The 55,955-nt window shown below is 72.0% G+C and carries 56 protein-coding genes (1 of these 56 running past the window's edge); 40 read left to right on the top strand and 16 right to left on the bottom strand.

What is annotated here, in order from left to right; all coding sequences use genetic code 11:
• Positions 1-113 precede the first annotated feature (113 nt).
• The 8 genes from mshD (at position 114) to pstB (ending at position 9,874) form a co-directional block, all read left to right on the top strand.
• Positions 114-1,088 carry a mycothiol synthase gene (mshD, locus tag ACZ6Z8_RS36470; protein WP_465614306.1) on the top strand — a complete coding sequence of 325 codons (975 nt, stop codon included), beginning with the start codon at positions 114-116 and terminating at the stop codon, positions 1,086-1,088.
• A 409-nt stretch (positions 1,089-1,497) separates the two neighbouring features.
• Positions 1,498-3,675, top strand: a complete 2,178-nt coding sequence (locus ACZ6Z8_RS36475; protein ID WP_465614307.1) for an RNA degradosome polyphosphate kinase — start codon at positions 1,498-1,500, stop codon at positions 3,673-3,675.
• Between the two features lie 121 nt (positions 3,676-3,796).
• Entirely contained in the window at positions 3,797-4,921 is a 1,125-nt protein-coding gene (locus ACZ6Z8_RS36480; protein ID WP_465614308.1) for a CHAD domain-containing protein, read from the top strand.
• Between the two features lie 73 nt (positions 4,922-4,994).
• Positions 4,995-5,492 (top strand): NUDIX hydrolase, encoded by a 498-nt coding sequence (locus ACZ6Z8_RS36485; protein ID WP_465614358.1) that lies wholly within the window; start codon positions 4,995-4,997, stop codon positions 5,490-5,492.
• A 227-nt stretch (positions 5,493-5,719) separates the two neighbouring features.
• Positions 5,720-6,853, top strand: a complete 1,134-nt coding sequence (gene pstS, locus ACZ6Z8_RS36490) for a phosphate ABC transporter substrate-binding protein PstS (protein WP_465614309.1) — start codon at positions 5,720-5,722, stop codon at positions 6,851-6,853.
• A 150-nt stretch (positions 6,854-7,003) separates the two neighbouring features.
• Positions 7,004-7,981: a phosphate ABC transporter permease subunit PstC gene (gene pstC / locus ACZ6Z8_RS36495; RefSeq protein ID WP_465614310.1), complete on the top strand. Its 978-nt coding sequence runs from the start codon at positions 7,004-7,006 to the stop codon at positions 7,979-7,981.
• Positions 7,978-9,054: a phosphate ABC transporter permease PstA gene (gene pstA / locus ACZ6Z8_RS36500; RefSeq protein ID WP_465614311.1), complete on the top strand. Its 1,077-nt coding sequence runs from the start codon at positions 7,978-7,980 to the stop codon at positions 9,052-9,054. The genes pstC and pstA overlap by 4 nt, the downstream gene beginning before the upstream one ends.
• Before the next feature lie 43 nt (positions 9,055-9,097).
• Complete coding sequence (gene pstB, locus ACZ6Z8_RS36505) at positions 9,098-9,874, top strand: phosphate ABC transporter ATP-binding protein PstB (RefSeq protein WP_465614312.1); 777 nt, start codon at positions 9,098-9,100, stop codon at positions 9,872-9,874.
• A gap of 132 nt (positions 9,875-10,006) precedes the next feature.
• On the opposite strand, the gene ACZ6Z8_RS36510 is transcribed toward pstB, so the two are convergent.
• Complete coding sequence (locus ACZ6Z8_RS36510) at positions 10,007-11,002, bottom strand: inorganic phosphate transporter (protein ID WP_465614313.1); 996 nt, start codon at positions 11,000-11,002, stop codon at positions 10,007-10,009.
• 5 nt (positions 11,003-11,007) lie between these two features.
• A complete protein-coding gene (locus ACZ6Z8_RS36515; RefSeq protein WP_030059626.1) occupies positions 11,008-11,628 on the bottom strand; it encodes a DUF47 domain-containing protein in 621 nt (206 codons plus the stop codon).
• A 359-nt stretch (positions 11,629-11,987) separates the two neighbouring features.
• Here ACZ6Z8_RS36515 and ACZ6Z8_RS36520 point away from each other — a divergent pair, with 359 nt between their 5' ends.
• Positions 11,988-12,368, top strand: a complete 381-nt coding sequence (locus ACZ6Z8_RS36520) for a metal-sensitive transcriptional regulator (RefSeq protein ID WP_465614314.1) — start codon at positions 11,988-11,990, stop codon at positions 12,366-12,368.
• Positions 12,369-12,403: 35 nt separating this feature from the next.
• Here the strand turns inward: ACZ6Z8_RS36520 and ACZ6Z8_RS36525 are convergent, their stop codons facing one another.
• Together ACZ6Z8_RS36525 and ACZ6Z8_RS36530 are read right to left on the bottom strand one after the other, a co-directional pair.
• Positions 12,404-12,589 carry a hypothetical protein gene (locus ACZ6Z8_RS36525; protein ID WP_465614315.1) on the bottom strand — a complete coding sequence of 62 codons (186 nt, stop codon included), beginning with the start codon at positions 12,587-12,589 and terminating at the stop codon, positions 12,404-12,406.
• Between the two features lie 155 nt (positions 12,590-12,744).
• The gene (locus tag ACZ6Z8_RS36530) at positions 12,745-13,644 is read right to left on the bottom strand and encodes an SCO4651 family lipoprotein (RefSeq protein ID WP_465614316.1); all 900 of its coding nucleotides are present in this window, start codon (positions 13,642-13,644) and stop codon (positions 12,745-12,747) included.
• A gap of 162 nt (positions 13,645-13,806) precedes the next feature.
• Between ACZ6Z8_RS36530 and ACZ6Z8_RS36535 the strand changes: the two genes are divergently transcribed.
• Complete coding sequence (locus tag ACZ6Z8_RS36535; RefSeq protein WP_465614317.1) at positions 13,807-14,001, top strand: hypothetical protein; 195 nt, start codon at positions 13,807-13,809, stop codon at positions 13,999-14,001.
• A 17-nt stretch (positions 14,002-14,018) separates the two neighbouring features.
• Here the strand turns inward: ACZ6Z8_RS36535 and ACZ6Z8_RS36540 are convergent, their stop codons facing one another.
• Positions 14,019-14,738: a phosphatase PAP2 family protein gene (locus tag ACZ6Z8_RS36540; RefSeq protein WP_465614318.1), complete on the bottom strand. Its 720-nt coding sequence runs from the start codon at positions 14,736-14,738 to the stop codon at positions 14,019-14,021.
• Positions 14,739-14,948: 210 nt separating this feature from the next.
• Entirely contained in the window at positions 14,949-16,064 is a 1,116-nt protein-coding gene (locus ACZ6Z8_RS36545; protein ID WP_465614359.1) for a C40 family peptidase, read from the bottom strand.
• Between the two features lie 248 nt (positions 16,065-16,312).
• Here ACZ6Z8_RS36545 and ACZ6Z8_RS36550 point away from each other — a divergent pair, with 248 nt between their 5' ends.
• The 6 genes from ACZ6Z8_RS36550 (at position 16,313) to ACZ6Z8_RS36575 (ending at position 23,961) form a co-directional block, all read left to right on the top strand.
• Positions 16,313-16,663, top strand: coding sequence for a hypothetical protein (locus ACZ6Z8_RS36550; protein ID WP_046386924.1), 351 nt, complete (start codon positions 16,313-16,315; stop codon positions 16,661-16,663).
• 188 nt (positions 16,664-16,851) lie between these two features.
• A complete protein-coding gene (locus ACZ6Z8_RS36555) occupies positions 16,852-17,664 on the top strand; it encodes a hypothetical protein (protein ID WP_465614319.1) in 813 nt (270 codons plus the stop codon).
• A gap of 226 nt (positions 17,665-17,890) precedes the next feature.
• Positions 17,891-18,934 (top strand): hypothetical protein, encoded by a 1,044-nt coding sequence (locus ACZ6Z8_RS36560; RefSeq protein ID WP_465614320.1) that lies wholly within the window; start codon positions 17,891-17,893, stop codon positions 18,932-18,934.
• A 7-nt stretch (positions 18,935-18,941) separates the two neighbouring features.
• Positions 18,942-20,531, top strand: coding sequence for an SCO6880 family protein (locus ACZ6Z8_RS36565; protein ID WP_465614321.1), 1,590 nt, complete (start codon positions 18,942-18,944; stop codon positions 20,529-20,531).
• A 64-nt stretch (positions 20,532-20,595) separates the two neighbouring features.
• On the top strand, positions 20,596-21,945 hold the full coding sequence (locus ACZ6Z8_RS36570; protein ID WP_465614322.1) for an ATP-binding protein: 1,350 nt from the start codon (positions 20,596-20,598) through the stop codon (positions 21,943-21,945).
• Positions 21,946-22,161: 216 nt separating this feature from the next.
• Positions 22,162-23,961, top strand: a complete 1,800-nt coding sequence (locus ACZ6Z8_RS36575) for a bifunctional metallophosphatase/5'-nucleotidase (RefSeq protein ID WP_465614323.1) — start codon at positions 22,162-22,164, stop codon at positions 23,959-23,961.
• Between the two features lie 79 nt (positions 23,962-24,040).
• Here the strand turns inward: ACZ6Z8_RS36575 and ACZ6Z8_RS36580 are convergent, their stop codons facing one another.
• The 5 genes from ACZ6Z8_RS36580 to ACZ6Z8_RS36600 all read right to left on the bottom strand — a co-directional run bounded on the left by ACZ6Z8_RS36580 (position 24,041) and on the right by ACZ6Z8_RS36600 (position 29,650).
• Positions 24,041-25,531, bottom strand: coding sequence for a sensor histidine kinase (locus ACZ6Z8_RS36580; protein ID WP_465614324.1), 1,491 nt, complete (start codon positions 25,529-25,531; stop codon positions 24,041-24,043).
• On the bottom strand, positions 25,528-26,298 hold the full coding sequence (locus ACZ6Z8_RS36585) for a response regulator transcription factor (protein WP_465614325.1): 771 nt from the start codon (positions 26,296-26,298) through the stop codon (positions 25,528-25,530). The genes ACZ6Z8_RS36580 and ACZ6Z8_RS36585 overlap by 4 nt, the downstream gene beginning before the upstream one ends.
• Before the next feature lie 88 nt (positions 26,299-26,386).
• The gene (locus ACZ6Z8_RS36590; RefSeq protein ID WP_465614326.1) at positions 26,387-27,586 is read right to left on the bottom strand and encodes a S1C family serine protease; all 1,200 of its coding nucleotides are present in this window, start codon (positions 27,584-27,586) and stop codon (positions 26,387-26,389) included.
• Between the two features lie 154 nt (positions 27,587-27,740).
• On the bottom strand, positions 27,741-28,799 hold the full coding sequence (locus ACZ6Z8_RS36595) for a LacI family DNA-binding transcriptional regulator (RefSeq protein WP_465614327.1): 1,059 nt from the start codon (positions 28,797-28,799) through the stop codon (positions 27,741-27,743).
• 119 nt (positions 28,800-28,918) lie between these two features.
• Positions 28,919-29,650, bottom strand: coding sequence for a response regulator transcription factor (locus ACZ6Z8_RS36600; protein ID WP_465614328.1), 732 nt, complete (start codon positions 29,648-29,650; stop codon positions 28,919-28,921).
• Positions 29,651-30,305: 655 nt separating this feature from the next.
• Here ACZ6Z8_RS36600 and ACZ6Z8_RS36605 point away from each other — a divergent pair.
• The 7 genes from ACZ6Z8_RS36605 to ACZ6Z8_RS36635 all read left to right on the top strand — a co-directional run bounded on the left by ACZ6Z8_RS36605 (position 30,306) and on the right by ACZ6Z8_RS36635 (position 34,939).
• Entirely contained in the window at positions 30,306-30,599 is a 294-nt protein-coding gene (locus ACZ6Z8_RS36605; protein WP_360434113.1) for a MoaD/ThiS family protein, read from the top strand.
• Positions 30,600-30,604: 5 nt separating this feature from the next.
• Positions 30,605-31,984 (top strand): hypothetical protein, encoded by a 1,380-nt coding sequence (locus ACZ6Z8_RS36610; protein WP_465614329.1) that lies wholly within the window; start codon positions 30,605-30,607, stop codon positions 31,982-31,984.
• A 152-nt stretch (positions 31,985-32,136) separates the two neighbouring features.
• Positions 32,137-32,859 carry an LmeA family phospholipid-binding protein gene (locus tag ACZ6Z8_RS36615; RefSeq protein ID WP_465614330.1) on the top strand — a complete coding sequence of 241 codons (723 nt, stop codon included), beginning with the start codon at positions 32,137-32,139 and terminating at the stop codon, positions 32,857-32,859.
• Between the two features lie 240 nt (positions 32,860-33,099).
• The gene (locus tag ACZ6Z8_RS36620) at positions 33,100-33,180 is read left to right on the top strand and encodes an Ms5788A family Cys-rich leader peptide (protein ID WP_350517234.1); all 81 of its coding nucleotides are present in this window, start codon (positions 33,100-33,102) and stop codon (positions 33,178-33,180) included.
• Positions 33,181-33,424: 244 nt separating this feature from the next.
• Positions 33,425-34,258 carry a sulfurtransferase gene (locus ACZ6Z8_RS36625; RefSeq protein WP_402829291.1) on the top strand — a complete coding sequence of 278 codons (834 nt, stop codon included), beginning with the start codon at positions 33,425-33,427 and terminating at the stop codon, positions 34,256-34,258.
• Between the two features lie 40 nt (positions 34,259-34,298).
• Positions 34,299-34,589, top strand: a complete 291-nt coding sequence (locus ACZ6Z8_RS36630; RefSeq protein WP_030288989.1) for a DUF1416 domain-containing protein — start codon at positions 34,299-34,301, stop codon at positions 34,587-34,589.
• Positions 34,590-34,654: 65 nt separating this feature from the next.
• The gene (locus ACZ6Z8_RS36635; RefSeq protein WP_465614331.1) at positions 34,655-34,939 is read left to right on the top strand and encodes a DUF3099 domain-containing protein; all 285 of its coding nucleotides are present in this window, start codon (positions 34,655-34,657) and stop codon (positions 34,937-34,939) included.
• On the opposite strand, the gene ACZ6Z8_RS36640 is transcribed toward ACZ6Z8_RS36635, so the two are convergent.
• Positions 34,936-35,298, bottom strand: coding sequence for a DsrE family protein (locus ACZ6Z8_RS36640; protein ID WP_396244745.1), 363 nt, complete (start codon positions 35,296-35,298; stop codon positions 34,936-34,938). The genes ACZ6Z8_RS36635 and ACZ6Z8_RS36640 overlap by 4 nt on opposite strands.
• Before the next feature lie 346 nt (positions 35,299-35,644).
• Between ACZ6Z8_RS36640 and ACZ6Z8_RS36645 the strand changes: the two genes are divergently transcribed.
• The 3 genes from ACZ6Z8_RS36645 (at position 35,645) to ygfZ (ending at position 37,785) form a co-directional block, all read left to right on the top strand.
• Positions 35,645-36,247: a heme-binding beta-barrel domain-containing protein gene (locus tag ACZ6Z8_RS36645; protein ID WP_465614332.1), complete on the top strand. Its 603-nt coding sequence runs from the start codon at positions 35,645-35,647 to the stop codon at positions 36,245-36,247.
• Positions 36,248-36,338: 91 nt separating this feature from the next.
• Positions 36,339-36,803, top strand: a complete 465-nt coding sequence (locus ACZ6Z8_RS36650; protein ID WP_380411313.1) for a Fur family transcriptional regulator — start codon at positions 36,339-36,341, stop codon at positions 36,801-36,803.
• 19 nt (positions 36,804-36,822) lie between these two features.
• Positions 36,823-37,785, top strand: a complete 963-nt coding sequence (ygfZ, locus tag ACZ6Z8_RS36655) for a CAF17-like 4Fe-4S cluster assembly/insertion protein YgfZ (RefSeq protein ID WP_465614360.1) — start codon at positions 36,823-36,825, stop codon at positions 37,783-37,785.
• A gap of 51 nt (positions 37,786-37,836) precedes the next feature.
• Here ygfZ and dtd read toward each other — a convergent pair whose 3' ends face one another.
• Entirely contained in the window at positions 37,837-38,277 is a 441-nt protein-coding gene (dtd, locus tag ACZ6Z8_RS36660; protein WP_033354449.1) for a D-aminoacyl-tRNA deacylase, read from the bottom strand.
• Positions 38,278-38,836: 559 nt separating this feature from the next.
• Here dtd and ACZ6Z8_RS36665 point away from each other — a divergent pair.
• The 3 genes from ACZ6Z8_RS36665 to ACZ6Z8_RS36675 all read left to right on the top strand — a co-directional run bounded on the left by ACZ6Z8_RS36665 (position 38,837) and on the right by ACZ6Z8_RS36675 (position 40,848).
• Positions 38,837-39,481: an RsiG family protein gene (locus tag ACZ6Z8_RS36665; protein ID WP_465614333.1), complete on the top strand. Its 645-nt coding sequence runs from the start codon at positions 38,837-38,839 to the stop codon at positions 39,479-39,481.
• Between the two features lie 75 nt (positions 39,482-39,556).
• Positions 39,557-40,516 (top strand): asparaginase, encoded by a 960-nt coding sequence (locus tag ACZ6Z8_RS36670; RefSeq protein ID WP_465614334.1) that lies wholly within the window; start codon positions 39,557-39,559, stop codon positions 40,514-40,516.
• A 122-nt stretch (positions 40,517-40,638) separates the two neighbouring features.
• A complete protein-coding gene (locus tag ACZ6Z8_RS36675) occupies positions 40,639-40,848 on the top strand; it encodes a dodecin (protein ID WP_465614335.1) in 210 nt (69 codons plus the stop codon).
• 128 nt (positions 40,849-40,976) lie between these two features.
• On the opposite strand, the gene ACZ6Z8_RS36680 is transcribed toward ACZ6Z8_RS36675, so the two are convergent.
• Entirely contained in the window at positions 40,977-41,468 is a 492-nt protein-coding gene (locus ACZ6Z8_RS36680; RefSeq protein ID WP_030059594.1) for an inorganic diphosphatase, read from the bottom strand.
• Positions 41,469-41,565: 97 nt separating this feature from the next.
• On the opposite strand from ACZ6Z8_RS36680, the gene dacB reads away from it, so the two are divergent.
• From dacB to folE, 6 genes are all read left to right on the top strand, one after another.
• A complete protein-coding gene (gene dacB, locus ACZ6Z8_RS36685) occupies positions 41,566-42,996 on the top strand; it encodes a D-alanyl-D-alanine carboxypeptidase/D-alanyl-D-alanine endopeptidase (protein WP_465614336.1) in 1,431 nt (476 codons plus the stop codon).
• A gap of 243 nt (positions 42,997-43,239) precedes the next feature.
• The gene (locus ACZ6Z8_RS36690) at positions 43,240-44,424 is read left to right on the top strand and encodes a zinc-dependent metalloprotease (protein ID WP_465614337.1); all 1,185 of its coding nucleotides are present in this window, start codon (positions 43,240-43,242) and stop codon (positions 44,422-44,424) included.
• A 334-nt stretch (positions 44,425-44,758) separates the two neighbouring features.
• A complete protein-coding gene (tilS, locus tag ACZ6Z8_RS36695; RefSeq protein WP_465614338.1) occupies positions 44,759-45,886 on the top strand; it encodes a tRNA lysidine(34) synthetase TilS in 1,128 nt (375 codons plus the stop codon).
• Positions 45,887-45,956: 70 nt separating this feature from the next.
• Positions 45,957-46,511, top strand: coding sequence for a hypoxanthine phosphoribosyltransferase (gene hpt / locus ACZ6Z8_RS36700; protein WP_030059589.1), 555 nt, complete (start codon positions 45,957-45,959; stop codon positions 46,509-46,511).
• 228 nt (positions 46,512-46,739) lie between these two features.
• Entirely contained in the window at positions 46,740-48,791 is a 2,052-nt protein-coding gene (ftsH, locus tag ACZ6Z8_RS36705; RefSeq protein WP_465614339.1) for an ATP-dependent zinc metalloprotease FtsH, read from the top strand.
• A gap of 119 nt (positions 48,792-48,910) precedes the next feature.
• Entirely contained in the window at positions 48,911-49,516 is a 606-nt protein-coding gene (gene folE / locus ACZ6Z8_RS36710) for a GTP cyclohydrolase I FolE (RefSeq protein WP_465614340.1), read from the top strand.
• 22 nt (positions 49,517-49,538) lie between these two features.
• On the opposite strand, the gene ACZ6Z8_RS36715 is transcribed toward folE, so the two are convergent.
• Both ACZ6Z8_RS36715 and ACZ6Z8_RS36720 read right to left on the bottom strand, forming a co-directional pair.
• Positions 49,539-50,327 (bottom strand): ferritin-like domain-containing protein, encoded by a 789-nt coding sequence (locus ACZ6Z8_RS36715; RefSeq protein WP_465614341.1) that lies wholly within the window; start codon positions 50,325-50,327, stop codon positions 49,539-49,541.
• 131 nt (positions 50,328-50,458) lie between these two features.
• A complete protein-coding gene (locus tag ACZ6Z8_RS36720; protein WP_465614342.1) occupies positions 50,459-51,613 on the bottom strand; it encodes an alpha/beta hydrolase in 1,155 nt (384 codons plus the stop codon).
• A 378-nt stretch (positions 51,614-51,991) separates the two neighbouring features.
• Between ACZ6Z8_RS36720 and ACZ6Z8_RS36725 the strand changes: the two genes are divergently transcribed.
• The 5 genes from ACZ6Z8_RS36725 to folK form a co-directional block, all read left to right on the top strand.
• Positions 51,992-53,833: a phosphatidylglycerol lysyltransferase domain-containing protein gene (locus tag ACZ6Z8_RS36725; protein ID WP_465614343.1), complete on the top strand. Its 1,842-nt coding sequence runs from the start codon at positions 51,992-51,994 to the stop codon at positions 53,831-53,833.
• A gap of 68 nt (positions 53,834-53,901) precedes the next feature.
• Positions 53,902-54,774, top strand: a complete 873-nt coding sequence (gene folP, locus ACZ6Z8_RS36730) for a dihydropteroate synthase (RefSeq protein ID WP_465614344.1) — start codon at positions 53,902-53,904, stop codon at positions 54,772-54,774.
• Positions 54,775-54,802: 28 nt separating this feature from the next.
• Positions 54,803-55,282, top strand: coding sequence for a nuclear transport factor 2 family protein (locus tag ACZ6Z8_RS36735; protein ID WP_465614345.1), 480 nt, complete (start codon positions 54,803-54,805; stop codon positions 55,280-55,282).
• A 247-nt stretch (positions 55,283-55,529) separates the two neighbouring features.
• A complete protein-coding gene (folB, locus tag ACZ6Z8_RS36740; protein WP_465614361.1) occupies positions 55,530-55,889 on the top strand; it encodes a dihydroneopterin aldolase in 360 nt (119 codons plus the stop codon).
• Positions 55,890-55,932: 43 nt separating this feature from the next.
• Positions 55,933-55,955: the 5' end (the start) of a 2-amino-4-hydroxy-6-hydroxymethyldihydropteridine diphosphokinase gene (gene folK, locus ACZ6Z8_RS36745; protein WP_465614346.1), read on the top strand. 577 nt of this gene lie beyond the right edge of the window; only the first 23 of its 600 coding nucleotides appear in the window; the start codon lies at positions 55,933-55,935; its stop codon lies beyond the right edge, outside the window.

The raw sequence follows: 55,955 nt of genomic DNA on the forward strand, positions 1-55,955 counted from the left end.
ACTGCAGGGGGGACCCTGTGGGAGAGTAGGACGCCGCCGAACAATCATTCAGAAAAGCCCCTGATCCATCGGATCAGGGGCTTTTCGCATTTCCGTTGACGTATCGTCGGTACATGGACGATCAGACAGCGGTCATTGCGAGCAACGTGCTCAGCCCCGAGCAGCGCGACGGCGCCCTGCGTGTTCTGGCGGAGGCCCAGGCGGTGGACGGCCGGGCCGCGGTGTCCGAGCAGGGCCGGCTCCGGCTGCGGAACGCTGAGACGCCCCGCCCGGGCGTCACCCATGTGATCGAGGGCGAGAACGGCTCCGTCGTGGGCTACGGCCAGCTCGAAGTGCCGGAGGCCCCGACCGCCGGTCCCGCCGCGGAGCTGGTGGTTGACCCGGCCGCCCGTGGTCGCGGCCTGGCCCGTCCGCTGGTCGACGCGGTGCTGGCGCAGGCCCACCGGGCCGGCCGGGACGAGGTGGACTTCTGGGTGCACGGCGGCCACCCGGCTGCCCGGCACCTGGCGGGGGCGTACGGTGCCGAGCTGGTCCGCGAGCTGCGGCAGATGCGCCGCACCGGTGTGCAGACCGAGGCAGTGCCGGTCCCCGCGGGCATCGAGCTCCGGACCTTCCGCCCGGGGGAGGACGACGCCGAGTGGCTGCGGCTGAACGCCCTGGCCTTCGCCCACCACCCGGAGCAGGGCTCCTGGACCGAGCTGGACCTGGCCGAGCGGATCGCCGAGCCCTGGTTCGACCCGGCGGGCTTCTTCCTCGCCACCCGGGACGGCAAGGTGGTCGGCTTCCACTGGACCAAGGTGCACCCGGCCACCGCCACCGAGCCCGAGCTCGGCGAGGTCTACGTCGTCGGGGTGGATCCGGCCGAGCAGGGCAGCGGCCTCGGTCGGGCCCTGACCGCGGCGGGTCTGCGCCACCTGACCGGGTCGGGCGCCGGCGAGCGCGGACTCGCGACCGTCCTCCTCTACGTCGACGCCGACAATCCGGCCGCCGTCCGGGTATACGAGCGACTGGGGTTCACCATCCACGAGGTGGACCTCATGTACCGGGCCCCGTACCGGGCGGACCGGCCGACCCAGGCCCCCGCCTGATCCCATCCGCACGCACACCCGCCCACAAACCCACCCCCCTGCACCCACGCCCCCACACCCACATCCCAAGACCCACCCGAACCACATCCGCACCCAGGCCAGCCACGGCCCAGCCGTAACGGGACGGTCGCGGGCGAGGGACGGACGACCGCGCCGCCCCTTGCCCCGACCGACTCAGCTTTCCTCCTGGCCATGCGGTGTTTACCGTGGATTCAATTGCTGCCGCGAAGATCACAGGATGAAGTCCGTAGTGTCTCGCTCGTGCAGAGTCGACCGCCATTCGTCGGCCGGTCCTGTACGGACCGCGCCCGGTGGGTGGGCGCTGTCTCCGGGGAAGCCCCGGGGCGAGGACGACGGCCCGCAGAGCCATCCGCGTCCGGACGCCGTCCTGCTGGAGGAGCTGGAACCCATGAGCATCCCCCGCCCCGTCCCTGCCCCGCTGGCGCCCACGGCCAGGATGTCCAGTGCGCTGGGCGTCCCGCCGGAGCTGCCGGCCACGGACGAGCAGGAGTTCGAAGCACTGCCGCAGGGCCGCTTCCTGGACCGGGAGCGAAGCTGGCTCGCGTTCAACGAGCGCGTTCTGGAGCTGGCCGAGGACGCGGGGATCCCGCTGCTGGAACGGGCGAAGTTCCTGGCGATCTTCGCCAGCAACCTGGACGAGTTCTTCATGGTCCGGGTGGCCGGTCTCAAGCGCCGGATCGCCACCGGTGTGGCCCAGCGCAGCGCGTCGGGCCTCCAGCCGCGCGAGGTGCTGGACCTGATCTGGACCCGCTCGCGCGAGCTGATGGCCCGCCACGCCGCCGCGTTCCAGCAGGAGGTGCTGCCGGACCTCGCCGCCGAGGGCATCGAGGTGGTGCGCTGGCCGGAGCTGGCCGAGAAGGAGCAGGCCCGGCTGCACACCCTGTTCCGGCAGCAGATCTTCCCCGTGCTGACCCCGCTGGCGGTCGACCCGGCGCACCCCTTCCCGTACATATCGGGGCTCTCGCTGAACCTGGCCGTGGTCGTCCGCAACCCGGTGTCCGGCCACAAGCACTTCGCGCGCGTGAAGGTGCCGCAGTCGCTGGCCCGCTTCCTGGAGGCCTCGCCCCAGCGGTACGTCCCGCTGGAGGACGTCATGGGCGCGCACCTGGAGGAGCTCTTCCCGGGGATGGAGGTGCTGGCCCACCACGCCTTCCGCGTCACCCGCAACGAGGACCTTGAGGTGGAGGAGGACGACACCGAGAACATCCTCAAGGCCCTGGAGAAGGAGCTGATGCGGCGGCGCTTCGGCCCTCCGGTCCGGCTGGAGGTCGAGGAGTCGATCGACCCCTACATCCTGGACCTGCTGGTGCGGGAGCTGAACATCACCGAGGCGGAGGTGTTCCCGCTGCCCGGGCCGCTGGACCTGACCGGGCTGTTCGGGATCGCCGACCTGGACCGGCCGGAGCTCCGCTACCCGAAGTTCGTGGCGGGCACGGCCCGCGGGCTGACCGACGTCGAGTCCGCCTCCCAGCCGGACATCTTCGCCGCGATGCGCGAGCGCGACGTCCTGCTGCACCACCCGTACGACAGCTTCTCCACCTCGGTGCAGGCCTTCCTGGAGCAGGCCGCCGCCGACCCGGACGTGCTGGCGATCAAGCAGACCCTGTACCGCACCTCGGGTGACTCCCCGATCGTGGACGCGCTGATCGACGCGGCCGAGTCCGGCAAGCAGGTGCTGGTCCTGGTCGAGATCAAGGCGCGCTTCGACGAGCAGGCCAACATCAAGTGGGCCCGCAAGCTGGAGGAGGCCGGCTGCCACGTGGTCTACGGCCTGGTCGGGCTGAAGACCCACTGCAAGCTGTCGTTGGTGGTCCGCCAGGAGGGCGACACCCTGCGGCGCTACTCGCACGTCGGCACCGGCAACTACCACCCGAAGACGGCCCGGCTCTACGAGGACCTCGGCCTGCTCACCTCCGACCCGCAGGTCGGCGCGGACCTCTCGGACCTGTTCAACCGGCTGTCCGGCTACTCGCGCCGCGAGTCCTACCGCCGGCTGCTGACCGCCCCGCGCGGCCTGCGGGACGGCCTGGTCTCGCGGATCCACAACGAGATCGCCCACCACCGGGCGGGCCGGCCCGCGTACGTGAAGCTCAAGGTCAACTCGATCGTCGACGAGGCGGTGATCGACGCGCTCTACCGGGCCTCGCAGGCCGGGGTGCCGGTGGACGTCTGGGTGCGCGGGATCTGCGCGATCCGGCCGGGGGTGCCGGGGCTGAGCGAGAACATCCGGGTGCGCAGCATCCTCGGGCGCTTCCTGGAGCACTCCCGGATCTTCGTGTTCGGCAACAACGGCGATCCCGAGGTGTGGATCGGCAGCGCCGACATGATGCACCGCAACCTGGACCGCCGGATCGAGGCACTGTTGCGGATCACCGACCCGGCGCACCGCGCAGAGCTGTCCGGGCTGATCGACCTCGGGGTGTCGGACGAGACCGAGTCCTGGCACCTCGGGCCGGACGGCGTCTGGGGCCGCCACTCGCAGGATGCCGAGGGCCGGCCGCTGCGGCAGGTCCAGGACCTGCTGATCGACTCGCGCCAGCGCCGTCGGGCCGCCACCCCGCGTTGATGCGTCCACTGATGCGAGCCGCCGGAGCGGTCGGGGCCCCCGAAGGCCCCGAGGGGACCCGCTCCGGCGGTCGGCCACCAGCCCCGGGGAAGGGCCCGGGGGAACGGGGATCAACCACGCCATGACCGATGCGCCGATGACGGCCCGGGCGGCCGACACAGCGACCGCCGGGGACATCCTTTCCCGCCAACTCACCGCCCAGGCAGGAGCGTTCCTGCGCGCCCTGCCGCTCGCGGTGGGCGAGGCCGGCGCGAGACCGGGTTCGGCGGCGGCCGTTCCGTCGAGCGGCACCGCGGACCTGCTGCGGGCGGTGCGCCGGATCGGGGGGCTGCTGCACACCTTCGGCGCCGTGTTCGAGCAGGGCTGGGCGCAGGAGTCGCGCACCGAACTCCGCTGGCTGCTCAACCTGTTGGCGCTGGAACCGGGTTACGTCCGCCGCTCGGTGCGGCTGCTGGGCGCGCTGGACTCGCTCAGCGGCACCGACCCGGAGGGCACCGGAATGCTGGCCGGGCACGCGGGTGCCCCCAAGGCGCGGGCGCTGCTGGACCGGCAGTTGACCCTGGCCCGGACCAGGGCGCACTCCACCGTGCTCCAGGAGCTGCGATCGGCCCGGCTGCACGCGCTGGCGGACCGGATGACCCTGCTGGTCGGCGAGGCGCCGCTGCTGGAGACGGCCGACGGCCCGGCGTCGGCGGTGCTGCTGCCGAAGGCGGCGGCCGCGTTCACGGCGCTGTCCGCGAGCGCCCAGCAGCTGCCGCTGCAGCGGGCCGCGACGCCGTACGGCGGGGACGGGCTGCGCCGGCTGGGCGCGACGCCGGCCCCCGTGCCCGCCTTCGGGCAGGAGGTGCCCGCGGCGCGGGTCGCGTCGGCGGACGCGGACTCCGCGCTGGCGGCCGACGACGCGCCCTGGTCCCGGCTGCGGATCCTGGTGAAGCAGGCCCGGTACGCGCTGGAGGTGTGCGGCCGCCCGGCCTCCGAGCTGGACGAGCTGGACACGGTGCTGGACCGGCACCAGGAGGCGGCGGACGCCGCGGTCACCGCCGCCACCGCGGCGCGCACCCCGAGGATCACCCCCGCGACCGCCTACGTGCTGGGCGTGGTGCATGCTGATCAGCGACTGGAGGTGGAGGCGGCACGGTACGCCTTCGGCCGCCGGTGGCCCGACCTCCCGCCAGGCCCGGACGGCTGGCTGGAGATCCCCCCTGCCGAGGGCTGGGGGCATTCCCCCGCACCACGGACGGCCTGAATTGCACGATCGCCTGAGCACCGGGCACAGCAGCCCGAACGTCGGGCAGAGCCGCCCGTGCCCCGGCCGGCCGGTGGAGGCGCTCTCGACCGGGACGGGCCGCACCCCGGTGATCCTCGCGGCGGGCGCGGTGCTCTGGCTGCCCGGGAAGCCCAAGCCCGGCGGACGGCTGGGCCGGCCGCGGATCGCGGTGATCCACCGGCCGAAGTACGACGACTGGAGCCTGCCCAAGGGCAAGCTCGACCCGGGTGAGGGCGTGGTGGAGGCGGCGCTGCGCGAGGTGGCGGAGGAGACCGGCTTCCGCTGCCTGCTCGGCCCGGAGCTGCCCGCCCAGCACTACCTGGCGCAGGGCCGTCCGAAGGAGGTCCGGTACTGGGCGGCGGTGCCGACCGGCGGGGCCTTCCGGCCGAACCGCGAGGTCGACCGCCTGGAGTGGCTGCCGGCGGGCAAGGCCCGGGCGCGGCTGACCCACGACCGCGACCGGTTGCTGGTCGACGCCCTGCTGGCGATCCTGGGGGTGAAGCCCGTACGGGCGAGCGAGGGAGCGCGGGTGCGGGAGCGGTCGAAGTGATCTCCCCGCGCCCTCGCTGTGACGCAACCGTTACTACGTGACGTAGTTTCCTGCCATCCGTTCGAGGTTCACTCCCCGTTCACTTGCGACCGGCTGGCGTGTCACTTACCCGGCCTAACTTCGGGATCACCGGAGGGCCGAACGGGCCCCGGACCACAGCAAAACCCGCGCTCGGCCGTGTCCGCACGGCCTGCGCGACGGGCAATGCCACAGAAAGGGACACCCCTGTGAAGCTCCAGCGGAACGGCCGCTCCAAGGCCCTCGCCATCGGTGCCATGGCGCTCGTCAGCTCGCTGTCGCTCGCCGCCTGCGGGTCGGACAACAACACCAACTCGTCGTCCGGCGGCTCCAACGGCACCTCCGCTGCCGCTGCCGCCATCAACTGTGGCAAGCCCGGCACGCTGCTCGGCGCGGGTTCGACCGCCCAGGCCCCCGCGATCGACGTGTGGAAGACCACCTTCGGCGCCTCCTGCTCCGGCACCACGGTCAACTACAGCGGCGGCGGCTCCGGTGCGGGCGTCCAGCAGTTCAACCAGGGCAAGGTCGCCTTCGCCGGCTCCGACTTCGCCCTCAAGCCCGCCGACGTCGACGCCTCCAAGGCGGTCTGCACCGGCGGCAAGGCGATCGACCTGCCGATGGTGGCCGGCCTGGTCTCGCTGGTCTACAACGTGGACAACGTCGACAACCTGGTCCTGGACGGCCCGACCGCCGCCAAGATCTTCGACTCGCAGATCACCAAGTGGAACGACCCGGCCATCGCCGCCCTGAACCCGGGCGCCAAGCTGCCGGACGCCGAGATCCAGACCTTCCACCGGTCGGACGACTCCGGCACCACCTTCAACCTGACCTCCTACTTCGCCAAGACCTCCGGCGGCGCCTGGAGCGCCGAGCCGAGCAAGGCGTGGAAGGGCAAGGGCGGCCAGTCCGCCAACGGCAGCGCCGGCGTCTCCGCCCAGATCAAGCAGGTCAAGAACTCGATCGGCTACGCCGAGCTGTCCTACGCCCAGACCAACAACCTGAAGAGCGCCAAGATCGCCACCGGCGCCGCTCAGCCGGTCGAGGCGACCGCCGCCAACGCGGCGAACACCATCGCCTCCTCCACGGTGTCGGGCACCGAGGGCGACCTCGCCCTCTCCCTGGACTACGGCACCAAGGCCGACAAGGCCTACCCGATCGTCCTGGTCACCTACGAGATCGTCTGCGACAAGGGCAACAAGGCCGAGACCCTGGACACCCTGAAGTCCTTCTTCACCTACACGATCAGCGACGCCGCCCAGAAGTCGATCGGCGACAAGGGCTACGTCCCGATGCCGGCCGCGATCGGCGACAAGGTCAAGACCGCCGTCGGCGCCCTGGCCTGACCCGACAGGACCCCCGGTGGGACGGCCCCGTGAGCGAGGGGGGCAGGGGCCGTCCCGCCGGAGCACCGCCATCCAGCACCAACGTCCGGGGCACCGCCGCCATGGTGCCGACCCCCTTCCGGGGCGGCACCACCAGACCGGAGTAGACCAATGACTTCATCCTCCCCTGCCGCCCCGCGAGGCAGGGAACGCCGACCGCGCGACAGCCGCGTCGGCGACAAGATCTTCATGAACCTCGCCCGTGGCGCGGGCATCCTGCTGCTGGTCATCATGGCCGCGATCGCCGGCTTCCTGGCCTGGCGCTCGGGCATGGCCCTCAGCAACAACGACGGCAACTTCCTCACCACCTTCGAGTGGGCGCCGGACGCCCCGAAGCCGGTCTTCGGCATCGCCGTCCTGGCCTTCGGCACCATCGTCAGCGCCGTCATCGCGATGGTGATCGCCGTCCCGGTGGCCATCGGGATCGCGCTGTTCATCTCGCACTACGCGCCGCGCCGGATCGCCCAGCCGTTCGCCTACCTGGTCGACCTGCTCGCCGCCGTCCCCAGCATCGTCTACGGCCTGTGGGGCGCGCTGTTCCTGGTCCCGCACATGGACGGGCTGACCAGCTGGCTCAACCAGTACCTGGGCTGGACGTACCTCTTCGACCAGACCAGGACCGGCACCCCGCGCAACCTGTTCACCGTCGGCATCCTGCTGGCGATCATGATCCTGCCGATCATCACCGCGGTCTCCCGCGAGGTGTTCCGCCAGGTGCCGCGGATGCACGAGGAGGCGGCGCTCGCCCTCGGCGCGACCCGCTGGGAGATGATCCGCACCGCGGTGCTGCCGTTCGGCCGCCCCGGCATCATCTCGGCCTCCATGCTCGGCCTCGGCCGGGCGCTCGGCGAGACCATCGCGGTCGCGGTGGTGCTCTCCGCCAACAGCGTCCTGTCGCTGCACATCCTGGACGCGGGCGGCGGCACCTTCGCGCAGAACATCGCGCTGAAGTTCGCCGAGGCCGGCAACAACGGCCGCGACGCGCTGATGGCCTCCGGCCTCGTCCTGTTCGTGATCACCCTGCTGGTGAACGGTGCCGCGCGACTGATCATCGCCCGCCGCAAGGAGTACTCGGGGGCCAACGCATGACCACCCTGACGACCGTCCCCGAGGACGCCCGGCCGCAGGTCGGTCCGAAGCTGACCGCCAACCGACTGCCCAAGTGGACCCCGCCCGTCGTCGCGGCCGGCTCCATCGCGGTCGGCTGCGGGATCGGCGCCGCCGCCGGACTCCGGAGCCACCTCCAGTGGGGCCTGATCTCGGCGCTGCTCTTCCTGGTCGGCGGCTACCTGATCTCGGCCCAGGTCGAGGGCCGCCGCCAGGCCAAGGACCGGTTCGCCACCTCGTTGGTCTGGGTCGCCTTCATCCTGGCCGTCGTCCCGCTGGTCTCGCTGACCGTCTACACGGTCCAGCAGGGCATCGGCGTGGTGAACGGGAACTTCCTGAGCCACTCGATGAAGGGCGTCATCCAGTCCGGCGCCGGCGGCGGCATCTACCACGCGCTGCTCGGCACCCTCCAGCAGGTCGGCCTGGCGACCCTGATGGCCGCCCCGCTGGGCCTGCTGACCGCCGTCTACCTCGTCGAGTACGGCCGCGGCCGGCTCGCCAAGGCCGTCACCTTCTTCGTCGACGTCATGACGGGCGTCCCGTCCATCGTCGCCGGCCTGTTCATCCTCTCGCTGTGGAACCTCGCCCTGGGCTTCAGCTACTCCGGCTTCTCGGGCAGCCTCGCGCTGGCGATCCTGATGATCCCGGTCGTGGTCCGGTCCACCGAGGAGATGCTCAAGCTCGTCCCGAACGAGCTGCGCGAGGCCTCGTACGCCCTCGGCGTGCCGAAGTGGAAGACCATCCTGCGGATCGTCCTCCCCACCGCGATCGGCGGCATCACCACCGGCGTGATGCTCGCGGTCGCCCGCATCACGGGCGAGACCGCCCCGGTGATGATGCTGGTGTTCGGCGCCGACTACATCAACAGCAACCCGTTCGACGGACCGCAGCAGTCCCTGCCGATGTACATCTGGCAGCAGTACTCGGTGGTCAACAACGACTTCGGCTACGCCCGCGCCTGGGGCGCCGCGCTGGTGCTGATCGCCTTCGTGATGGGGCTCAACCTCATCGCCCGGGGCATCGCACGCTGGCGCTCGCCCAAGGCCGGACACTGAGCGACCGACTGACGTACGAAGACAGACGAGAGAAGCAACGATCATGGCCAAGCGCATCGACGTCAGCGGACTGTCGGCCTACTACGGCACCACCAAGGCCATCGAGGACATCTCGATGAGCATCGAACCCCGCTCGGTGACCGCCTTCATCGGCCCCTCCGGCTGCGGCAAGTCCACCTTCCTGCGCACCCTCAACCGGATGCACGAGGTGATCCCCGGCGCCCGGGTCGAGGGCAAGGTCCTCCTGGACGACGAGAACCTGTACGCCTCCAACGTCGACCCGGTCGCCGTGCGGCGCTCCATCGGCATGGTCTTCCAGCGCCCGAACCCGTTCCCGACCATGTCGATCTACGACAACGTGGTCGCCGGGCTCAAGCTCGCCGGCGTGAAGAAGAAGTCCGTCCTGGACGACGTGGTGGAGCGCTCGCTGAAGGGCGCCAACCTCTGGAAGGAGGTCCACAACCGGCTGAACAAGCCGGGGGCCGGCCTCTCCGGCGGTCAGCAGCAGCGCCTGTGCATCGCCCGCGCCATCGCGGTCGAGCCCCAGGTCCTGCTGATGGACGAGCCCTGCTCCGCGCTCGACCCGATCTCCACCCTCGCCATCGAGGACCTGATCGGCGAGCTGAAGTCGCAGTTCACCATCGTCATCGTCACCCACAACATGCAGCAGGCGGCCCGCGTCAGCGACCGCACCGCCTTCTTCAACCTGGCCGGCGTCGGCCAGCCGGGCAAGCTGGTCGAGCTGGACGACACCCAGCGGATCTTCTCCAACCCGTCGGTGCAGGCGACCGAGGACTACATCTCCGGCCGCTTCGGCTAGTCCGGACCCCAGCTGCCCCGCGGTGCTGCATGGCGGTGCCGCCGCGGGGCATGAAGAAGGGCCCGCCCCCCGAGATGTGGGGGGCGGGCCCTGTCCGCTGTGCCGACCGGTGGATCGGCCGTTCCGGCGGGCTCAGCCCCAGAACAGGTGGACGAACCAGTACACCAGCGCCGCGACGACGGCGGCCGCCGGCATCGTGATGAACCAGCCGAGCACGATGTTCTTCGCGACGCCCCAGCGCACCGCGCGGATCCGCTTGGTGGCCCCCGCGCCCATGATCGCCGCGGTGATCACGTGGGTGGTGGAGATCGGCGCCTTGAAGACGAACGACGTGATGTACATGACCGCCGAGGAGGTGGCCTCGGCCGCGAAGCCCTGCGGCGGGTCCAGCTCGATGATCTTGCGGCCGAGCGTCCGCATGATCCGCCAGCCGCCCGCGTAGGTGCCCAGCGAGAGCATGGTCGCGCAGGAGATCTTCACCCAGACCGGGATGTCCCCGGTGGTCTGGTGGCCGGAGATGGTCAGCGCCATCACCACGATGCCCATGGTCTTCTGGGCGTCCTGGAGGCCGTGCGCCAGCGCCATCGCGGCGGCCGAGGCGGTCTGGGCGACCCGGAAGTTGCGCTTGGCGCGGTGCGGGTTGGCCCGGCGGAAGATCCACAGGATCGCCAGCATCACGATGAAGCCGCCGACCAGGCCGACCACCGGCGAGAGGATCATCGGGATGACGATCTTGTCGATGACGCCGTTCCAGATCACCCCGATCCCGCCGGCCAGCGCCGCGCCCACCATGCCGCCGAACAGCGCGTGCGAGGAGGAGGACGGCAGGCCGAAGTACCAGGTGACCAGGTTCCAGGCGATCGCCCCGACCAGGGCGGCGAACAGGATCGCCATCCCCTGGTTCCCCTTGGGGGTCTCGATGATCCCCTTGGAGACGGTGTGCGCCACCCCGCTGCCCAGGAAGGCGCCGGCCAGGTTCATCACGGCGGCCATCGCGAGCGCGGCCCTCGGGGTCAGCGCCCGGGTGGAGACCGACGTGGCGATGGCGTTCGCCGAGTCGTGGAAGCCGTTGGTGTACGTGAAGAAGAACGCAACGCCGATGACGGCGATGAGTGCAGCCATGTCCACGAGGGTCAGGACTCCTTGACGGCGATGGTCTCCACCGTGTTGGCGACGTGCTCGAAAGCGTCCGCCGCCTCCTCAAGGACGTCCACGACCTGCTTCAGCTTGAGCACCTCGATGGCGTCGTACTGGCCGGAGAACAGGTGGGCGAGCAGCTTGCGGTGGATCTGGTCGGCCTGGTTCTCCAGCCGGTTGACCTCGATCCAGTACTCGGTGAGGTTGGACATGCTGCGCAGGTTCGGCATCGCCTCGGCGGTGAGCTCCGCGGCGCGCGCCAGCACCTCGATCTGCTGCTCGATGCCCTTCGGCAGGGTCTGGATGTCGTAGAGGACGACCAGGTCGACGGCCTCCTCCATGAAGTCCATGATGTCGTCCAGCGACGAGGCGAGGCTGTAGATGTCCTCGCGGTCGAAGGGCGTGATGAAGGAGGAGTTCAGCTGGTGGAAGACGGCATGGGTGGTGTCGTCCCCGGCGTGCTCGGCGGCGCGCATGCGCTCGACGATCTCCGCGCGGGCCGACACGTCTGATCCCAGCAGTTCCAGCAGGAGCTTCGATCCGACGACGAGGTTCTCCGCGGCGGCGGCGAACATGTCGTAGAAACTCGTCTCCTTCGGGGTCAGGCTAAAACGCACGGAAATCTCCGATGTGCGGGGTACGGACTGAACGATGCTAGGTGCAACCAAGCGCGATCGCGCAAACGGGGTGGTGAGCAGGGAGGCGGAACCTCCCCTTCCGTTCGGCTGCCGAACCGGCCGACCCGGACCGCACGGCCATGTGCGGACGTGATTCCCCAGTCTGACGGAACCTCGCGCCGATTGCCCCCGTCCTGCGCGCGAGGGACCGGGGCGCCGCTCAGACGGGTGAACCCCGCCGCGACCCCCACCAGGCCGTTCGGCACATGCCGGGTGGGCCGTCGGAACACCGCGGAGGGCCCCGGTGTTGGACACTGGTGGCCGACGCAGCCACCAGGCACTCAGACGAAGGCGGGCCGATGACCACGACGCAAGCGCGCACCGAACCGGACCACGCGCCCGGCACCGACCCGCACGCCGGCACCCCGGCCGCCGCGGCGCACGGGAGCGGGCACGGCCCGCACGGCTACAGTGCGCAGAAGGACGCCCACCTCAAGCGGCTGCGCCGGATCGAGGGCCAGGTCCGCGGACTCCAGCGGATGGTCGACGAGGACGTCTACTGCATCGACGTGCTCACCCAGGTCTCGGCCAGCACCAAGGCCCTGCAGTCCTTCGCGCTCTCCCTGCTGGAGGAGCACCTGCGGCACTGCGTCGCCGCGGCCGCCGAACAGGGCGGCGTCGAACTGGACGCCAAGGTGGCGGAGGCCTCGGCCGCGATCGGCCGACTGCTGCGCAGCTGAGCCCGGCCCCGCACGGCCGGCCCGCGCGACGGCCGTCAGCCGTCGCCCTCCCGCTCGGTCCGGATCGGGTCCACCCGGTCCAGCAGCACCTCGTCGATCCGCTCGGTCGGCAGCCGGTCACCGGCGCTGGCCGTCGCGGCGATCATCAGCTCGCCGGCCAGCTCGATCTCGTCGAGGGCCGCGTCGTCGTGGCCGCCGCTGCGGCCGCCCGTGGACACCACCTGCACCACCCCTTCAGTGCCTCGCCAGCCCGGGCGGCAGCCACCCGACGTCCAGCCTAGGCACTCCGGGGCCCGTCCACATGGCACGGACGGGCCATCTCGGCGCCGCCGAAACGGGTGGCCGTCGCTCCCCGCGCGGCCACCCGCCCGACGGCCTACTTCGGGCTCTCCGAGGGCTTCATCTGGTAGATGTCCGAGGCCGGCGGCTCGGCCGCCTCGACCGGCTTGCCGAAGTCCGACAGCGAGGTGGTGGAGGTGACCTTCACCTGGTCCCTGGCCTCCTTCGACCCGGCCACCCCGGCGAAGGTGAACACCTCGACCACCTTTCGCAGCCGGCCCTGGTCGTCCAGCCAGACGTCGTACGGGACCTCCTTGACGGTGAAGGTCTGCCCGCCCATCCGCAGGCCGTCCCCGCCCCGGCCACCGGTGGCGTCGGCCGCCTTGGCCAGGTCCAGGGTGCCCCGGTAGTGGTGCAGCGGCGTGCCGTTCACGGTCTCGGTGCCCACCAGGTCGGCCTTCTGCACCCCGCGCAGCGCACCCGCCGCCGAGGCCGGGTCGGTGGCGCCGCTGCTCACCAGGTTGCCGTCCGGCAGCTGCCGCACGTCCAGCTTGACCCACTTGCCCTCGGGCACCTTGGCCCCGCTGTTCTGCAGGTAGACGGTGCCCGGCAGGACCACCTCGACGATCTTCCCGGTGGTCGCCGCGCCCGGCGGCACCTGCACCTCAAGCCGGCCGAGCCGCTTCACGTAGTCGTAGCCGCCGCTCCCGCTGAACGAGGCCTTCTTGTCGGCGGACTCGGTGACCAGCTCGGTGGCGGTGTGCGCCGAGCCGGTGCGGCCGGTGATGTCGGCGGCGTTGCGCACCGCCGTCAGCGGGTCCGCGGCCAGCTGGTCGGCGACGGCCGACTGCCGGTCGGAGGAACCGCCGCCGGTGTGGCCCGAGCAGCCGGCGGCTCCCGCGGCCAGGGCGGCGGCGAGCAGGGCGGCCCCGGCCGCCGCGCGCAGGTGCGGCCCCGGACGGCGCGCCGGCCGCCCGGTTCGCTGCTGGTCGGTCATCTTCATCCTCGCGACAACCCCCTCGGGCCCGACTGCCCCTCCGGACCCCTCCGGGCGGGCAGAGCTCTTTCCGGGCAAACGAGTTGAGCCGCGAAGGGTTACGGGAACCGGGGAAACCCGGGGCGTCGCGCACCGGCCGTCCGGCGCGTTACGGTGAACCACGTGCACAGTGAGCTGCCGACCGTCCCCGGCACCACCCGGATGCCCGAGCACCGCGTCGCGGTCGGCGAACGCGGTTCCTTCGCCTTCGCGACCTGCAGCTGCGGCTGGTACTCCGCCGCCCGCCGCTCCCGTGACCTGGCCCGCCGCGAGGCGGCCGACCACGCCGCCGAGTACGGCGGCGAGCCCGCCGACTAGCCGGGCCGGGGCCTGGATCAGGCCGCCAGATCCGACTCCGGCGGCTGCTCCTCGGAGCGCACCGCCCCCCGCCCGCGCCGACGGCCGCGCGGGGCCGCGCCACGGGCCGTACCGCCGCGCTCCGGCGCCCGGATCAGCGGGGCGACCGCCGTCCGGCCCAGCGCGTGGCAGAACGGGACCAGCACCGCCATCGCGATCGGCGCCAGCAGCAGCACCACGGCGGCGGCGAGCGCGTAGCCGCCGATCACGTCGGTCGGGTAGTGGACGCCCATGAACATCCGGCAGAAGCCCTGCAGCAGGGCCAGGCCCCCGGCGATCCAGCCCAGCCTCCGGTTCACCAGGAACAGCGACACCGCGACGGCCATCGTCATGGTCGAGTGGTCGCTGACGAAGGAGTGGGTGCCGGCCTTGCCGTCCACCAGCACCAGCAGCCCGGGGTGGTCGACGAAGGGCCGCGGCCGGTCCACGATCGCGGCGATCGGCAGGTTGGCCAGCTCGGCGACGGCCACCGAGAGCGGCACCCAGAGCAGCCCGGCGATCGCCACCGGCGCGTCCGGACGGCGCCTCGCCTGCAGCCAGCCCACCAGCCCGAGCATCGCGAGGCCGATCAGGATGCCGTACTCGCCGATCCACGAGACCAGGTGGTCGAGCCACTGCGGGGAGCTCTTGGCCAGGCCGTTGACGGCGTAGAGCAGGCCGAGGTCGGGGTTGGTCGTGTCGGCAAGCGGCGTCGACACGCCGCACCTCCTTCTGGTCCGCTGTACCTGTGCGTTCCCGCCGGGGCCCGCCCGGCGCGGAACGCTGACGGGGGGCCATCGGACCCAACGTCATCGCCGGGACACAGCGTTCCACGGAAACGCCGGGTTATGGAAACTTGACTCAGCGTCCACAGCCCGCACACAGACCGACGGACGACTCGGCCGGTCCCGCCGGTTCCACCCCTTCGATCAGGGCCGTCCCACCGCCGTCGGGGCGGGCGGGGCGGCGGCCGCGGGGCGGCCGGTGGCGGCAGGCGCCGTGGTGCCGGGCCGGCTCGGGGGCTGTACCGCGCCGTTGCCGTTGTTGTCGCGGGTCGGCAGCGCCTGGGCGCCGTCCGAGGTCACCCGGGTCGCCCCGATGTACTCCCTGGTGTCGATCTTGTCGTAGCGGATCACCGCCCCGGTGTGCGGTGCGTTGATCATGTAGCCGCCGCCGACGTAGATCCCCACGTGGTGGATGCTCCGCGGATCGCTCAGGTCCGTCGCGAAGAACACCAGGTCCCCCGGCCGCAGCTGATCGCGCGACGGGTGCGGCCCGGCGTACCACTGGTCGTTGGCCACCCGGGGCAGCTCGATGCCCACGGTGGCGAACGCCGCCTTGGTGAGCCCGGAGCAGTCGAACTGCCCGTTCTGCGAGGACAGGCCCTCGCCGCCCCACAGGTACGGCGTGCCGAGCTTGGTCTGGGCGAAGTAGATCGCGCCGGCCGACTGCGCGGACACCTCCACCGGCGCGGTCGGCGCGGCGAAACTGCGGGCCATCGCCTGGATGTTCCGCACATAGCCCTGGGTCTCCCGGTACGGCGGGATCCCCCCGTTCTTCGTCACCGCGTACGGGCCGGCGTTGTAGGCGGCCAGCAGGTTGGCCTGGGGGTCGCCCGGCACCCCGGAGACGTCCTTGGCCAGCGCGCAGTCGTACACCGCCGCCGTGGCGATCGCGTCGTACGGGTTCCAGACGTCCTTCTTGCCGTCCCCGTCACCGTCCGTGGCGTACACCGGCCAGGTGCCCGGCATGAACTGCGCCATCCCCTGCGCCCCGACCGGCGATTGGGCCCTCGGGTCGAAGCCGCTCTCCTGGTACAGCTGCGCCGCGAGCATCGGTGCGGAGATCTCCGGGCAGAGCGATCCCCACTTCTGGAAGGCATCCTGATAGGCCGCCGGGACCGTTCCGGGAGAGAGCGCCGAGCGATTCGCCGACTGCTGCGGCGTCCCACTCGCCGCATACGTCCCCATCGTCACCAGACCGAGGAACCCGAACGCGACAACTCCCGCCGCAGCGGCGGCCGTACCGGCCTTCCGGAGTACCATCAGCACCATCCCGACGAATCGTCAGTCGAAGTGTCCCGGAAGGCGTTGCTCACCGCAATCATCAGAGATACAAAGAGTGAGCGCTATCCTTCGTACGGTGGACATCCTCGCGCACGTGTCCGATGCCTCACGACCAATCCGCGAGAAGTAGCCAAGTCGACATCAGATCTGGCCAAGAATAGGTACCGACCCTTCGCGCGGGCGGGGTCAGGGCCCTTGAATTTGCCTGATCGGGCGGTGAGATGGAAATGAACCTGAGCAGCGTGCACACCTATGCGGTCGGCCACCTGGCCGAGGACCCACCCAAGAAGCCGAGCATCGACACCATCATCGGCGGCATCGCCCCGGACTGGGGTCCGTTCGCGACCCTCGGCTCGGAAGCCCGGGTGATGGTCGAGGTCATCATGGCGCTCGCCATCATCCTCTGCCTCGGCATCGCGGCCTGGGGCGCGGCCAAACAGCGGATCGGCGCGACCGCGATGCGCGACAGCTTCGGCGCCGAACAGGGCAAGGGGCTGATCATCGCCGGGCTGACCGGCGTGTTCATCATCGGATCACTCGGGACTCTGTTCACCATTGTCTACGGCATGGCGATCTGACGATCGGACAACTCGGACACCTCGGACAACAGTGACCCGGACCGGCTGAGGGCAGGTTCCCCATCCGGACCCCACCAGTGGCCGACCAGCCAGGACTCCACCCCCGTTCCCACCCTCCGTCCGCGCCCGCCCCCGGGCGGAGGGCCCCCGGAGCCGCATCCCCGGCTCCCCGCACCAGGAGGGCCGCCGTGCCGTTGTCCGACGACCAGCCGCACACCCGTACGCGGCTGCCGGTCGACGAACAGCCCTCCGCTCCGGCGAGCCTCCGTCAGTCACGGCCGCTCCGCGCGCTGCTGACCGTCCTCGTGGTCGTCACGCTGCTCGTCGTCGCCGTCTCCATCGCCAACCGCGGCAAGCCCGGCAACGGCGGCGGCAGCTCCGCCGACCACGCCGCGGCCGGCACCGGCTCCGGCGCGGGCCCGGCCCCCAGCGGCGACCAGCCCGTCGGCACCACCGTCAACGGCATCGCCTCCGGCTTCCCGCACAGCGACCAGGGCGCCCAGTCCGCCGCCGCCAACTACGCGGTGGCGATCGGCTCCGTGGACATGTTCCGCACCGACAGCCGCCACACCATCATCGCCACCATCGCCGACCCGGGAGCGGCGGGGGCGCTGCAGAGCCGGCTGGACCAGGGGTTCTCGCCGGAGACGGCAGCCCGGTTCGGTGTGGACGCACAGGGGCGGGCCCCCAAGGGGTTGACTTTCGTCAGCCGGACGATCCCGGTCGGGACCAAGAGCAACGGCTACACCGCGGACGGTGTCAAGGTCGACGTTTGGTGCAACGGCCTCTTCGGACTGGCCGGTGAGCGGTCGACCAAGCCGGTCTCCGAAGAGTGGTTCACGCTCAACCTCAGTCTGCGATGGGCCGGAACGGATTGGAAGCTCACTGACTTCAGCCGAGTGGCGGGCCCGGCTCCTGTCCCGCCGGACCAGCAGGCCGCGACCGCGGAGGAGATCACTGGTGCCGTCGAGCAGTTCGGAGGCTTCCGCTATGCCCGCTGACGGTAACTCGGGCTTCGTCCGCCGGATCGTCGGCCGTGTGACCGGGACGGCGCTGTTCGGCGTCTTCTCCGTCGTGTTGGCGGCCAACCGCGCGATGGCGGACCCATCGCCCACCCCCGGTGCCGGGGTTACCAACACGGCGTGTCCGGGAGTTCCGCTCCCTGGGAACGACGTGTACTGCGCTCCGCCCGGGGGTGGTGTCCCCGGGAGCGGCACCGTGGGCACCGTGACCGATCCGCTCGGGTCGCTGGCCAAGGGCTGTGCCCAGGCGGCGGCGTGGGTGGTGCGGAAGCTGTCCGGGGCGATCGACGGGACGACGGCGGTGGACTTCACCAACCAGTCGTTCCTGCAGCAGTACGCCGTGGTGTTCGCGGTGTCGACGGTGATCACGCTGGTGCTGTGGCTGCTGGCGGTGACCAAGCGGGCGGTGCGGGGGGTGCCGCTGACGACGGCCGTCTCGGAGGCGGTCGGCTTCCTGTGGCTGACAGTGGTGGCCTCCGCGTTCACGCCGCTGATCCTGTTCACCGTGGTGAGCGTGACGGACGGGCTGACCAAGGCGATCGCGGTCGGGACGAAGTCGGACACCGGGACCTACCTGAGCGGCTTCGCGGACACCCTGGAGAAGGGGGACGTCGGCGGCGGCCCGCTGATACTGGTGATCGTGTCGCTGGTGGCGGTGCTGGCGGCGGCGGTGCTCTGGATCGAGCTGGTGATCCGGGCGGCGATGCTGTACGTGGGGGCGCTGCTGGGGACGGCGGTGTACGCGGGGCTGGTGGACCGGCAGTTGTGGAAGCACGTGCGCCGGTGGGCCGGGATGATGCTGGCGGTGGACCTGGCGAAGCCGATCATCGTGATCATCCTGGGTCTGGCGGGCGCGGTGGCGACCGGCGCCGGGGCCAACGACGACTTCGCCCGGGTGCTGTCCGGGCTGGCGATCCTGTTCCTGTCCATCTTCGCGAGCGCCGCGGTGTACCGCTTCGTGCCGACCTTCGGCGACGAGATGCTGAACATGCGCCGGGCCCGGGCGAGCGCGGTGCAGGCCGGTTCGGCGATGATCAACGGCACCGCGAACCTGATGAAGCAGGGCATCACCACCCACGGCGACCGCGGTCCGCAGGCGGCCGGTGCGGGTGGTGGCGGTGCGGGCGGCGGCTCGGTCGCGCCCGGCATCGCCGCACACGCCGGCCGGACGCCGGCCCCACCGCCGCAGGCCGGGCCGCCGCAGGCCCCGGTTCCGATCCGCGACAGCAATCCAGCGAAGGGAGGGTGACGGGTAAGTGAGCAGCGAACCGCTCGGCCAGTACGGTGCCCAGTACGCCCAGCCGTACGTGCACCAGCGCCGCACCTACCTGATCGGCAAGGCCCGCCCGAACGCGCCGATCGGCCGGAACCGGGAGTCCGGCGAGATCCTGCTGATCATCTTCGGGGCGTTCGTCGGAATGCTCTGGGGCCTGTTGATGCCGGTCCTGCCGCTGCGGATCGCCGGTCTGCTCGGCCTGCCCCTGCTGGCCATCGCGGCGGTCTACGTGCCGTACCGCAAGCGGACGTTCTACAAGTGGGTGGAGATCAACCGCACCTACCGCCGGACGGTCCGCCGCGGGCGCGGGGTGTGGCGTTCGGACGCGATGGACGCGGGCACCCGGATGGACGGCCGGGAGGTGGAGATCGGACCGCCGCCCGGGGTGGGGCGGCTGCGCTGGCTGACCGCGCCGTTCGGGCCGGACGAGGTCGGGGTGCTGATGCACCTGGAGCGGCGGACGGTGACGGCCGCGATCGAGATCGAGGGCCCGGGCGTCGGCCTGCGCGACTCGGAGGACCAGGAGGCGCTGGTCGACCGCTTCGGGACGCTGCTGAAGCACGTCGCCAACGGGGACGGTTTCGTGACCCGGCTGCAGATCCTGGCCCGCACCCTGCCGGCCGACCCGGACGCGCACGCCAAGGACGTGGAGCGGCGCGGTGACCACGACGCGCCGCGCTGGCTGCAGGAGTCGTACGACCAGCTGCAGTCGATGGTGTCGACCTCCTCGGAGCAGCACCGGGCGTACCTGGTGGCCTGCATGCACTACACCCGTGACCTGGCGGCCGAGGCGCACGCGATGGGCCGCAACGCCTACGAGAAGCGCGCGGCCGGCGGTCCGTCCCGGGACGACGACGGGCTGGCGGCCGTGATGGCCCGTGAGCTGACCGACATCTGCGCCCGGCTGGCCGAGGCGGACATCCGGGTGCGCCAGCCGCTGGGCCAGGCCCGGCTGTCCTCGCTGCTGCACTCGATGTACGACCCGGACCACCCGATCGACCACATCCAGGCGATGTCCCGGCGCAACGCGTGGCCGGCCGAGCTGGACGCGACCCACCCGCAGTACCTGACGGCGAAGACCCGCGAGTCGGCGACCCGGGAGCCGTGGTGCCACGCCACCGCGTGGATCAAGGAGTGGCCGCTCACCCCGGTGGGCGTCAACTTCCTGGCCCCGCTGCTGGTGCACACCCCGGACGTGATCCGGACGGTCGCGGTGACGATGGACCTGGAGCCCACCGACGTCGCGATCGAGCGGATGCTGACCGAGAAGACCAACGACGAGGCGGAGGCCAGCCGCGCGGCCAAGATGAACCGCACCGTCGACCCGCGCGACCTGGCCCACACCGGCCGGGTGGACCAGCGCGGCGACGACCTGGCCTCCGGCGCGGCCGGGGTGAACCTGGTCGGCTACATCACGGTCTCCTCGCGCAACCCCGAGGCGCTGGCCCGCGACAAGCGGACCATCCGGGCGTCGGCCGGCAAGAGCTACCTCAAGCTGGAGTGGTGCGACCGCGAGCACCACCGGGCCTTCGTCAACACCCTCCCGTTCGCCACCGGCATCCGCCGCTGACCGCCGCGCCCGTCCGTCCGCACCGCACCCGTCCACCCCTACCGCTGGCACCAGGAGGCCGCCCATGGCGCTCGGCAACCTCACCGACGCGTTCACCAGCCTGTTGTTCGGCAAGGTGGAGACCACCCGGCTGCCGGTACGCACCTCGACCGGCCAGGCGCAGGCGGTCTACCTGCCGACGGCCGCACCGGGGCTGGGCGACTCGGGCGTGATCATCGGGCGCGAGGTGTACAGCGGCAAGGGCTACGTGTACGACCCCTTCCAGCTGTACGGGCAGCAGCTGCCGGCCCCGCACTGGCTGGTGCTGGGGGAGTCCGGCAACGGCAAGTCGGCGCTGGAGAAGACGTACGTGCTGCGGCAGTTGAGGTTCCGCGACCGGCAGGTCGTGGTGCTCGACGCCCAGGGCGAGGACGGCGTGGGCGAGTGGAACCTGATCGCCGAGGCGCTGGGCATAAAGTCGATCCGGCTGGACCCGATGGCGGCCCGGGACGGCGGGGTGAAGCTCAACCCGCTGGACCCGGCGATCACCCAGACCGGGCAGCTGTCGTTGCTGCGCACCATCATCGAGGTGGCGATGGGGCGCGGGCTGGAGGAGCGGGCGGGCTTCGCGCTGAAGGCCGCGCACGCCCATGTGGTGGCCACGGTGAAGGACCGTCAGCCGGTGCTGGACGACATCATCGACACCCTGCGCAGTCCCGAGCTGTCCTCGGTGGAGTCGCTGGGCGTGGCGGTGGACGAGGTGCAGTCCTGGGGCCTGGACGTGGCGCTGGTGCTGGACCGGCTGGTCGACGGTGACCTGCGCGGCATGTTCGACGGCCCGACCACCGACGGCATCGACCTGGACGCGCCGCTGATCGTCTTCGACCTCTCGCACATCGACCGGAACTCGATCGCGATGCCGATCCTGATGGCGATCGTCGGGGTGTGGCTGGAGCACACCTGGATCCGGCCGGACCGGAAGAAGCGCATCTTCCTGGTCGAGGAGGCCTGGCACATCATCAACAGTCCGTTCGTGGCCCAGCTGTTCCAGCGGCTGCTGAAGTTCGGACGACGGCTCGGGCTCTCGTTCGTCGCGGTGGTGCACCACCTGTCGGACGTGGTGGACGGTGCGGCGGCCAAGGAGGCCTCGGCGATCCTGAAGATGGCCTCCACCCGGACGATCTACATGCAGAAGGCCGAGGAGGCGCGGGCCACCGGCCGGGTGCTGGGTCTGCCGCGCTGGGCGGTGGAGATCATCCCGACCCTGTCGCCGGGCATCGCGGTGTGGGACGTCAACGGCAACGTCCAGGTGGTGAAGCACATCATCACCGACACCGAGCGGCCGCTGGTGTACACCGACCGCGCGATGACCGAGGACGCGGTGGCCGAAAGGGTGCGGGCCGAACGGCAGTTGGCGGCCGAGCCGGGGGTCTGACCGGCGGGCGGCCGACGGACGGCCGGAGGGCGGCGTGATGGTGCGCAGGCTGCCCGTCCGCGTCCGGCCGCGATGGTTCGTCAGCAGGTAATGCTCTCGTTACGTTCTACGTCCTGACAGCTACGCGCGTTGACCCTAGGCTGCACTCGCGCAACCCATCGCGCACGCCCGGTGTCCTCCGCCGCCGCGCGGTCCTCCAAGTGCAGGGGTTCCCTCATGCTCACCGTCAGATCCCGACGGGCGGCGTTCGCCGTCGTCGCCGCCGCAGGTCTGTTCGGCACGGTGGTCGTGCCGACGGCCGCTCAGGCCGCCGACGCCGACGCCAGGCGTCACAAGACCGTCAACCTCCAGCTGCTGGCGATCAACGACTTCCACGGCAACCTGGAGCCCCCGGCCGGCTCCTCCGGCGCGATCAAGGAGGTCGACCCGGCGACCGGTCAGGTGGTCTCCACCCCGGCCGGCGGCATCGAGTACCTGGCCACCGAACTGCGCAAGGCGCGGATCCCGGCCGACGACTCGATCACCGTCGCGGCCGGCGACATCGTCGGCGCCAGCCCCCTCACCTCGGCGCTGTTCCACGACGAGCCGACCATCGAGGCGATGGACAAGCTCGGGCTGGACGTCACCTCGGTCGGCAACCACGAGTTCGACCAGGGCGCGGCGGAGCTGCTGCGCAAGCAGGAGGGCGGCTGCCACCCGACCGACGGCTGCTACGAGCCCGGCCGCACGTTCAAGGGCGCCAACTTCAACTACCTGTCGGCCAACGTCACCGACGAGAAGACCGGCAAGACCCTGCTGCCGCCGTACTGGGTGACCAAGTCCCAGGGGGTGAAGATCGGCTTCATCGGCGTCACCCTGGAGGGCACGCCGAACATCGTGACCGCCGAGGGCGTCAAGGGCCTGAAGTTCGCCGACGAGGTCACCACGATCAACAAGTACGCCGCGGAGCTCAAGGCCAAGGGCGTCAACTCGATCGTCGCGCTGGTCCACGAGGGCGGCTACCCGGCCAGCGGCGTCTACAACTACGACTGCGGCCCGGCCGGCCAGGGCGTCTCCGGCCCGATCGTCGACATCGCCCGGAACATCGACCCGGCCGTCGGCGCCATCGTCACCGGCCACACCCACAACGCGTACGCCTGCGAGATCCCGGACCCCAACGGCGTGCCGCGCTCGGTCACCAGTGCCGCCTCCTTCGGCCGGCTGTTCACCGAGATCGACATGAAGCTGGACAGGACCACCGGCGAGATCGTCCGTCCCTCGGTCAAGGCCGAGAACCACGTGGTGCGCCGCACGGTCCCGAAGGCGCCGGACATGACGGCGCTGATCGACCGCTACTCCAAGCTGGCCGCCCCGATCGCCAACCGTCCGATCGGCTACATCTCCGCGGACATCAACGGCCGGGGCAGCAGCGACCTGGAGAAGCCGCTCGGCGACGTGATCGCCGACGCGCAGCTGGAGGGGCTCGCCCCGGGTCCCAAGGGCGGGGCGCAGGTCGCCTTCATGAACCCCGGTGGCCTGCGTTCCGACCTGGTGTACAAGGCCTCGGGCAGTGAGGGCGACGGCGTGGTGACCTACGGCGAGGCGTTCACCGTCCAGCCGTTCACCAACATGATGCAGGTCAAGACGCTGACCGGCGCCCAGCTGGTCCAGCTGCTGCAGCAGCAGGTGAGCGGGCTCAACGAGGCGGCGCCGAAGGTCCTCCAGGCGTCCTCGAACCTCCACTACACCCTGGACATGCGCAAGACCGGCGCGGACCGGGTGGTCGTGGACTCGATCCGGCTGAACGGTGCGCCGGTCGACCCGGCCGCCAAGTACCGGGTCGCGGCCAACGAGTTCCTGGCCGGCGGCGGCGACGGCTTCCCGGCTTTCGCGGCGGGCACCGACAAGCTCGTCGGCGCCTCCGACCTGAACGTCTTCACGGCCTACCTGGCGGCCCACAGCTCGGCGGCCTCGCCGCTGAAGCCGCCGGCGCAGGACCGGATCAAGATCCTCGGCCCGGGCAGCGACATCGACTGACCGTGAGCCGATCCTGAGCGACGGGCGGGGCGCTGTCGGGGCGCCCCGCCCGTCCTGTTCTTCCCGGGCCTCCGCGCGGCTACTCGGGGGAGGGGCCTCCGGGCAGCCGTACGGTGGCCAGGGCGCCGGGGCCGCCGTCCTCGGCCGGGCCGAGGGTGACCTCACCGCCCGCCTCCCGGACGCTCTGCGCGACGATCGACAACCCCAGGCCGGAGCCGGGCAGTTGGCGCGAGGAGGGGGAGCGCCAGAACCGGTCGAAGACGTACTGCAGCTCGTCCGGCGGGATGCCGGGGCCGTGGTCGCGGACGGTCAGCACGCCCTGGTGGAGGCGGACTTCGATGGTGCCGCCGGGCGGGCTGTACTTGACCGCGTTGTCCAGCAGGTTGATCACGGCCCGCTCCAGGCCGGACGCGTCGCCGTGGACGTACCAGGGCTCGGTGCTCACCTCGAAGACCAGACCGGGACCGCGGAGTTCGGCGCGCTGGACGGCCCGGTCGGCGATCTCGTGCAGGGCGACCACGGTGAGGTTGGGGCCGGCCTTCGGGGTGTCGGGGCGGGACAGCTGCAGCAGGTCGCCGATCAGGACGGTGAGTTCCTGCATCTGGGCCTTCATGTTGCCCAGCAGCTTGGTCTTGGTCGCGGGGGGCAGCGGGCGGCCGGTGTCGTCGCTGCGGATCAGCAGGTCGACGTTGGTGCGGAGCGAGGTGAGCGGGGTCCGCAGCTCGTGGCCCGCGTCGGCGATCAGACGGGTCTGGCGCTCGCGGGAGTTGGCGAGGGCGGTGCTCATGGAGTTGAAGGAGGTGGACAGGCGGGCGATCTCGTCGTCGCCGTGCACCGGAATGGTGGTGCCGACTTCCTCGGTGCGGGCGATGTGCTCGACGGCGCCGGTGAGACGGTCGACGGGCTTGAGGGAGGAGTGGGCGACGAGGCGGCCGGCGACGGCGGCGAGGAGGATGCCGCCGAGGGAGACGGCGCTGAGGAGGATGGCGAGGCCCTGGAGGGAGTCCTCGACGGACTGGGTGGGGGTGGCGACCATCAAGAGGATGGGACGTGTCCCGAAATGGGTCAGGGACACTCGGACGACCGCAGGAGTCCCGTCGGTGAACTGGCCGTCCCTGATGATCGATTGGCCGTTCTTGAGAAGAAAGACGTTCGAATCGCCGGGTTCCAGCTCGATCGCTTTGGTCGCGTAGGGAGGAAGGCAGACGCCCGTCGGATTTTCCCGGACGTACTGGGTGTCCCGCGCGACCGATCCGGTGTTCTCGGGCGTCAGGCCGTGGGACTGGTTCTGGAGCGCGGACTCCGGGGTGCTGTAGCAGTCGAGGCTGGGTACCCGGGGAGGTGGTGGCAGCGTCGCGCTGGCCAGGTCCGTCCGCACCTGGTTGTACAGCTGCTTCTCCACGATGAACCAGCACGCCAGCGCCGACAGCGCGATGGCCACCGCCACCGCCGCCGCGCTCAGGAAGGTGAGGCGGCCGCGGAGCGAGCGGGAGCGGTACCAGTGGACGATCCGCTCGCGTCGGCCCGGGGTGCGCGGCGGCGCCAGCGGCGGGGGCGGAACTGTGTTCACGCGCCGGCGCCGGCGGCCGGGCGCAGGGCGTAGCCGACGCCGCGCACGGTCTGGATCAGGCGCGGCATGCCGCCCTGCTCGGTCTTGCGGCGCAGGTACATCACGTACACGTCCAGGGAGTTGGAGGAGGGCTCGAAGTCGAAGCCCCAGACCGCCTTGAGGATCTGCTCGCGGGTGAGGACCTGGCGGGGGTGGGCGAGGAACATCTCCAGCAGCATGAACTCGGTGCGGGTGAGTTCGACCGGCTTGCCGGCGCGGGTGACCTCGCGGGTGGCGGTGTTCATCCGCAGGTCGCCGAAGGCGAGCACCTCGCTGTCGTCCTCGGCGGCGGCGCGGGCGGCGGCCTCGGTGGCGAGGGCGTTGCGGCGCAGCAGGGCGCGGACGCGGGCGAGGAGTTCGTCGAGTTCGAAGGGCTTGGCGAGGTAGTCGTCGGCGCCGACGTCGAGGCCGGTGACGCGGTCGCCGACGGCGTCGCGGGCGGTGAGCATCAGGACGGGGACGGTGTCGCCGCGGGAGCGCATCCGGCGGACGGCGGTGAGGCCGTCCATCCGGGGCATCATGATGTCCAGCAGGACGAGATCGGGCTTGTCGCGTTCGACGGACTCCAGGGCCTCGTAGCCGTCGGTGGCGGTGGCGACCTCGTAGCCCTCGAAGGCGAGGCTGCTCTCCAGGGCGTCCCGGAGGGCGGGTTCGTCGTCGACCACGAGGAGCCGGGCGGAGGGGTGGCCGGCCTCGGCGGTGCTGCGGTCGTCGGCGGACGGGGTCATGGGCTGGTGCCCTTTCTCGTCGGATGGAGGGCCTGCTGGGAGCAATTGTCCGCCTCGCGGACGCTTACCGGTTCTCAGGGATTGTGGCTCACAGGCTCTGGCCGGCTTCGAGCTTCGGCAGGACCTGCTTGATGTCGTTGATCGGGATGGCGAAGCCGAGGCCGACGCTGCCGGCCGTGCTGCTGCCGCCGCCGGCGGTGGAGTTGGCGCCGTTCGGGGCGTACATGGCCGAGTTGATGGCGATGACCTGGCCGTTGGCGTTGATCAGCGGGCCGCCGGAGTTGCCGGGGTTGAGGGCGGCGTCGGTCTGGAAGGCCTTGTAGGTGGTGGTGTCGGCGCCGCTCTGCTGCTGCGGGATGCTGCCGCGCAGGCCGGGCAGGTTGGGGAAGCCGAAGCCGCCGTTGCCGCTGGTGGAGCCCTCGTCGAGCTGGACGGTGACGTCGCGGTTCTCGGCGCTGATGATGCCGGAGGTGACGGTGCCGGTGAGGCCGTCGGGGTTGCCGATGGCGACGACCGGATCGCCGACGGCCACGGTGGAGGAGTCGCCGAGGACGGCGGGGGAGAGGTTCTTGGCGCCGGTCGCGGTGATCACGGCGACGTCGAGCTTCTTGTCGGTGCCGGTGACGGTGGCGGGGGCGGTGGAGCCGTCCTTGAAGGTGACGGTGATCCGGCCGCTGCCGTTGGCCGCGGTGTCGATCACGTGGAAGTTGGTGAGGATCTGGCCGCTGTCGTTCAGCACGACGCCGGTGCCGGTGGCGGTGCCGTTGCCGCTCTTGACGGTGATCTGGACGACGCTGGGGGAGACGGCGGAGGCGATGGCGGGCACGTTGGCGCTGCCGTCGGTGCGGGCGGAGACCGGGCTGGCGATGGTGCCGACGCGGGAGTCGGAGGACGGCCGGTCGGCGGCGACGACGCCGCCGGTGACCCCGCCGATGACGGCGGCGATCGCGGCGACGGCGGTGACCAGGGCGAGCCGTCCGCGCAGCAGGCCGTGGCGGGCCCGGCCGCCGTGGCCGCCGTGGCCGGCGTGGTCCTCGGGCCCGGCGGGGTGGCCGAGCAGGGTGGGGGGCTCGGGCGGCATGGGCGGGGGAGGGGGCGGTCCGTCGAAGCTGCCGCCGGAGTGGTCCTCCCGGTACCCGTAGCCAGTGCGCGGGTCGGTGCTGCCGGCGCCGTACCCGGTGCGCGGGTCGGTGCTGCCGGCGCCGTGGCCGAGCACGGTGCCCTCGATGACGCGGGGCTGCTCGTACGGGCCGTACTGCTCGTCGGAGTGCTGCTGCTGTTCGCTCATGCCGACCAAGCTCCGCCCGGTGGATGAGGACCGGATGAGAAGCGGCTCAGAACGCCCCGAGAAGCGCGTTGGCTTCTCATAAAGCCTGGTCAGGCCGCTTACGGAGCGGAATCGACCGTTCCGCTGCGGTGGCTCCGTCCGCTTCCCCGTTCGGTCATTCCGGCAGGGTCCGCCCGGGCGCGGCGCCGTTGCAGCCGCAGGAACGGCGGATGACCAGGCGGGACGGGAACTTGCGGACCCGCTCGGTGTCCGATCCGGGCACCATCAGGGAGTCGTCCAGCACCAGGTCCACGGCGGCCCGGGCCATCGCGTCGCGGTCGGAGGCGACGGTGGTCAGCGGCGGGTCGGCGAGCGCGGCCTCGGGCACGTCGTCGAAGCCGGCTACCGCGAGGTCCTCGGGCACGCGCAGGCCGACCTCGCGGGCGGCCCGCAGCACGCCGATGGCCTGGTCGTCGGTGGAGCAGAAGACCGCCCGCGGCCGGTCCGGCCGGCGCAGCAGGTCGAGCGCGACCTCGTAGGCGCCGTAGCGGTGGAAGGGGGCGTCGATCAGGTGGGGCGCGGTGGGGACGCCGTGGGCGTCCATGGCGCGCTGCCAGCCCTCGACGTGGTCGATGACCGGGTCGCCGGGGGCGGGGGACTCCACCGGGCCGCCGAAGCAGGCCACGTACGGGTGCCCGTGGACCTCCAGCAGGTGGCGGACGACGGCCTCGGCGCCGCCGACGTCGTCGGTGACCACCGCGACGTCGTCGATCGCCTCGGGGCGGCGGTGCAGCAGCACCACCTTCGCGCCCTCCATCGCGGCGAACTCCTCGGCGGCGCGCTGCGAGGGGCCCTGGCTGACCAGGATGAGCCCGGAGACCCGCATGCCGAGGAAGGCGCGGACGTAGTGGACCTCGCGGTCGTCGACGTAGTCGGAGTTGCCGATCAGCACGAGCTTGCCGCGTTCGGAGGCGGCCCGTTCGACGGCGTGGGCCATCTCGGCGAAGAAGGGCTGGCGGGCGTCGGGGACGACCATGCCGATCAGGTTGGTCCGTCGGGAGGCCATCGCCTGGGCGACGCTGTTCGGCCGGTAGCCGAGCTGCTCGATCGCCGCGAGGACCTTCTCCCGGGTCGCGGGCGCGACCGGGCGCGGCCCGTTGTTGATCACGTAGCTGACGACCGCGGTCGAGGTCCCAGCCAGTCGGGCTACATCGTCGCGCGTCACCTTGGCCACGGAGGGAGTCTACGCGTGTGGCCCCCGGGGCGGCAGTGGGACCTGGGGCCGCTTGGGGGGGTCGTACCGGGACGGATCCGGACGGACCGGGCGGGGGGCGGCCCGCCCGGCCCGTCCGGTCAGGCCTCCAGCGGGGTCGAAGGGCGCTGCGAGAGGTCCGGGCGCTCGCTCTTCTCGGCCTTCTCCGGGACGACGAAGCGGTAGCCGACGTTGCGCACGGTGCCGATCAGCTGCTCGTTCTCGACGCCGAGCTTGGCGCGCAGCCGCCGGACGTGGACGTCCACCGTCCGGGTGCCGCCGAAGTAGTCGTAGCCCCAGACCTCCTGCAGCAGCTGGGCCCGGGTGAAGACCCGGCCGGGGTGCTGGGCGAGGTACTTGAGCAGCTCGAACTCCTTGAAGGTGAGGTCGAGTGCCCGGCCCTTGAGCTTCGCCGAGTAGGTGGCCTCGTCGACCGAGAGGTCGCCGTTGCGGATCTCCATCGGGCTGTCGTCGACGGCGACCTGCAGGCGGCCGAGGGCGAGCCGCAGCCGGGCCTCGACCTCGGCCGGTCCTGCGGTGTCCAGCAGGACGTCGTCGATGCCCCATTCGGCGGTCACGGCGGCCAGGCCGCCCTCGGTGACCACCAGGATCAGCGGGCAGCCGATGCCGGTGGAGCGCAGCAGCTGGCACAGGCTGCGGATCTGCGGCAGGTCGCGCCGGCCGTCGACCAGGATGACGTCCGCGCTGGGGGTGTCCACCAGGGCGGATCCCTCGGCGGGCGCGACCCGGACGTTGTGCAGCAGCAGGCCGAGGGCCGGCAGCACTTCGGCGGACGGCTGCAGCGCGTTGGTGAGGAGGAGGAGAGAACTCATACCCGGTGGTCCCCTTTCCGGGTCGTCGCGGTCGCGTTCCGGCTGCCGCCGCAGCCGGAGAACGCAGGTGCTGAGGGGAGGGAGGAGGACGCCCGGGCGGCTTCGGGGGAGCGCGTGGCGCGCCGGGGGTCCCGCAACCCCTGGCGCGACGTTCCTGCCCTGTTCATCCCGCGAACCCTCCGGTCTGGTCCGGTCCCGGGTGGCGGCCCGGCGCCGGGTGACGACACCCCGCCGGGCCGGCACGTCCTTGTGCCGCGAGAGGCGGGGCGGTTCCTGCGGCGCGCCGGGGGTGGGCCGACGAATCGCACGAACGTCCGTACTGGCGTCCTGAAAGCACAAAAGGACCCGGGGGCGACTCTGCCCGGATCCCTCTTGGTCCATGAGGATAGCCGACCGCACTCCGCGCCGGGAGTGCGCGAATCCGGCGGTTCACCCAATCCGGGCGCGCGCCGGGTGAGCCTGGCCACAGCTTCGCGCGCCGCCCCGGGCCGGTCCGGCCAGGGCGATTGCCGCTCCGACCGGCGGACACGCCATCATGGGACGCACATCGGCGGCGCTGCCCGGGTCCATCGTTCGGGTGGTCGGGCGGGAGCTCCGGTGGCGAGCCGGACCGGGCCACCGGGACCGGGCGAGGACGAACGGAAGGGGTGGCCCGATGGGCGCGACCACCGAGCCCGCGAGCGGCGCCCGGGCGCGCGGGACGATCCGCTACTGGGCGGCGGCGAAGTCCGAGGCCGGGCTGGCCGAGGAGCCGTACGAGGCGGCGACCCTGGCGGAGGCGCTGGCCGCGGCCAAGGAGCGGCACGCCGACCGGCCGAAGCTCGTCCAGCTGCTCGGACACTGTTCGTACCTGGTCGACGGCGCGCAGGTGGGCGGCCGGGACCATGCGACGGTGGCCCTGACCGAGGGCGGGACGGTCGAGGTCCTCCCGCCGTTCGCGGGAGGGTGAGCGGCGTGACGGACATGAACGACCCGAACCACGGCGGCGGCTACGGCACCTGGCCGCAGCAGCCCCCGCAGCCCCAGCCGCACCCGCAGCAGCCCCAGCCGCATCCGCAGTACGCGGCGCAGCACCCGTACGGCTATCCGGTGGACGACGAGGCGGCGACCACGCTGCTGCCGCCGGTTCCGGCCTTCGACGACGCGGCGGCCACCACCCTGTTGCCGCCGGTGCCCGCGTTCGACGACGGGCCCGCCACCACCGTGCTCCCGCCCGTTCCACCGCTGGACGACGCGGGGGCCACCACGCTGCTGCCGCCGGTGCGGGTGTCCGGCGCGATGCCGGTGGCCCCGCCGCAGCACCTCGGGCAGCCTCCGGTTCAGCACCCTCCGGTGCAGCCGCAGCCGCAGCCGCAGCCGCATCAACAGCCGCAGCAGCCGCAGCAGCCCTCGCGGGCACGGCACGCGGCCCCGGCCCCGCAGCAGGCCGCGCCCGCCGCCGGGATGCCCGCTGCCGGAATGCCCGCTGGCGGCATGCCGCCAGCCGGAGCGGGCTTCGACCCGCCGACCATGACGCTCAAGCGCCCGGACGCCCCCGCCGCCCCGCCGTACGGCTCCCTCCCCGCGCAGCCGAGCCCGCTCGCCGCGCCGAACGCCGCGCCCTCCGCCGCTCCGGGCGGCGGCCGGACCGGTTCGCCGATCATCGACCCGGGCCTGCAGCCCGCCCTGATCACGGCGGGCGTGGCCGCGCTGCTGGCCGGTGGTGCCGCGCTGGGGCAGGTGGCGCTGGCCCTGGTGGTCGCGCTGCTGCAGCTGCTGACGGCGGCCGGCTGGTTCCGGCTGAACGGCATGTGGCCGGCCCGTCAGGGCATCCTGCTCGTCGCGCTGGCCGGGCTCGCCGCGGACGTTGCCGTGCTGCTGGCGGACTCCAACGGCGACGCGGCGGCCGTGGTGGGCGCCCTGGGCGGGTTCTTCCTGCTGGTCCTGGTGCTGCAGACGTTCCGCCCCTCGGATCCGAAGGAGCGGTTCTACGCGCTGACCGTGCTGGGTTCGGCCACCGTGGTGACGGCGCTGTGCACCACGCTGCTGCTGGCCGACTGGGTGCCGGCCGGGGTGGGCGCGGTGGCGCTGGCCACCCTGCTGGCGGCGGCTCCGCTGCCCGGCCCGAAGCAGCTGGGCCCGGTGCTGGGCCTGGTCGCGGCGGTGCTGCTGGGCTTCCTGGTGGGCGCGCCGGTGGCGTTGGGGGCGCTCGCCGGGCTGGGCGCGCTGATCGGCCGCCGGGTCGCGGCGTACGACTTCCCGTCCCGCTTCGTGCACATGACGGCGGGCGTGGCGCTGCCGCTCGCGGTGGCCGCGCCGCTGATCTGGATGGCCACCGACCTGCTGGCCGGCTGAGCCGGGTACGTCACGACCCCGTCCCGCCCCGGAACCACCTTCCGGGGCGGGACGTCGTACGGTCGTGCGGAAGGAACCGCGTCCGGACGGCTCCGGGACGGAACGGCTCCGGAACGGAACGACGACGGCGACCGGCGACGACGGGGGACACGATGCGCGGATGGCTGAAGGCGACGATCGGCCTGGCGGTGGTCGCCGGCCTGCTGGTGGGCGCGGACCGGATCGCGGTCGGCGTGGCCGAGGACGAGGCCGCCGACCAGCTGGTGAAGAGCGGTCAGATGAGCCGGCGGCCGGACGTCACGATCGAGGGCTTCCCGTTCCTGACCCAGGCGGTCTCGAAGAAGCTGGACGACGTCCGGATCTCCTCGGACGGCCTGACCGTCCGGAACAACGGCCAGCAGGTCGCGCTGCACTCCTTCAAGGCGAAGCTCTCGGGCGTCGAGGTGAGCGACAGCCTGAACAGCGCCACCATGGACAGCGGCACCGGCAGCGGCGTGATCACCTACCAGGACCTCTCCCAGCTGCTCCCCCCGGCCTCCCAGCTGTTGGGCGGTGCCCCGCTGCCGGGCGGTGCCAACTCCCGGCTGAGCCTGTCGTACGGCGGTCCGGGCAAGGTCAAGGCCTCGCTGGGTCCGGTCTCGGTCGGTGAGGCCACCGTGCACAACGAGGGCAACACCGTCACCGTGGACGGCCTCAAGCTGAGTTCGCTGGCCGAGATGTTCGCCGGGCTGGCCAACCGGAAGGTCGCTCCGGCCGGCTTCACCCTGGACTCGATGCCGGCCGGGCTGAAGCTGGCCGCGAAGGACGGGGTGACGCCGCTGCCGGACGGTCTCCAGCTGTCCTTCGAGGGCAAGGACGTCAAGCTGCTGGGCTGACCGGAGTCCGCCCCGCTCCTCCCTCCTTCTCCTTCTCCCTCTCCCGTTCCGCTCCGCGAGACGCGCTGTCCAGCGCGACGCGCGGAGCGGTGCCGTTTCCGCCCGTTGTGCGCCTCCGCCGGGCGTCCGGCCCGGACCCGCCGGAGCGCTCGGAGGACGAATCCCATCATCCGGCCGTTTCGATCTCGGCATTCGATACGCTGATGACAGCGGGCCGTCGGTGTCCCTAGCATCGTCGGCATGAAGCGACAGACGGATCTCACGAAGCGGCGGGCGGTCGACCTGTGCCGCGTGGCCGCCTGTCTGTGTCGAATGCGCTAAGTCGGCATCCTGGCAGGGCAGTTGACGCCCGCCGCCGATATCTCCGGTGACCTCGCCCGGCTCTTCGGGCCGGTGAGCGCCGCCGTATCCCGCACTTCCCCGCCCGGTCGCCCCGGCTCGCTCCTCCGTCCCGTCATTCGGACAGGATTTCGGACGGGAATTCGGGCCGCACCCGTTCGGGCACCCCTGCAGCACCTGCTGAGCAGCACCTTCCGCCAACCGCCCTCGGATGGAGAACACCACCATGAGCCGCAGCGACGTCCTGGTCGACGCCGACTGGGTCCAGGCCCACCTGGACGACCCGAAGGTCGTCATCGTCGAGGTCGACGAGGACACCTCCGCGTACGACAAGAACCACATCCGCAACGCCGTCCGGATCGACTGGAAGAAGGACCTCCAGGACCCGGTCCGCCGCGACTTCATCGACCAGGCCGGCTTCGAGGCGCTGCTCAGCGCCAAGGGCATCGCCAACGACGACACCGTCGTCCTCTACGGCGGCAACAACAACTGGTTCGCCTCCTACGCCTACTGGTACTTCAAGCTGTACGGCCACGGCGACGTCCGCCTGCTGGACGGCGGCCGCAAGAAGTGGGAGCTGGACTCCCGCGACCTGGTCGCCGAGGTCCCGGCCCGCCCGGCCACCGAGTACAAGGCGCAGGCCGCCGACTCCTCGATCCGCGCCTTCCGCGACGACGTGGTCGCCGCCATCGGCAACCTCAACCTGGTCGACGTCCGCTCGCCCGACGAGTTCTCCGGCAAGCTGCTCGCCCCGGCGCACCTCCCGCAGGAGCAGTCCCAGCGCCCCGGCCACGTGCCGAGCGCCCGCAACATCCCGTGGGCCAAGAACGCCAACGACGACGGCACCTTCAAGAGCGACGAGGAGCTCAAGGCCCTGTACGAGGCCGAGGGCATCGACCTGGCGAAGGACACCATCGCCTACTGCCGCATCGGCGAGCGCTCCGCGCTCACCTGGTTCGTGCTGCACGAGCTGCTCGGCCAGCAGAACGTCAAGAACTACGACGGTTCGTGGACCGAGTACGGCAGCCTGGTCGGCGTGCCGATCGAGCTCGGCAACTGAGCCTCCGGCTCGACCCGTAAGTCAGAAGGGAAAACCAGACATGTGCGGTGCGAAGGCCGGCGGCCCGGACCTGGCAGGAGTTGACGTGGCGAACGAGACGATCATCCAGGGTTCGGTGACCCGCGACGGTGAGCCGGTCAACGGCTACGTCCGGCTGCTGGACGAGAACAACGAGTTCACGGCCGAGGTGCCCACCTCGGCGACCGGCCAGTTCCGGTTCTTCGCCCGCCCGGGCAAGTGGACCCTGCGGGCACTCGTCCCGGGCCAGACCGTGGACCGTCAGGTGGTGGCCTCCCAGGGCACCGCCGTCGAGGTCGCGATCGCGGTCTGACCAGGACGGACGATCACGCCGAGGGCCCCTGCCGCGCAGGGGCCCTCGGCCGTACCGTGGAAGACGTGCAGACGAGGCGCCGGCGGCGCTACTACTACGCCATGATGGGCGTGTGCCTGGGCATGTTCGTCCTGGCCTGGGGCCTGGTGCGGTTCTACTCGGTGGGCGCCGCGGTGGGCCTGTGCGTGGTCGCGATGGTCATCCCGCCCGCCGCCGCGGTGTTCGCCAACAAGCGGGATCCCGAGGACGACTGGTGGAACGACCCGCGCTGGGACGACCCGAAGTGGGACGACCCCGGCCACGACCGGGACCACCCCGACCACGAACCGCACGACAGGGACACGCCCTAGTAGACGAGCGCCTGGACGCCGTCCGCGGTGATCTCGCTGACGAAGACCTGCGCGCCCGCGATCCGGACGCCCTCGACGGTGTCCTTCTGCTCGATCCCGCGCCGGGCCGCGCACTGGGTGCACAGCGTCACCGAGCCGGCGGCCAGGATCGACTCCAGCAGGTCCGGCAGCGGCGCGGCGTGCGGCAGCTCGAACTCCGCCGCCTTCCCGGGCAGGGCGAACCAGGAGGACTCCCCGGTCAGCCAGAGCGAGACCTCGATCCCGCTGGCGACGGCCACGGCCGCCACCGTGAAGGCCTGCGAGCACCGCTCCGGCGCGTCCGCCCCGGCGGTGACCTTGATGACGAGCTTCTTCGACATGGCGCCACCTTAGAGGTCCCGCCGCCCCCGCCCGCCGACATCGCGGAATCCCTTGGGCAAACCTTGGACGGCGCCCGCGCGGGGCGCGAAACCCGACGTGGCGGGGCTCACCGCGACCGGCCGGACCACGGCGGATAGAGTGAGCCCGCAAAATCCACCACAACTGTCGCCGCCTGGGAGCCCCCCGTGTCCGGTCTGGAAATGTTCTTCGACGGTCTGCTGGCCCTCATGGCCGTGCTGATCACCTGGTTCGCCATCTTCTCCGTGATGAAGCTCTACCAGGGCCAGCGCTGACCCTGCCGTACGGTTGAGGCAGACCGCACCGACCACGACAGTGACCAGGAACATGATCGAGATCCCCTCTGACCTCCACAAGGACGTCGTCCCGCTCGCCTTCCTCCTCGGCACCTGGGAGGGCGCGGGCGTCTACGCCCCTCTGCCGAACGAGGGGGGCCCGGGCGAGGAGAAGTGCAACTTCGGCCAGGAGATCGTGATCCGGCACGACGGCCGCCCCTTCCTGGAGTTCCGCTCCCGCACCTGGGTGCTGAACGAGGAGGGCGAGAAGGTCCGTCCGCTGGAGAACGAGCACGCGTTCTGGCGCATCACCAGCAACCACGACGGCACCACCGGCGCGCGCGGCATCGAGATCTCCTCCGTCCGTGACGACGGCACGGTCGAGATCTGGTACGGCGAGCTGGCCGACGGCAAGCCGCAGGTCGACGTGTCCACCGACGCGGTGGCCCGGATCGAGGGCTCCCCGGAGTACTCCGGCGGCAAGCGGCTGTACGGCTTCGTCAACGGCGAGCTGCTCTGGGTGGGCGAGAAGGCCGCCCCGAACGTGCCGCTGCGCCCGTACATGTCCGCCCAGCTGAAGAAGGTGCTCAGCCCGGCCCAGCTGATCAAGGACATCAACGACCTGCCGGACGACGGCATCGCCTTCTTCAAGTAGGCACCGCACGGTCTGTGCACGAGGTAGGGACCGGCCCCCGGCCGGTCCCTACACTTGCCTCAGGACCCCCGACCTTGGCAGGGACAGAACCGTGGCGGACACCGGCACCACCGACTGGCAGCTCTCCGGCGACTGGAAGGCCGACCTGCGCGAGCGCGGCTACCGCCTCACGCCGCAGCGGCAGCTCGTGCTGGAGGCTGTGGACGTCCTCGACCACGCCACCCCCGACGACATCCTCTGCCACGTCCGCAAGACCGCCAGCGGCGTCAACATCTCCACCGTCTACCGGACCCTGGAGCTGCTGGAGGAGCTGGGCCTGGTCTCGCACGCCCACCTCGGCCACGGCGCCCCGACGTACCACCTGGCCGGCCGCCACCACCACCTGCACCTGGTCTGCCGGGACTGCGAGAAGGTCACCGAGACCGGTACCGAGATCGCCCAGCCGCTGATCGACCGGCTGCGCGAGGAGCACGGTTTCGACACCGACCTCAAGCACTTCGCCATCTTCGGCCGCTGCGCCGACTGCACCGCGAAGCAGGCGGACGGCCGGTCGTAAGCTGGCCGGTATGACCGGTGTGAAGAGTCCGCTGCTTGCCCTGCCCGGAGCCGTCCCCGCCGAGGGGGCCGACGAGGGCGTCGCCGCCCACTACGGCGACATCTTCCGTGAGCAACGGAACCTGTCGCAGGGCACCGGCTTCGTCGACCTCTCGCACCGCGGCGTGGTCACCGTCACCGGCGCGGACCGCCTCTCCTGGCTGCACCTGCTGCTCACCCAGCACGTGAGCGGGCTGGAGCCGCAGCACGCCACCGAGGCGCTGGTGCTCTCCCCGAACGGGCACGTCGAGCACGCGCTCTACCTGGTCGACGACGGCACCACCACCTGGGCCCACGTCGAGCCGGGCACCCAGGGCGCGCTGGTGGCCTACCTGGAGAGCATGAAGTTCTTCTACCGGGTGGAGGTCGCCGACGCGACCGCCGACTACGCCGTGGTCCACCTGCCGGCCGGCTCCACCGGCTCCGTCGAGGGCGCCGCCGCCGTCCGCGAACTCCCGTACGGGCGGGACCTGTTCGTGCCGCGCGCCGAACTGGCGGAGGTCACCGCCGGGTTCGGCCCGGCGGCCGGGGTCTGGGCGTACGAGGCCCTGCGGATCGAGGGCCACCGGCCCCGGCTCGGCTTCGAGACCGACCACCGGACCATCCCGCACGAGGTGGACTGGCTGAGCACCGCCGTCCACCTGCAGAAGGGCTGCTACCGCGGCCAGGAGACCGTCGCCCGGGTGCACAACCTGGGCCGTCCGCCGCGCCGGCTGGTCTTCCTGCACCTGGACGGCACCGAGGAGACGCTGCCCCCGCACGGCACCGAGGTGCGGCTGGCCTCCGAGCCGGACGGGCGCTCGCTGGGCTTCGTGACCTCCTCGGCCCGGCACCACGAGCTGGGGCCGATCGCGCTGGCGATCGTCAAGCGGAACGTCCCGGTGGACGCGGTGCTGCTGGCCGGGACGGTTCCGGGCACCCAGGACGTGATCGTCCCGCAGTAGTGCCGGCCGGACCCCGGAACCCCGGACCGCTGGGTCTCAGACCGCTGGGCCTCAGACCTCGACGAGGACGGTGAACGGGCCGTCGTTCACCAGCGCCACCTGCATGTCGGCGCCGAACCGGCCCGTCTCCACCTTGGCGCCGAGCGACCGCAGTTGGGCGACCACCTCGTCCACCAGCGGCTCGGCGACCGGCCCGGGGGCGGCCGCGGTCCAGGTGGGGCGGCGGCCCTTGCGGGCGTCGCCGTAGAGGGTGAACTGGCTGATCACCAGCAGTGGGCCGCCGATGTCGGAGCAACTCTGCTCCACACCCTCGTCGTTGACCGGGAGGATCCGCAGCGTCCAGAGCTTGCGGGCCAGTTGGGCCGCCTTGGCCGGGGTGTCCTCGTGGGTCACGCCGACCAGGACGCAGAGCCCCGGCCCCTCGATCGCGCCGACGGTCTCTCCGGCCACGGTCACCCGGGCCTCGGTCACTCGCTGCACCACTGCTCGCATGCCGCCATTGTGCCGGAGCGCCGTGCGGCCCGGCGGGCCTCCGGGCAATCCGGGGCCTGCGGGGGTCCCGGGGATCCGGGCAATCCGCGCGGGGCTTTCCGGGCCCGAGGCCGCGCCGGGACGTGTGCGGGGGCGCGCACGAGGGGCGCGCAAATGGTGGCACGCGCCGTGCAGCGCGCGCCTGCGCAGGTGTGGGCGCTGCTCCTGCCGCGGAAAGCCCTGTTCATATCAGCCACCCCCGTTCGCCAGGGGGCCGTTCGGGTGCACGCGCGGTGCGCGCGCGCCGGGTGGGGTGGCACGCTGGGGGACCGTACGAAGGCCCGGCGCGCCTGGAGGTCCGCCGCACCGGGCCGGGGTTCGGCCGGGCGGTCGAGCCGGTAGGTCAGGCGTTCTGTCCGGGTCGCCCCGGTGGGTGGTCCCGGCCGGGGAGCGGAACCCCTTCGGGGCCCCCGGGCGTGCCAACGGACGGGACGCGCGAGCCCGTCGGGGGACGGGCCGGACCGGCGGCAGGGACGGGCTGCCGCGAGCGGGCGGGATCGGACGACGGCAGGTGGGCTGGATGATGGACACGAGCGGCGCGGCGTGGAACCGGTCCGGGCAGGTGGCACAGGCCCCCGGGTCCCCGTCCTGGGCGGTCGGCCCGGACGGCGAACCCGACCTGGAGCGGCTGGGCCTGGACCAGCTGCGGATCCTGCGCCGGGAGACCATGGAGCAGGAGGCCGACCTCTCCTACCTGCGGCGGCTGCTGCACGGGCGGATGGACATCCTGCGCGCCGAGCTCGACCGGCGCCCCGGCGGTGGCCCCGCCCTCCCGGCCCGGGCGGGTGGCTACGGCAGCGGCGCCCCGGCGGTCGGCGGGGAGACCGGCGGCGACCTGCTGGACCGGCTGCCGGCCATCCTGACCGACGCGCCCTCCACCGTGCGGCGCTCGGCCCGGCACGTCACCGTCGGCCCGCCGCGCACCCAGGAGTCCCAGCTGGAGGCGGACGCGCTGATGGGCGACGTCCAGCTCGCCGACCTGGCCGCGCACCCGGCGGAGGAGCTGCTGGCCGCCCTGGAACGGCTGCGCGCCCATGAGCGCGAGGTGTCCGGGCGGCGGCAGCGGCTGTTGCGGACGGCCGATGGTTGCAATGCCGAGATCACCCGCAGGTACCGTGATGGGGAAGCACGGGTCGACGACCTGCTCTCGGAGAGGCCGCTCTGACCGGGTGAGTCGTCGGGGGCGGGTAGGGGTCCGGCTTCCTCCCGGCCACCACCCCCCGCCCCCGGAAGGCACCCGATGTCCCAGCTCGCCACCCTGCCCGTGCTCGCCGAGGTCATACGCTCGGGCTTCACCGAGGGCCGCCACCACGGCTCCCTGGTCCTGCTCGCCGCCGACGGCTCGGTGGAGTTCGCGCTCGGCGACCCTGATGCGCCGGTCTTCCCCCGCTCCACGGCCAAGCCGTTCCAGGCGGTGGCCACCCTGCGGGCCGGACTGGCGATCGAGGGCGAGCTCCTGGCGCTGGCGGCCTCCAGCCACTCCGCCGAATCGTTTCACCTCGACGGCGTGCGGGCCATCCTCGGCTCCGCCGGGCTCGACGAATCGGCCCTGCGCACCCCGGCCGACCTGCCGCTGGACGAGGCCGAGGCGGAACTGCTGCTCGGCGCCGGCGGGCGGCGCGCCCCGATCCTGATGGACTGCTCCGGCAAGCACGCCGGCTGGCTGGCCGCCTGCGTCGCCAACGGCTGGGACACCGGCAGCTACCTCGACCCGGCGCACCCGATCCAGGAGCTGGCCCGCGAGGCCCTCGCGGAGGGCACCGGCGAGACTCCCGTGCACACCGGCGTGGACGGCTGCGGCGCCCCGCTGCTGGCCGTCACCCTGACCGGCCTGGCCCGCGCCTACCGCGGTCTGGTGCTGGCCGCCGAGGGCACCGCGCAGCGCCAGGTCGCCGACGCCATGCGCGCTCACCCCGAGTACGTGGCCGGCACCCGCCGGGCCGACACCTGGCTGATGCGGGCCGTCCCGGGCGCGCTGTCCAAGATGGGCGCCGAGGCCGTCCAGGTGGTCGCGCTGCCGGACGGGCGGGCGCTCGCCTTCAAGATCGACGACGGCGCGGAGCGGGCCCGCGGCCCGGTGCTGGCGGCCGCGCTGCGCCGGCTCGGCGTGACCGGCGCGGACGACACCGTCGAGCGGATCGGTACGGCCCCGCTGCTCGGCGGCGGCGCCCCGGTCGGCGAGGTCCGGGCGGCCTTCTAGCCGGGCCCGGACGGCCTTCCGGCGGGCCGGTGCGGTCCCCTGCGCACCCCGTCCGGGGTGCGGGCGGCCCCGGGCCGGTGCACGGTGGACCGGGGGCCGTCGCACAGCTGAGGGAGTCCGCCATGACCGACCACGTGTACCGGGTGACCGAGATCGTCGGGTCCTCGACCGAGAGCGTCGACGCCGCGATCCGCAACGGGGTGGAACGGGCCTCCCGGACGCTGCGTAACCTCGACTGGTTCGAGGTCTCGCAGGTCCGGGGCCACCTGGAGGACGGCCGGATCAAGCACTACCAGGTGTGCGTCAAGGTCGGCTTCCGGCTGGAGGACTGAACGGCTCCCGGAGACGACAGGGGCCGGGGTCCGCGGACTCGTCCGCGTACCCCGGCCCCAGGAATCCGTCCCGACCTGCCTCGAACCGCTCCGGACGGACCAGGTGCGAACGGGGTCGGAACGACGGCTCAGTGGCCGCCCTGCTCCGCCAGGCGCTTGATCGAAGCGGTGACCTCGGCCTCGGCCTCGGCGCGGCCGACCCAGTTGGCGCCCTCGACGGACTTGCCCGGCTCCAGGTCCTTGTAGACCTCGAAGAAGTGCTGGATCTCCAGGCGGTCGAACTCCGACACGTGGTGGATGTCCCGCAGGTGCTCCCAGCGCGGGTCGGTCGCCGGGACGCACAGCAGCTTGTCGTCGCCGCCGGCCTCGTCGGTCATGTGGAACATGCCGATGGCGCGGCACTTGATGAGGCAGCCGGGGAAGGTCGGCTCGTCCAGGATGACCAGGGCGTCCAGCGGGTCGCCGTCCTCGCCGAGCGTGCCCTCGACGTAGCCGTAGTCGGCCGGGTAGCGGGTCGAGGTGAAGAGCATCCGGTCGAGCCGCAGACGGCCGGTCTCGTGGTCGACCTCGTACTTGTTACGAGAGCCCTTCGGGATTTCGATAAGGACGTCGAACTCCAACGCTTCCTCCAAGGTAGGGACTGACAGAATCCAAGTGTCTCCTACGGGAGTGAGTGCTGGGGAAAGGGGCCGGTCGGTGGGAGCAGGGGGAGGGGCGGTGCGCCGTCGCAGGGGGACGGCCGCCGGACTGTGCGGAGCGGCCCTGCTGGTCGCCGGAACGGCCCTGGGAGCGGGCGGGGCGTACGCGCAGCCGACCCCCGCTCCGAGCGGGAGCGGTTCACCGGCCGCGCCCCCGGCGCCCGCGACGGGCGCCGTGCTGGCCGCCGCCGGGAGCGGCCCGGAGGCCGCCGTGCCCACCACGCAGGGCCTCCAGCAGGCGCTCGGCCCGTACGTCTCCGACCGGAACCTGGGCACCGTCACCATCGCCGTCGCGGACGCCGCCGACGGCCGACTCCTGTACGGCTCGGGGGAGGACGTCCCGAGCACCCCCGCCTCCACCACCAAGCTGGCCACCGCGGTCGCGGCCCTGTCGCTGATACCCGGCGACACCCGGCTCGCCACCCGGGTGGTCCGCGGCGCGGACCCGGGCACCATCACCCTGGTCGGCGGCGGGGACCCGACGCTCACCGCGCTGCCCGCCGACCAGGTGCAGATCGGCGGCCGGCCCGCCGACGCCGACACCGCCCCTGCCTCGCTGGAGGCGCTCGCCCGGCAGACCGCGGCCGCGCTCAAGGCGGCCGGCACCACCACGGTCAAGCTGGACTACGACCTGTCGCTGTACACGGGCAGCCCGCAGCACCGGACGAACCCCGACAACCAGAACATCGCCCTGGTCGTCCCGCTGATGGCGGACGAGGCCAAGATCGACCCCAGGAGCCGCGAGGAGGCGCCGGAGCGGTTCGCCGACCCGGCCGACGCGGCCGCGGCGACCTTCGCCACGATGCTCGCGGCCCAGGGCGTCACCGTCGACGGCAAGGCCGGACCGGCCGCCGCCCCGGCCGCCGCCGACGCCCCCGTCCTCGGCAAGGTCGAGTCGCCGACGGTCGCCCGGCTGGTCGAGCGGCTGCTGACCACCTCCGACAACCAGCTCGCCGAGGCGATGGCCCGTCAGGTCGCCCTGGCCGCGCACCAGCCGGCCGGCTTCGAGGGCGCGGCGACCGCCGTCACCCAGGAGCTCACCGGGCTCGGCGTGCCGATGGCCGGGGTGGTCCTCAACGACGGCAGCGGCCTGCACAAGGGCAACCGGATCCCGCCTGCCACCCTGGTCCGGATCCTCGCCCTGGCCGCCTCCGACCAGCACCCCGCCCTGCGTCCGGTCCTCACCGGCCTCCCGGTCGCCGGCTTCACCGGCACCCTCGGCAAGCGCTACGGCTCCGGTTCCGGCGCCGCCGACGCGGCCGGGCTGGTCCGGGCCAAGACCGGCACCATCAGCGGCGTCAACACGCTCGCCGGCACCGTCGTCGACGCCGACGGCCGCCTCCTCACCTTCGCCGTCATGACCCGCACCCCCGACACCGTCCCCGCCGACACCGTCCGCGCCGCCATGGACCGCATCGCCGCCCACCTCGCCTCCTGCGGCTGCCGCTGACCGCCGCGCCGACGGCGACTGCCCCGCCCCGCGCACTCCCGCGCCGGCTTCGGTCCGGCGAAGGGGGTGGCCTGCTCGGGCAGGGCCCGATGGCCGTCCTCCTGCGTCGTGGCCCGCGCCGGTGGCACCCGGCACGCCCCGGACGGGGCGCCGCCGACGGCGGGTTCGAGGGGGGCCGGGGGCGGGCAGGGTGTTGGTGGCGGGTGGCTGCCGTTGGCGGTGGGGAGCACGTACGGTGAGGGCATGACGAGCGCGAGTGGCGGGGCTGACATGGTCGACTGGAATCTCGCGGTCGCAACCGCGACGAGGTTGGTGCGGCCGGGGCCGGAGGTGAGCCGGGCGGAGGCGGCGGCGGTGGTCGCCGAGCTGCGCCGGCACGCGCTGGAGGCCGAGGAGCACGTGCGGGCGTTCACCGGGATGCGGTCGAGCAGTCTGGCGGCCGCCGCCGCGACGCCGGTGCTGGTGGTGGACCGCCCGGGGTGGGTGCGGGCGAACGTGGCCGGCTTCCGTACGGTCGTCCAGCCGCTGGTGGAGAAGCTGCAGGCGCGACGGGCGAACAGTGCCACCGCCGGCGTGTTCGGTGCCGTGGGGGAGAAGGCGACCGGGATCGAGGTCGGGGCGCTGCTGGCGTTCCTGGCGACCAAGGTGCTGGGCCAGTACGAGACCTTCGCCCCGGCCGAGCCCTCGCTGGAGGCGCCGGACAGCCCGGCGGCGCTGTTCGACAAGCCGCGGCTGGGCCCGGAGGGGCCGGGGCCGGGTCGGCTGCTGCTGGTCGCGCCCAACATCGTGCACGTGGAGCGCGAGCTGGACGTGGACCCGTCGGACTTCCGGCTCTGGGTCTGCCTGCACGAGGAGACCCACCGGACGCAGTTCACCGCGGTGCCCTGGCTGCGCGACCACATCCAGTCCGAGGTGCAGTCCTTCCTGGCCGAGACGGAGGTCGACCCGGGCGCGCTGCTGGAGCGGCTGCGCGACGCGGCGGGTTCGCTGGGGGCCGGGCTGCCGGGGGCGGGCAACCGGGAGGGCCGGGAGAGCGCCCCGGCGGGGAGCCTGCTGGAGATCGTCCAGTCACCCGCGCAGCGCGAGATCCTCGGCCGGCTGACGGCGGTGATGTCGCTGCTGGAGGGCCACGCGGACGTGGTGATGGACGGCGTCGGCCCGGCCGTGGTGCCGACGGTCGCGGAGATCCGGGAGAAGTTCCAGCAGCGCCGCGACCGCGGGGCGAACCGGCTGGACCTGGTGCTGCGCCGGCTGCTGGGCATGGACGCCAAGCTGCGGCAGTACCAGGACGGCGCGGTGTTCGTGCGGGCCGTGGTGGAGCAGGTCGGCATGGAGGGGTTCAACCGGGTGTGGACGTCCCCGAACACCCTGCCGACCAAGGACGAGATCCACGATCCGGCCGCCTGGGTCGCCCGGGTCGGCCGCTGAGGGAGCCAGCCCCCGGGCCTGGGCCGACCCGGGCCGTTCCGGGCCGCCCAGGAGGGCCCCCGGGCGGGCGATCCCGCCGCGCGGCGGGGCCGTCGCCGGTCGGTGGCGGTCAAACCCGCTCGTACGAGTGGTCCAATCAGGCAGATGGTGGGTGAAGATACGTTTCTCCATTCACCCGAACGTGGGACGGTGGTCGTACCGGTGGCGCGGGTGGCGTAGCGGGTCGCCGCTTTCTGCCACCATCTGTGAGCGCCCGGTAACGCGGCGCTCATGCGGTAGCGCGGCCCCGGCCGCCCGCCGCAGTCCTGTCCCCTCCGTCGAGGAGTCGTCCGCCGTGGGCCCTCACCCCGCCGTCGCCGCGATACGCCTGGCCGTTCGCCGCACGCTCACCGACCTCGCCGCCGAGGCCGGCAACACCTTCACCGCGCCCGTGCGCGAGCCCCGCGAACGCCCGGCCGGGGCACCGCTGGTGGGTGCCGCCGTCGGCACCACCCTGATCGGCAACGCCGCCCGCCACCCTTCCGGGCTGCCCCGCACCCCCGCCGCCCCCGGCTCGCCGCTGGTCCTGGTCGCCGTCAGCGGCGGCGCGGACTCGATGGCGCTGGCCATCGCCGCCGCCTTCGAGGCCCCCAAGATCGGCCTGCGGGTCGGCGCCGTCACCGTCGACCACGGCCTGCAGCCCGGTTCCGCCGACCGCGCCGCCCAGGTGGCCGAGCGACTGCGCTCGCTGGGCCTGGACCCGGTCGAGGCCGTCCCGGTGCTGGTCGGCCGTACCGGCGGTCCGGAGGCCGCCGCCCGGGACGCCCGCTACGCCGCGCTGGACGAGGCCGCCGAGCGCCACGGCGCGATCGCGGTGCTGCTCGGGCACACCCGCGACGACCAGGCCGAGACCGTGCTGCTGGGCCTGGCCCGCGGCTCCGGCTCGCGCTCGCTGGCCGGGATGCCCGCGCAGAAGGGGCGCTACCGCCGCCCGCTGCTGGAGCTGGACCGGGCGGCCACCCGGCAGGCCTGCTCCGCCCAGGCGATCCCGGTCTGGGACGACCCCCACAACTGTGATCCCGCCTACACCCGCTCCCGGGTCCGCCACGAGGTGCTGCCGGTGCTGGAGAAGCACCTGGGCGGCGGCGTGGTGGAGGCGCTCGCCCGTACCGCCCGACTGTTCCGTGACGACGCCGACGCCCTGGACCAGTGGGCCTCCCTGGCGGAACGCGACCTCCGCACCGGCGAGGGCGCCCTGGACGCCGTGAAGCTGGCCGAACTGCCGCCCGCCGTGCGGCGCCGGGTCCTGCGCCGGGCCGCGTTGCGCGCGGGCTGTCCGGCCGGGGACCTGTTCGCCCGGCACCTGGAGACGATCGACCTGCTGGTCACCGGATGGCGCGGTCAGGGTCCGCTGCACCTACCCGGGGGCGTCGAGGCCACCCGTAGGTGTGGCACGCTGGTCTTTCGGCGGCAGGGCGACTGAGGGCGAGGCACGTCCCGGGGGAGCCGGCCGCCGGCCACACAGACCCCGAACGTTTGAGGACGTATCCCCGGTGGACCAGAACGACATGGGCGCTGACCTCGCGAAGGTGCTCATCAGCAAGGACGAGATCGACGCCAAGCTCCTGGAGCTGGCCGAGCGCATCGACCGGGACTACGCAGGCAAGGACCTGCTGATCGTCGGCGTCCTCAAGGGGGCCGTGATGGTCATGGCCGATCTCGCCCGGGCCCTGCACTCGCAGGTCACCATGGACTGGATGGCCGTCTCCTCGTACGGCATGGGCACCAAGTCCTCCGGTGTGGTGCGGATCCTGAAGGACCTGGACACCGACATCGCCGGCCGGGACGTCCTGATCGTCGAGGACATCATCGACTCGGGTCTGACGCTGTCGTGGCTGCTGGGCAACCTGGGCTCGCGCGGTCCGGCCTCGCTGGAGGTCTGCACCCTGCTCCGCAAGCCGGACGCGGCCAAGGTCGAGATCGACGTGAAGTACGTCGGCTTCGACATTCCGAACGAGTTCGTGGTGGGCTACGGCCTGGACTACGCGGAGAAGCTGCGTAACCTCCCCTTCATCGGCACCCTCGCCCCGCACGTCTACGGCGGCTGAGGGTCTCGTTCGGGCTACGGGCGGGAACAGTAGGTCGTTCCCGCCCGTTGGACCGGGGGACAAAGAACCACAGCCGTGTCGCCGCGCTCCCGCCATCGGTGGGTGCGACTGCGGTACGGTCCAATAAACCGCTCTTCACATGAGCACCGACCGGATGCGCCGCGGCCCACAGCCACACGGCGCCGTTGAGTGGCAGGAGGGACGGGGCGGCAACGCCGTCCCGCATGGATGGACGTCAAGCGATACTTCCGTGCGCCGATCATGTGGATCGTGCTGGCCGTCCTCGCCGTCATCGTACTGATGCAGGTCGTTTCGGACTCGAACGGCTACAAGACGGTGGACACCGGTCAGGTCGTCGCAGCGATCGACGCGCACAACGTCAAGTCGGCGCAGATCACCACTGGTGACTCGAACACGATCAAGATCCAGCTGAAGGACGGCGCCACGCTGTCCCCCGCCGGTACGGGCAAGGCCCCGTCCGGTACCAAGTTCCAGGCCTCGTACATCGGTGACCAGGGTGTCGCGATCGCCGACAAGCTGCAGTCGCAGATGAACGAGCGGAGCAGCTCCCTCACCGAGGGCTACACCGTCAGTCCCGAGAAGCAGAGCACCTTCGTCAGCCTGCTGCTGTCGATGCTGCCGATCGTCATCATCGTCCTGGTCTTCCTGTTCCTGATGAACCAGATGCAGGGCGGCGGCTCGCGGGTCATGCAGTTCGGCAAGTCCAAGGCCAAGCTGCTCACCAAGGACACCCCGAAGACCACCTTCGCCGACGTCGCCGGCGCGGACGAGGCGGTCGAGGAGCTCCACGAGATCAAGGAGTTCCTGCAGGAGCCGGCCAAGTTCCAGGCCGTCGGCGCCAAGATCCCCAAGGGCGTGCTGCTCTACGGCCCGCCCGGTACCGGCAAGACCCTGCTGGCGCGTGCCGTCGCGGGCGAGGCCGGGGTGCCGTTCTACTCGATCTCCGGTTCCGACTTCGTCGAGATGTTCGTCGGTGTCGGCGCCAGCCGTGTCCGCGACCTGTTCGAGCAGGCCAAGGCGAACGCCCCGGCGATCGTCTTCGTCGACGAGATCGACGCCGTCGGCCGGCACCGCGGTGCGGGCCTCGGCGGCGGCCACGACGAGCGCGAGCAGACCCTCAACCAGCTGCTGGTCGAGATGGACGGCTTCGACGTCAAGGGCGGCGTGATCCTGATCGCCGCGACCAACCGCCCCGACATCCTGGACCCGGCGCTGCTGCGCCCGGGCCGCTTCGACCGCCAGATCGCGGTGGAGCGCCCCGACCTCCAGGGCCGCCTGGACATCCTCAAGGTGCACCAGAAGGGCAAGCCGATCGCGCCCGACGTCGACATGTCGGCCGTCGCCAAGCGCACCCCCGGCTTCACCGGCGCCGACCTGTCGAACGTGCTCAACGAGGCCGCGCTGCTGACCGCACGCTCGGACAAGAAGCTGATCGACAACGGCATCCTGGACGAGGCGATCGACCGCGTCGTGGCCGGTCCGCAGAAGCGCACGCGGATCATGTCCGACAAGGAGAAGAAGATCACCGCGTACCACGAGGGCGGTCACGCCCTGGTCGCGGCGGCCTGCCAGTACAGCGACCCGGTGCACAAGATCACCATCCTGTCCCGCGGTCGGGCCCTCGGCTACACCATGGTGCTGCCGGACGAGGACAAGTACTCCACCACCCGCAACGAGATGCTCGACCAGCTGGCCTACATGCTGGGCGGGCGCGCGGCGGAGGAGCTGGTCTTCCACGACCCGACCACCGGCGCCTCGAACGACATCGAGAAGGCCACCGCCACGGCGCGGGCCATGGTCACCCAGTACGGCATGACCGAGCGCCTCGGTGCGATCAAGTTCGGCACCGACAACTCGGAGCCGTTCCTGGGCCGTGAGATGGGCCACCAGCGCGACTACTCGGAAGAGGTCGCCGGGCTGGTCGACGAAGAGGTCAAGAAGCTCATCGAGAGCGCGCACAACGAGGCCTGGGAGATCCTGGTCGAGAACCGCGACGTGCTCGACAACCTGGTCCTGGAGCTCCTGGAGAAGGAGACCCTGAACAAGGAGCAGATCGCCGAGATCTTCGCCCCGGTCGTCAAGCGCCCGGCCCGGCCGGCCTGGACGGGCTCCGCCCGCCGCACGCCGTCCACCCGGCCGCCGGTGCAGTCGCCGAAGGAGCTGGCGCTCACCAACGGCGCCGCCGCCTCCGACACCGCTCCGGTGGACATCGTGAAGCTGCCTCCGCTGCCGGCCGCCGAGCCGCCCACCGAGGGCTGATCAGGGCCTCCCGCAGGCAATTCCCGTAGGGAATGGATGCCGCGTCACCAGGGTTTGTACCCTGGAGGCGCGGCATCCGTGCTGTTCAGCCAGTCTTCCCACATCTAAGCGAGGCCCGCATGATCGACCCGGTGACGCTCGACGGTCCGCCCGCCGTCGGGATCTTCGACCAGAAGCGGGCCGAGAACGCGATCCGCGAGCTGCTGCTCGCCGTCGGGGAGGACCCCGACCGCGAGGGCCTGCTGGAGACACCGGCCCGGGTCGCGCGGGCGTACAAGGAGATATTCGCCGGCCTGTGGCAGGAGCCCGAGGACGTCCTGACCACCACCTTCGACCTCGGCCACGACGAGATGGTGCTGGTCAAGGACATCGAGCTGACCTCGGTCTGCGAGCACCACCTGGTGCCGTTCCGCGGTGTCGCGCACGTCGGGTACATCCCGTCCGCCAGCGGCAAGATCACCGGGCTGTCCAAGCTCGCCCGGCTGGTCGACGTCTACGCCCGCCGCCCGCAGGTGCAGGAGCGGCTGACCAGCCAGGTGGCCGACGCGCTGATGCGGATCCTGGAGCCGCGCGGGGCCATCGTCGTGGTCGAGTGCGAGCACATGTGCATGTCGATGCGCGGCATCCGCAAGCCCGGCGCCAAGACCATCACCTCCTGCGTGCGCGGCCAGCTGCGCGACCCGGCCACCCGGGCCGAGGCGATGAGCCTCATCATCGGCCGCTGAGGAGCGGGCCGGACGGCAGGGCTCAGGGCACCTCGTGCTCCGCGTGCGGCGGAGCCGGGGTGCCCAGTGCGTTGCGGCGCTCCGGCATCCGCAGCGTGACCATCCGGCGCCAGCCGAAGGCCCGGTCGTACAGGTAGAGGGCGTGCACCCCGAGGGCGACCAGGACCAGCTGCCGGCGCGACCAGCCCAGGAGCCGGGCCATCCGGGCGGCGACCGCGAGCCCGACGTCCCGGTGGGTGCGGATCTCGCCGCGGGCGCTGGTCTCCAGGGCGTGCCGGACGTACGGGCCGTGGCCCTCGGCGACCAGCCGCAGCAGCTCCTCGTGGCAGTACGCGAGGTGGTTGTCCTCGTCGGCGGAGATCATCCGCATCGCCCGGCCGAGCTCCGGGTCGTCCCCGTACACCCTGACCAGCTGGCGCATCTGCTCGGCCGCGCGCTGCTCGGTGACCCGGCTGTGCGCGAGGTAGGTGATGATCTCCCGGTCGCTCAGCGGGGCGTCGCTCCTCAGCCGCTCGTGGGAGAGGCCCACGCCCTGGCGCTCCAGGAGCATGCAGTAGTCGGCCTCGTCCGGGACGGGGACCTTGGGCAGGCCGCGCTTGTTCAGCAGCTGGGTGAAGATCCGGCCGTGCTTGCGCTCGTCCGCTCCGTGCCGGGCGATCTTCGGCGCGAGCACCGGGTCCCGGGTGAGGGCGGCGATCCGCTCGTTCTCCCAGCCGCCCTGGTCCTCGCCACCGGCCGCGATGCTGCAGAACAGCTGGTACGCCTGGTCGTTCCGGTGGATCTCGTTGAAGAGCGATCGGGTGCTCAGCACGGCGCCTCCTGCGCGGGTCCGGGGCGGCGCCCGCCGGGGCGGGCGGGCGGTCGGGATACGTCCCCCCGATCCGTCGGCCGGGCGGCGCCGACCGGCGGGTAGTCACTCGGACGCGCCGGCCACCTCGTCCGTCACCCCAGGTGGGAGCCCAGCCACTCCAGCGAGGCGGGCAGCTCCCTGGTCCAGCTGTCGAAGTTGTGCCCGCCGTCGTCCAGGTACAGCGACTCCACCTTGAACTGGGGGTTGGCCGACCCGACCTGGGTGGCCTGGTCGACGAACTGGACGGTCTGCGGGTAGTCCGACTCCTTTCGGGTGGAGACCACCAGCAGGTTGAGCGGCGGAGCCGGGAGGTTCTGCAGCCGCCAGCCGAGGTCGTGCTGCTGGGTGAGCGTCTTGTCGCCGTTGAAGAGGTCGCCGCCGGTGTACTGGTCCTGGCGCACCGTGAAGTCGCCGTGCAGCCCCGCGGCGTTCCCGTAGACGTTCGGGAAGCGCATCGACAGGCGCATCGCGCAGCTGCCGCCGGTGGAGTAGCCGAACAGGCCCCAGGAGCCGGCCGAGCGGCCCAGCCGGTACGCGCTGTGCAGCGCCTCGGGCACGTCCTTGGTGAACCAGGTCTCGGTGCGCGGCCCGCCGGGGACGTCCACGCACTCGGTGTCCCGGGCGGGCACCACCGCCGGACGGGCCAGCACCAGGACGGTCGGCGGCATCTTGCCGGAGTGCTGGAGCTCGACCGCGGTCTGCACCAGGGGCAGCTCCTTGAGCAGGTTCAGCGTGGTGCCCGGGAAGCCGGCCAGGGCCAGGACGACGGGGAAGCGGACCAGGGCGAACTTCGGGTCGAAGTACTCGGGCGGCAGGTAGACGAACATCTGGTCGGAGAAACCGGTCTCCTTGCCGTTGACCCGGACCGACTCGATCTTCCCGACCTCCTCCGGTGCGCCCTTGGGCAGGTTGGAGACGCTCTCCAGACCGCCCTCGTTGGTCGGCTGGACCAGCTGGTCGGAGACCGGTGTGCCGCCCTTGTGGTTCTCGTTGCTGGTCAGCGCCAGTTTCGCGCCACCGGGGTTGAGCAGGTCGTCCCACGAGGTGTAGAACCCGAAGGAGTTGTTCACCGACAGCGCCAGCACCGCGAGGATCGAGACTTGAACGACTGTCAGCAGGCCGATCCGGCCGAGCACCGGGAGCGGACGCTGTCTGGCCAGCCGCGGCCAGACCCACAGCGTGGTGAGCACGGCGACCACTCCCAGTGCGAGCAGCGAGTTCACCAGCGCTTCGCTGGTCAGTTCCATGCCGTCGGCCTTCCGGTGGGACGCTGTCGGTGCAGGCTTCATCGTCTGGCGGTCCGTCAGGTCGGGCCACCGCAGCTAGGCTGTCCGGGCGCCCGGTCCGGCGCGGGAGGGCGGGGGGAGACCAGGGGCAACCGGCGCCCTAGAATGCGGCGTCCACCGTACGTAACACGCACCGGAGGGTCCCGCCCCGCCACGCGGCGGCGGGCCCAGGCTCCCACCCCCGGCTCAACCCGCAGCGCGCCCACGGCCCCGGATTACCGTCCGTTTCCGGATCCTTGGTATGCGCATTGCCTGATGAAGGAATAGGCATGAAGGTCCATCACACGTGCTCCCCCGGAGTGAACGGACACCGCACCGCAGCCTCTACGCTGAGCTTCCATGAGCGTTCCCGTGTCCGTTGAGCCGAGCCCCGAGCAGCCGCCGCGCCGTCGGCGCGGCCTGCAGACGCTGCGCAACCAGGCGGCCGCCGTCCCGAGGGCCTGGCTCCCCGGCGCGGTCGGCTACGCCTGTCTGCTGATCGGACTGGTGGACATCGCCAGCGCGGTGTTCCCCAAGCTCCGGCACACCAAGATGCACACCTTCGCCGGACAGCTGCCGGGTGGCACCACCAGCCTGGCCGCGGTCGGCACGCTGATGGTCGGCATCCTGCTGGTGCCGCTGGCGCACGCGCTGCGCCGGCGCAAGCGGCGGGCCTGGCGGGCGGTCTGCGTGCTGCTGCCGGTCAGCGCCTCGCTGCACATCGTGCGCTGGCACCAGATCGGCCCGGCGGTCGTCTCGCTGCTGGTCCTCGCCGTGATGCTGGTGCACCAGCGCGAGTTCTACGCCAAGGCCGACCCGCGCACCCGCTGGGGCGCGGTGGTCAACCTGGTCGTGATGGGCGCCCTCAGCGTGCTGCTCGGCCTGCTGATCGTGAGCACCCGCACCAAGTACGAGGTCGGGCACCCGGCCCTGCTGGAGCGGCTGCAGCACGTCGGGTACGGGCTGTTCGGCTTCGAGGGACCGATCCGCTACAACAACGAGCGGATGTCCGACCTGGTCGCCTACCTGCTCGGCGGCCTCGGCCTGCTGACCGCCTTCACCACCGCCTACCTCGCGCTGCGCCCGGGCAAGCCCAAGCCGGAGCTCACCGCCGAGGACGAGGAGAAGGTCCGCGAGCTGCTCAAGCGGCACGGCGAGCGCGACTCGCTGGGCTACTTCGCGCTGCGCCGCGACAAGAGCGTGCTGTTCTCGCCCACCGGCAAGGCCGCGATCTCCTACCGGGTGGTCTCCGGCGTGATGCTCGCCTCCGGCGACCCGGTCGGCGACGTCGAGGCCTGGCCCGGCGCGATCAAGGTGTTCATGGCCGAGGCCCGCGAGCACGCCTGGGTGCCGGCCGTGATGGGCTGCAGCGAGGTCGGCGGCGAGGTCTGGACCCGTGAGGCGGGCCTGGACGCGCTGGAGCTGGGCGACGAGGCGATCGTCGACACCAGCACCTTCTCGCTCTCCGGCCGGGCCATGCGCAACGTCCGCCAGATGGTCAAGCGGATCGAGCGCAACGGCTACTCCTGCAAGGTGCGCCGGGTCTCCGAGCTCAGCGTCGAGGAGAAGTTCCGGATCGCCGACGCCGCCGCCCGCTGGCGCGGCACCGACACCGAGCGCGGCTTCTCGATGGCCCTGGGCCGCTTCGGTGACCCCCTGGACGACGACTGCGTGGTGGTCACCGCCCACAAGGCCCCGGAGGAGGGCGAGAGCGGCGACGACCTGAAGGCCGTGCTGCACTTCGTGCCCTGGGGGCCGGACGGCATCTCGCTGGAGCTGATGCGCCGCGACCGCGCCGCCGACCCGGGCCTGAACGAGCTGCTGATCGTCGCCGCCCTCCAGGAGGTCGGCGCCCTGGGCATCCGCCGGGTGTCGCTCAACTTCGCGATGTTCCGCTCGGCGCTGGCCCGCGGCGAGCGGATCGGCGCCGGCCCGGTGCTGCGCGCCTGGCGCGGACTGCTGGTGTTCCTGTCGCGGTGGTTCCAGATCGAGTCGCTGTACAAGTTCAACGCGAAGTTCCAGCCGGAGTGGGAGCCGCGCTTCCTGGTCTTCCCGAGCACCCGGGACCTGCCCCGGATCGGCTTCGCCGCGATGCAGGCGGAGGCCTTCATCACCCTCGGCATGCCGCGCTTCGGCCGCAAGCGCCAGCGCGAGGGCCTGATGCCCGTGCCGTCGACCCGTGAGGTCGGCGAGGCCGCCTGAGGCACCTCGAAGACGAACGGGGCCCCCGCCGAGAATCCTCGGCGGCGGCCCCGTTCGATAATGGTCACATGACCGATTCGCCGTCCTCCTCTCTTCCGGCCGGGCTGCCGCGGCTCGACCGCTGCGCCGTGATGGGCGTCGTCAACGTCACGCCCGACTCCTTCTCGGACGGCGGGATGTGGTTCGACCCCGCCAAGGCGATCGCGCACGGGCTGGCCCTGCGGGCCCGCGGTGCGGACCTGGTGGACGTCGGCGGCGAGTCCACCCGGCCCGGGACCCAGCGGGTGCCCGAGGACGAGGAACTGCGCCGGGTGCTGCCGGTGGTCCGAGAACTGGCCGCCGCCGGGGTGGTGGTGTCCGTCGACACCATGCGGGCCTCGGTCGCCGAGCGGGCCGTCGAGGCCGGCGCCGCGATCGTCAACGACGTCTCCGGCGGCCTCGCCGATCCGGCGATGGCCCGGGTGGTCGCCGAGACCGGCGCGCCCTTCGTGGTCATGCACTGGCGCGGGCAGTCCGCCGACATGGACCGGCTGGCCGTCTACCAGGACGTCGTACGGGACGTGGTCGCCGAGCTGACCGGGCGGATGGACGCGCTGCTGGCCGCCGGGGTCAAGGAGGACCAGCTGGTCCTCGACCCGGGGCTCGGCTTCGCCAAGACCGCCGAGCACAACTGGGCGCTGCTCGGCCGGCTGGACGCGCTCACCGCGCTCGGCCGCCCCGTCCTCGTCGCGGCTTCGCGCAAGCGGTTCCTGGGTACGCTGCTCGCCGACCCGGAAACCGGGGAACTGCGCCCGGCCCGTGAGCGGGACGACGCGACCGCCGCGGTCTCGGTGCTCTCGGCCCAGGCCGGGGCCTGGGCGGTACGGGTGCACGACGTGTCCGGTACGGCGGACGCCGTCCGCGTGGTCGCGGCCTGGCAGCGCGCGGCGCGGCTGGGGTGAGGGAGGGTCTGTGACAGGAGACGGCAGGTTGAGCGGCGGGACGGCCGGACGGGCCCGGGAGGTGGACCTGGAGGCGGTGCTCGCGTCGAACCGGGCGTTCTACGAAGCGCTGGAGCGGGGGGACGTCGAGGCCGTCGAGGAGGCCTGGCTGGGGCCCGAGCACGCCGACGACAAGGGCGGCGTGGTCTGCGTGCACCCCGGCTGGCCGGTGCTGCGCGGGCGGGCCCAGGTGACCCGCTCGTACATGCTGATCATGATGAACACGGAGTACATCCAGTTCTTCCTGACCGATGTCGAGGCCGAGGTCCACGGCGATGTGGCCCTTGTCACGTGCACCGAGAACATCCTCTCCGGCGGCGAGGCGGAGGAGGAGGGCGAACTCGGACCGCTGGTCGGCGGAAAGGTCGTGTCGAGCAATCTGTTCCGTCGTACCCAGGCCGGGTGGAAGCTCTGGTCGCACCACGGCTCACCCGTTCTGACCAGCGGCGACGAGGACGACGAGGACTGATTCCGGCGTCTGCGGAAAACCTCTGCCGGACGGTTGCCGGGGAATTCCCGAGTGGTCACCGAACGTTCACGTCAATCGCCATTCCGGTGCGCGTGGCGACGGTTCGTGCCGGGTAGGACGGTCAGGCGTTGTCCGCGCTCGCGGGTAGATTCGAAACGGAGTGGCGGGCGTGCTGCCCGCCTTCGCCCTGCCCGTCCACGCCTTTCTCCGGGTGGGGCCCGTCCGACTGGGAGCAGTGATTCGTTTGCTGGACCGCGTCACCCTGCGGGGGCTGCGAGCCCGGGGCCACCACGGCGTCTTCGAGCGCGAGCGTGTCGAGGGGCAGACCTTCGTGGTCGATCTCGTGCTGTACCTGGACACCCGCCCCGCCGCGTCCGGAGACGACCTCACCCGCACGGCGCACTACGGCATCGTGGCCGAGGAGGTCACCGCGATCATCGCCGGGGAACCGGTCGACCTGATCGAGACCCTGGCGCAGCAGATCGCCGACCAGTGCCTCAAGCACGACGCGGTCGAGGAGGTCGAGGTCACCGTCCACAAGCCGGACGCCCCGATCACCGTGCCGTTCGATGACGTGACCGTGACCATCCACCGGGGCCGCGCATGACCCCCACCGCGCGCCTGGTTTCCGATGCAGAGGGACTTCTTCGATGAACAGCAGTGACCCGATCGC

It is taken from the genome of Kitasatospora sp. NPDC101108, assembly GCF_055584725.1.

Bases quoted from the DNA above. Each gene is read 5' to 3' on its own strand.
- mshD (WP_465614306.1), top strand. From the start codon at position 114: ATGGACGATCAGACAGCGGTCATTGCGAGCAACGTGCTCAGCCCCGAG.
- ACZ6Z8_RS36475 (WP_465614307.1), top strand. From the start codon at position 1,498: ATGAGCATCCCCCGCCCCGTCCCTGCCCCGCTGGCGCCCACGGCCAGG.
- ACZ6Z8_RS36480 (WP_465614308.1), top strand. From the start codon at position 3,797: ATGACCGATGCGCCGATGACGGCCCGGGCGGCCGACACAGCGACCGCC.
- pstC (WP_465614310.1), top strand. From the start codon at position 7,004: ATGACTTCATCCTCCCCTGCCGCCCCGCGAGGCAGGGAACGCCGACCG.
- pstA (WP_465614311.1), top strand. From the start codon at position 7,978: ATGACCACCCTGACGACCGTCCCCGAGGACGCCCGGCCGCAGGTCGGT.
- pstB (WP_465614312.1), top strand. From the start codon at position 9,098: ATGGCCAAGCGCATCGACGTCAGCGGACTGTCGGCCTACTACGGCACC.
- ACZ6Z8_RS36520 (WP_465614314.1), top strand. From the start codon at position 11,988: ATGACCACGACGCAAGCGCGCACCGAACCGGACCACGCGCCCGGCACC.
- ACZ6Z8_RS36530 (WP_465614316.1), bottom strand. From the start codon at position 13,644: ATGACCGACCAGCAGCGAACCGGGCGGCCGGCGCGCCGTCCGGGGCCG.
- ACZ6Z8_RS36545 (WP_465614359.1), bottom strand. From the start codon at position 16,064: ATGGTACTCCGGAAGGCCGGTACGGCCGCCGCTGCGGCGGGAGTTGTC.
- ACZ6Z8_RS36550 (WP_046386924.1), top strand. From the start codon at position 16,313: ATGAACCTGAGCAGCGTGCACACCTATGCGGTCGGCCACCTGGCCGAG.
- ACZ6Z8_RS36570 (WP_465614322.1), top strand. From the start codon at position 20,596: ATGGCGCTCGGCAACCTCACCGACGCGTTCACCAGCCTGTTGTTCGGC.
- ACZ6Z8_RS36575 (WP_465614323.1), top strand. From the start codon at position 22,162: ATGCTCACCGTCAGATCCCGACGGGCGGCGTTCGCCGTCGTCGCCGCC.
- ACZ6Z8_RS36585 (WP_465614325.1), bottom strand. From the start codon at position 26,298: ATGACCCCGTCCGCCGACGACCGCAGCACCGCCGAGGCCGGCCACCCC.
- ACZ6Z8_RS36590 (WP_465614326.1), bottom strand. From the start codon at position 27,586: ATGAGCGAACAGCAGCAGCACTCCGACGAGCAGTACGGCCCGTACGAG.
- ACZ6Z8_RS36600 (WP_465614328.1), bottom strand. From the start codon at position 29,650: ATGAGTTCTCTCCTCCTCCTCACCAACGCGCTGCAGCCGTCCGCCGAA.
- ACZ6Z8_RS36605 (WP_360434113.1), top strand. From the start codon at position 30,306: ATGGGCGCGACCACCGAGCCCGCGAGCGGCGCCCGGGCGCGCGGGACG.
- ACZ6Z8_RS36615 (WP_465614330.1), top strand. From the start codon at position 32,137: ATGCGCGGATGGCTGAAGGCGACGATCGGCCTGGCGGTGGTCGCCGGC.
- ACZ6Z8_RS36620 (WP_350517234.1), top strand. From the start codon at position 33,100: ATGAAGCGACAGACGGATCTCACGAAGCGGCGGGCGGTCGACCTGTGC.
- ACZ6Z8_RS36625 (WP_402829291.1), top strand. From the start codon at position 33,425: ATGAGCCGCAGCGACGTCCTGGTCGACGCCGACTGGGTCCAGGCCCAC.
- ACZ6Z8_RS36630 (WP_030288989.1), top strand. From the start codon at position 34,299: ATGTGCGGTGCGAAGGCCGGCGGCCCGGACCTGGCAGGAGTTGACGTG.
- ACZ6Z8_RS36640 (WP_396244745.1), bottom strand. From the start codon at position 35,298: ATGTCGAAGAAGCTCGTCATCAAGGTCACCGCCGGGGCGGACGCGCCG.
- ACZ6Z8_RS36645 (WP_465614332.1), top strand. From the start codon at position 35,645: ATGATCGAGATCCCCTCTGACCTCCACAAGGACGTCGTCCCGCTCGCC.
- dtd (WP_033354449.1), bottom strand. From the start codon at position 38,277: ATGCGAGCAGTGGTGCAGCGAGTGACCGAGGCCCGGGTGACCGTGGCC.
- ACZ6Z8_RS36665 (WP_465614333.1), top strand. From the start codon at position 38,837: ATGATGGACACGAGCGGCGCGGCGTGGAACCGGTCCGGGCAGGTGGCA.
- ACZ6Z8_RS36670 (WP_465614334.1), top strand. From the start codon at position 39,557: ATGTCCCAGCTCGCCACCCTGCCCGTGCTCGCCGAGGTCATACGCTCG.
- ACZ6Z8_RS36675 (WP_465614335.1), top strand. From the start codon at position 40,639: ATGACCGACCACGTGTACCGGGTGACCGAGATCGTCGGGTCCTCGACC.
- ACZ6Z8_RS36690 (WP_465614337.1), top strand. From the start codon at position 43,240: ATGACGAGCGCGAGTGGCGGGGCTGACATGGTCGACTGGAATCTCGCG.
- ftsH (WP_465614339.1), top strand. From the start codon at position 46,740: ATGGACGTCAAGCGATACTTCCGTGCGCCGATCATGTGGATCGTGCTG.
- folE (WP_465614340.1), top strand. From the start codon at position 48,911: ATGATCGACCCGGTGACGCTCGACGGTCCGCCCGCCGTCGGGATCTTC.
- ACZ6Z8_RS36720 (WP_465614342.1), bottom strand. From the start codon at position 51,613: ATGGAACTGACCAGCGAAGCGCTGGTGAACTCGCTGCTCGCACTGGGA.
- ACZ6Z8_RS36725 (WP_465614343.1), top strand. From the start codon at position 51,992: ATGAGCGTTCCCGTGTCCGTTGAGCCGAGCCCCGAGCAGCCGCCGCGC.
- folP (WP_465614344.1), top strand. From the start codon at position 53,902: ATGACCGATTCGCCGTCCTCCTCTCTTCCGGCCGGGCTGCCGCGGCTC.